Here is a 47580-nt window from a genome sequence, read left to right as displayed (position 1 = left end):
CCGGTTTGGGGGCGGGCACTGGTTCTGGCTCTGGAACCGGTACGGGTTCCGGTTTCGGTTCCACTACAGGCTCCGGCTCCACTACCGGCTCGGGAACAGGCTCAACCGGTTTCTCGATCGGTGTCACCACCGGGGCGACCGGTTCGACCGGGACAACTTTTTCCCGGTGCATAAACCACCAGTAAGCCCAGAGCGCCAGGAGCAACAACAGCAGTGCCAGCAATGCCGCGGCGATCCACCATCCACGGCGCGAAGGCGCCACGGCGGCCACCGGAGCCAGCGGAACCACCGGCGGCACCACTGGTTTTGGCGGGCGCTGGTTCCAGCGCACCACCAAAGGCTCACCGTTGAGGCTGTAGAGTTTGTCCAGCTCGGGCGCGCCGAGCAGGCTGCGCAGGTCATCCGCTTCCGTGGGCTGACCGCGTTTTTGCAGTTCGTCCGCCAACTGTCCAAGGGACGTCTGACGCACTTCATAGGTTTCCAGCAATCGCCGTTGAGCGTCCTCGTTGAGGTCGGCATAGGGCGTGGGTTGGCCACCCAGTTCGGTCCACCATTCCAGCACCTCGCCGCTGCCCATTCGCGGGATGGCGAAGAGGCTGGAGACGGTCGGCGGAAAGTGTTTCTGGATGAGGGCGACTTTGGCTTGCAGCGCACTCATCCCCTCTGGTGTGGCTTGCGCATCCCTGATGACCCGCTGCATGACGTCGATTCCTGAAAAGGCTGCAGGCCTCCGGCGGGAGGCCTGCGGGTGAAAAGTTACTCTTCGTAACCGAGGCTGAATTGCAGTTGATTGACCTTTTTCTGCAGCGCCTTCAGTTGTTCCTGCTTGGCGGCCAGGGCCGCCTTTGAAGGCTTGGCAACCGGTGCAGTCTGCGAGTCCTTGAGCTGCTGTTCGAGCCCGGCGATCTGCTTTTGCACCTGGCTTTCATTGCCATGGCGCGCCTTCAGTGAGGTCAGCAACTTGCCCAGCGACTGGTTCAGTTCAGCCTGGGATTTCTGCTGGCTGGCCAAATCGGTTTTGGTGCTGAGCTGCTGGGCCTGAATGTTCTCGTACACCTGACGGAACATCGCGTTTTGCTGGCGGGACTCGGCCAGGGCCTGTTCCTTTTGTTTGACCTGATCGCTGTAACCACCAGAGTAGTCGCAGTTCATCTTGGTCAGCATGCTGCTGTCGCGATTGGTCGCATCGCATTCGCCCGGCTGGGTCGCGCAACCGCTCAAGGCGAGGACGGCGGTCAGGACCGCCAGTTGTCGTAGCTTCATGTGCTTAACCCAGAGTGATTGCGGAACGCTGGCTGTAGAGACCGTCGACTTCCTTCTGCAAGGCAGCGACTTTCTCGTTCATTTTCAGAATGCTTACATCCACCTGCTTCATCTCGGCGCTGGAGCCTTGGGCGCGTTCGGCATCGGCCACTTTGCTGTACTCGGTGACTTTTTTGCGCATGTTGCTGAGGTCTTTGCGCAAGATTGCGATGTTGTTGTCGATCTCGGCGATTTGCGTCTGGGCTTTGGTCTTGTCGACCTTTTTGCTGGCGATGTCCTGTTTGATCCTGGCGATACGCGCCTGGTCATCCTTGATCACTTGCTGAGCGGTCTCGGTGCGGGCAATCACATTGCGCGTGTCTTGCTCGACTTCGCTGTTCATCTTCGCCAGACGGGTGGAGGTGTCGGCGTATTCGCTGCGACGTTGATCCAGATAATAGTTCGCGCCCATGGCCACGCCACACGCGGTAATACCGGCGGCGATGGCGCAGACCGCCTTGTTGCTGCTGTTGGACAGCGCGCAACCGAGGATGCCGACACCGGCGCCGACGGCGCAGGCCTGGTAACCGGACTTGCTGAAGAACTCCGCGTCATTGCCCTGGGTCAGGCGCGGGTCTGCACCGTCGCTGCCGCCGAGCATCGAACTGCCGGTGTTGGCGCAACCAGTCAGCAACAGGCTGCCGGCAACGACGAATGCGATCTGTAGTTTGAAGCGAGTCCAAAGGCTGCGCGACATGGTGAAACTCCTCGATGACGGTGTTGACGTGTTGTTATTGAGTGACGGTCTTGCAGCTGGTCAGCCAGGCCTCAGTGTCGATCTTCTGTTTTTGCAGGAAGGTCTTCTGATTCGCCCAGTGCGTGCGCAAGTAGGGTTTGAGGTCCTGAAGCTGTTTGTTGCGAGTAATGATTTCTTCCATCACCGGAACCTGTGCCTCGAGCAGCGGCTGACCGTACAACGTCGCCGACTCCACCAGGCTGCTGGCGTAGTAACGGCTGAGTTTGTGCAGGCGATCCTTCTGCTCGTCGAGCTTGCCCTTGCGCATGTCGCAACTGGCGTCTTTTTCGGCGGCTTCGCAATTGAGCTTGTAGTTTTTCTGCAGGAAATCCACGTACTGGCCGTCGTCGAGCATCTTGGTGCACAGGAACGCACCCAGATTGAGGCTGGCGCGAATCGCCTGGTCGCGGGTTTCTTCCTGCTGCTGGTTGCTGGCGCGCAGCTGGTTTTCCAGAGCCTGGAGCTTTTCCTTCAGCGCTTTGTCTTCAACACCCGAGGCCAGCGTGTTCAGCGACTGAACCGTGCCTTTGTCGGCGGATTCGGTTTCCTTGCTGCCGGTGCCGAGTTTCTTCCAGCTGTTTTCGATGCTGGCCACGCGTTCGCGAGAGGTCAGGGTCGGCGAGACCAATACCAGGCGCAGGCCGGTGGTCTTGTTTTTTACCTGGCCTTCGGCGTTGTAGTACGGCTCTTCCTTGCGCAACGCGGTGCGCAGGTCGGCCTGGGCGGTCAGGTAATTGCCGCCGCGCACGACGTAGCCACCGGCCTGGCCATGCTGGCGGTCGAGTTTGTTCAGGCGAAACGGCTCGAACATCATTTCGTCAACGTTGCCGAGCATGTCGTGAAGGCCCAGCGGATTGGGCTTTTGCAGGCCGGACAACTGCAATTTGCCGTTGGACGATTGCGCCCCGGCAAACCACTCGTAAGCGTTGATGCCGTCGGGCATCGGGTAGCGTGTATCGCGGAATTCCGCCGCACCGACTTCCAGGCCACCGCGCGCGGCGAACTCCCACTCGACTTCCGTCGGCAAACGCAGGAAGCCCAGGGCGCCGTCTTCTTTCGGCAGCTTGCCGGCGGCGTTCTTGCGCAGCCACAGGTTGTACTTGTCAGCCGCTTCGACGGCTTGCACCCAGCTCACGGCCACTTGCGGCAGGCGCATCTTGGTCGCGGCGGTGGGGCAGGTTTCGTCGGTCAGGGCAGCGTACTGCAACTGACTCATCTCGTACTTGGCCATCAGGTAGTAGCGGGATTTGTCGTTCTTGGCGCCGGTGAAACTGCCGGCGATAAACGTCGGTCGAGTCTGCTCGACATAGCCGTATTCCGCGCCGTCCTGACCGATGTTGATCGGGTAGTCGTCGAGCGGTCCGGTGACCGGAATGAACACCTTGCGAAACACCATCGAGCCTTCACACGGCATCGGCAAAACGACGTCGCTGGCTTCGGGCATCGGGTTGTAATACTTCTCTTCCCAGCCCGCCGCCGAAGCGTCGAGCAAGTAGCCCAGGCTCAGGGGCAACAGCAAGCCAAAACGTTTATAGCTCACGCAGACTCTCCGCAGGTTGGATGCTGATGGCGCGCACGGCGCCGATCACGGCCACCAGTGTAGCGACCAGAAAGGTCAGAAGCAGGGCGGCGAGGCCATGCCAGAGTGTGATGTGGCAGACAAAGGTGCCTGTGGCCTGGCTGCTGCCGAGCAAGTAGTCGAACAGATGACTGCCGACAGCGTAAAACCCCAATCCGCCGAGGTAGCCGGCCAGGCTCAGCAACAGCGCTTGCACGACCACGAAACCGGCGACCGCCGTGCGCTTGAACCCCAACAGGCGCAGGACCGCGAGGCTTTTACGCTTGCGGTCGATGTTGGCCAGGAACGCGCCGACCATCGACGCCACACAGCCAATCAATGCCGCCAGGGCAATAACACCGAAGATCAGCCCCAGCACATGGTTGATGGCTTTGACGTTGTCGATGTCGGCCAGTCGGCTCGAGGTTTCGATGTGTTGTTCGTTGAGCCAGCGCTCCAGCGGCGCCACTTGGTCGATGTCGTGTGCATACACGCGAGCGCGGGCATACAGCGGTTGCAGATCACCCAGAGGCTTGCCGGTGGTGATGCCGAACGCACTGACCTGATAGCCATCGCGAAAGCGCTCCAGGTCCAGCAGCAACGGCGGGGCGACAAACCCGGCGGCGCGGCCGAAACGGGCGCCATCGAGAATCGCCAGCACGCTCAGCGTCATTTCGCCGCGCTCATTCACGCCTTCCAGACGACGCAGCACGCGCAGTTGCACGCGATCGCCGACCTTGGCCTGCAAGCGTTGCGCGGCGCGGGCACTGAGGATCACTTGATCGCCGGTGGGGTTGAGTTCCGGCAGGTTCAGTTGCGGGTCGCCGGGTTCGGTGGCGATGATTTCTGCGCCTTCGACGAAGCGTTGCATGCCCATCAGCAAATCCGCCTGGGTGTTGAGCGAGCGTGTCTGGCCGAGGGCAAAACCGGTCTCGGGACGCTGGCGCAGACGCTCGATCCAGGCACTGTCGTAGTTGCCGTTGCTGAGCATCTTCACTTCGAGGTTACGCGGGTCGCGCAGCAGTTCGTCCTGCAACTGGCTGACCACCCCGTGCTTGAGGCCGAACAGCAACAGCAACGGCGCGATCACCGCCACCAATGACGCGGCGATGCACAGCGACACCTTGCGGTCGTGCCACAGGTCTTGCAGGGCCAGGGTGCCCAGCAGGCGCAGTCGGTCAGTCCATCGGTTCAAACAGAGTCTCTCCCTGGCGGCTGATAGCGCCGAGTCGCGGCAAGCCGAAATCCTTCAACAAGGCCCAGTCATGGGATACCACGAGCGCACTCAGGCCCATGCTCGACACCAGGCTCAGCAGCAATTCAAACAGGCGCCGGGCGCTGTGCGGGTCGAGCGCGGCGGTCGGTTCGTCCGCCAACAGCAGCAGCGGTTCATGGGCAATGGCGCGAACGCAGGCCACGCGCTGGCGTTCGCCGATCGACAGTGCCTGCGGCTTTTTATCCAGCAGTCCTTGCAGACGCAATACTTCAACCGCGTGGTCGATGTGCGCGCTGTGTGCCGACATGCCGAGCAAACGGCGCGGCAGGCTGATGTTGTCGCGTACGCTCAGAAACGGCAGCAGGCCGCCACTTTGCAAAATGAACCCCAGATGCCGTGAACGCACCGCCGCCAAAGCCGGTTGATCATCCGTGGCAAGCAATCGGGCGATGTCCTGATCCTGTTTTGCGCCCAAGCGAAAGCGCTCAAGCTCGACCGGTGCCAGCAGCAGGCCGATGGCCTCAAGCAATGTGCTTTTGCCGCTGCCGCTTTCGCCGGTGATGGCGAGGATTTCCCCGCCGCCGATCTGCAAGTGCGGCAGGCGCACATGATGGGCCAGCGCGCCTTCACCACGGCGCACCAGCAAGTTCCTGATATCGAGCATGGGCGTCTCGTTAAGGCATCATTTCCAGAGGCACCGGGTACACGTTGTCCCGCGCATCGCTGTCCTTGGCCAGCGCCACCCAACGGTCGACGTCAGCGTTGTAACGCTGGTAGTGCCGCAGTTTGGTGTTGAGCGTACGGATGAATTTCTCCTGCGCCAGACCGTCCCAGCTCTTCCAGGTCTCTTCATCCAGGTTCAGCACTTCGCTCTGGTACGGCAGGTCTTCGATGTATTCGCCGAGCACGCCCATGTCCGCCAGTTTGGCGTTGTTGTTCTGCTTGAGCTGGTTCGGATCGGCGCCCATGGTCGCGGCCACCGAGCGCAGGCGGTCGAACATTTCTGTCGGCGAAATCAAGCCTTCGTTGGCAGCGTCGAGAATCTTCTTCATCACGTCGCTCAAATCGCTGAGCTGGGACTTGGTCAGCAACACCCGCACGTCGGTGGTGGGGATGTTCTGCTTGATCAGGTCACGGTCGGTGATCCACGCCTTGAACACCGGCGGGGACTTGCTGTTGTTCTTCTCGCCCAGATAGGCCAGTTGCATGGCGTGGCCGATCAGTGCGGCGTCCTCGAGCATTTTCTTCTCGGCCGGGTCCTGCTTGGCGTTCGCCGCACTGCCGATGGCGTCTTCGCCCATGTAGGCGGCTTTCACCTGTGTAGTGATCGCGGTGGCCAGTGCATCGACCTTGCGCCCGAACTCCTGCACATCACCCGCATTCACCGGGTAGTACAGCGAGGTGTTGGTGCCCGGGTAAGTCGACAGGTTCTGGTACTGCGCCTCGGCCTTGGCGTGATCCTTGACCCCGGCCGGGGTTTTCAAGTGCAGGGTGTAAATCGCCACGCCCGGGTTGGCCGCTTCAATGCGCACCTGTGCAGCGCTCAAACCGGTCTTCGACAGTTTGTCGTCACCTTCGATGGCGCCCGCGTCGGTGATCAACACCACGTAGCGCGCACCGAATTGGCTCCAGTCGACCTTGTCGATGCTCTCCATGACGCCGGCAAAGGCATCCTCATCGAAGCTGCTGCTCGACACTTTGGCCTGTTTGAGGTCGGCGATCTTGGCGAAAAAGTCGGCGCTGTCTTTCACCTTGGTAGGGTCGGCGTACATCTTGGTGGTGTATTCCAGGCCCGGCACCGCCTGGGTATTGGAACGGAAAGCCACCATGCCGAACTTGACCTGCTTGCCGAGGTTCTGCGATTCGATCTGCTGATAAACCTTGCGGATCGCTTCGCGGGTACGGTCGATGTATGGGTCCATCGAAATCGTCGAGTCGATGACAAACACCACTGCCGCGCTGAATTCCTTCAGTTGGCTGGCCGCTTTGTCCTCAGCTTCCTTGCCCCCGGCCGCGCTGTTGGCAGCACCGCCCTTGGGGTCTTTTTCGTCGGGCTTGCTGACCGATGCGACATTGAGCAGGCGCGTGCGGAAACCGGCTTCGGTCATGACTTCTTCGCCGCTGAGCACGGGCAACAGGTAGAACTGCTTTTGCAGGTCGACGAAGTATTCAGGTTCTTCGGCCAGCACGCCGGGTGCTTGCTTGCCCTTTTTCAACGTGGCGCGCAGCGGGGCGACTTTGCTCACCGGGTCCGGTGCATTGAGAATGCCTTCGACCGTGGTGCGTTCCTTGAAGAACAGCAGCCGGTCGCGGTTGGCCGGGTTGGTGAAGGCCAGGGTCAGTTGCATTTTCCAGTCGGTGGTGCAGCTTGCAGGCAGCCAGCCAATGGTTTTGCCATAACTGTCGGGGCCGACTTTCAGCCACTCGGCGTTTGCCGCCTGGGCGCGTTCGTACACGTAGAAACGGCTGAACACCGGTTGCGCCTCGCCTGCCGCACCGCCCGCCGTCGGGCTGATCTTGCAGCCCGGGGTGGTCAGCACGCGTTGGAACAAGGTCTTTTTACCGGCCTGGATCAGCGGTTTGTCATCAGCCTGGGACAACGGGCTGATGCACAGCGCCAACAATGCAGCGCTGCTCAGCAGGAAACGACTCACGGGTGAACGCATCACTTCTGCAACTCCTCGAAACGCTGCTTGGCTTCGGCGTTGTTCGGGTCCTGGGTGAGGATCGTTTCGTACCAGTAGGCCGCGGTGGCGTTATCCGCTACCGGGAAGCATTCGCTGGCCTTCAGGTATTTCGGGTCGTATTCGCGGGCATAGGCGTTGGCGATCAGCGCGTCACCGGCCTGGGCACGGTTGGCGTACAGGCGCTGGGCGACACCGCAGTGTTTGCCGGCCTTGGCTTCGTTGATGATTTCCAGCAGCTTGGCGCTGTCGGGTGCCGCCTTGATGCAGGTCTGGACGAAGGTCAGCTCGGGCAGGCTGTTCATGCTTTCCAGCGTGCAGGCTTGTGCGTCGGCACCGGCCGGTGCGGCGGCCGCGACCGTCGGGGCAGGCGCCGGCGTGCGTTTGTAGAACCAGAACCCGGCCGCTGCTGCCAGCAGCAATACCAGTACAAGCGCGAGGCCGAGCAGACCTTTGTTGCTCTTCTTCACCGGTGGTGGAGCAGGGGTGTATTCGCGTTCGTTGGGCACCGATTCCAGTTCGATTTCTGGCTCGGCGGTGGGCAAGATCAATTCCGGCAGTTCCGGGATTTCCGGGATTTCCGGGATCTCAGGTGCTGGTGCCACCGGTGCGGTCAAATCTGCGCCGCCGTACGTCGAGCGCGTCTGGCCACCCGCCGTGGACGGCAACAGCCCGACGCCTGGCCGGACCACGCCTTTGTCGGCATGCCCCAGGCTCTGCTCGCGCAGTTCGATCTGGAATTGCGAGTTGGCGCTGCCTTCCAGCAGCGGGTCGACCACTTCCGGGCCGACCTGGGCTTCAAGAGCTTCGCCACTGGCGGCGACAGTGAAGCGCGAAACCTTGAACCAGAAAGGGTTGTTGCTCCAGGCCTGTTGGTCCTGGAGGTAGAAACCGTCCTGGTTACGCTGAATGGAAAATTCCAGCTGTTCTTCGCCACCCTGCCATTTCTTCACAGTAAGGCAGGCCCGGCCAGGCACATTGGGTTCTAAGGCGAGCAGGTCGACACGAATTGGCATTGCTTATCTCGCTGCGAAGGCTGTGAGCACTTGGCCCAGCCGTTCGTTCTGTTCAGGGGTGATTTCGCGACCGGCACCATGGCCGGCATTGTCCTGCGTGATACAGGCCAGGCCCGAAAGCCAATCGCCGAGATACCGTTGCGCCTGGTTCGCCGGTTGCGGCGGCAACTCCGGCACCTGTCCCGGACCGATGTCGGTATAGAACGAGAACAAGGGCGCTTTGGCACCGGTCCGGCTAGGTGGGCGCTCGCTCACGGGTTTCTGGAGGTAGCCGAACCAGGACACGAAATCGCGCAGCACGCGTTGTACTTCCAGTACCTGGCGCTCAACCAGTTGATCGCGACGCGCACCGCTCTGGGCACGCTTGAGGACGGCGCGGCTCAGTTGCCCCGGCAAATCCTGGCGATAACCGGCAGTGATCAGCTCGTCGACCACCGCTTCGAGCAAGGCCTTTTCCAGTCCCAGCAGGTTGAGCAGGCTTTGCCGGGTGGTCAGTTCGCGCAAGTGCGCGACCCAGGCCTTGAAGGCCGCTTTGGCAAAACGGTGTTCGTTGCTTTGCAGTTCCGGGACCGGCGTGTGGGGCTTGCTGCTGGCCGGTGTGCTGTCGGGGCTGGCGTCATCGCCGAAATCGAAATCGAAACCGGCGTCGTTGCCGTACAGGCTCTGGCTCGGTGTCAGGGCGACCGGTTCATCGCTGACCGCTGGCTCGTCATCGGTTTCGTACACGCCGCTGAGGTACAGGTCGCGCACCTCTTCGCTCGGCATGTCGAGTTGATCGATGAGTTCGCCCAGCACCGCCGGACGACGGCCCAGGGTCGACAGAATCATCTGCGCCTGGGCTTTCTTGGCAGCGGCGGCGCCGTCACCGTCGGCGTGATACCAGGTGCTCAGACCATGCGTGGTCAGGCCTTCAAGGCATTCGTCCAGCTGCTCGCGGATGCGCTGCAGTTTGAATTCGATATTGGCCACGCCCTTGAAACTGCCGCTGAAGTGACTGATGCCACCGTCATCGTTGCGCAGCATTTCTTTCCAGGTGTTGGCAGGATTGTTGACGTGTTTGCACACCAGCGCGTTGCTCGCAAAGCTTTCGCCCAGCGCATCGACGCGTTCCTGGTAACTGGCGTTGATCCCGGTTTCGGCGCCGCTGGCGTCCTGGACGATGAACGCCGCGTCCATACGCGGTTTACGCACCAGGAAGGTGTTCTGGAACGGCGTGCCGGCCCAGTCGTTCATCCAGCTCAGGCTGCCGAAGCGCTCCAGCATGGTCAGCTTGACCATGCCGTTCCAGCTCTCGTCGTACTGATCGGGCGTCAGGCTCAGGGAGTTGGTGATGCGCAGGTCGAGCATGGTCAATGCCCAGATCAGACCGGTGTCGCGTTTGCTGCGAGCGGCCGCGTCGGCGCCCTGGGTCTTTTCGATCCAGCGCGTCAGCACCGGGCCAACGTCGTTGACGTCGCTTTGTTTGGTCGAGCCGGTGCACACCACCAGCGCGTTCATTTCCTGGTTGTCGGTGTAGCGCTCAAACAGGTACGCGACCTTGCCGCGCAGAATCAGCTGCGAGACGGAGTTGTCCTTGGTGGCGGATTCCGGGTCACTGGAGTTGGCGATTTCGTGCAGCTTTTTGCGTCCGCGATAGCCGGGGAAGTCGAGCAGATCGACCTGGTTGACGATGTCGTCGGCCGGGGCTTCGATCAGGCAGAACGTCATTTCCGCCGTGAGTGCCGCCAGTTGCGCAACGGGAATGCCCTGGCTGTTTTGCAGGCGACCGTCGATGCGTGGCCGCACGTCGATCGGCAAGTCCCGCGGGCTGCCGAAGCGCTCGAGGATGTCGACGTTCATGATGCTGTCGCGCTGGCTGTAAGTGTCGTTTTCGAAACTCACCAAGGCCTTCAACGGCGCGAATACCGTCTCGGGCAGGCCCAGCTTGTGCAGCGCGCCGGCCAGTTGCTGATACACGCGCGTCAGTTCGCTTTGCTCACCCCAAAGAATGGCGAACAGCTCGGCACGTTCCTGGAAATTCAGGCGCGGCGCGAGCTGCAAGGCTTTCGGCCAATACAGGTGCTCGAGTTTTTTCACCGAGTTACGGAAGTTGTCTCGCAGGTAATCCCACAGCGACACCAGATCGTCGGCGCTGACACCCGGCTGCATCGGCCCGGTCTCGCGGCCTTCGAACGGCTTGAGGACTCGCTGGATGCGTTCTTCGTCAATCTCGTAGGAAATCCGTTCAAGGTCGAAATCCTTGAACCAGGAGTTGGCGAGAATCTTCGCCAGCTCGATTTCCTTGAACAGCGTCAGCTCCACCGGGAAATCCGGGTCCTGGCTCAGTGTGGCCCGCCGGCTGAAGCGCGTCACCAGGCCGGTGGCTTCCTTGCCGCCACCCACCGGGTTGATGTGCTTGATGAAGTCCAGGCGCTGGCCGCCGAAATCGGTTTCCAGTTTGCCGTTCTGCCCGGCCGCGAGGGCCGAGATCAGGTAGGACTTGCCCGCCTGGGACAAACCGAAAAAGCCGATGGTCATCGGCGTGCAGGCCACGCGACCGAGGCTGTGGGCCAGGTTGCGGGCGCGATGCAGGCGGATGTTCAGGTTGTCGGCTTCGCTGTCCAGACGTGGCGCGTTGACACGGGTCTGGCCAATCCATTCCAGCGCCTGACCGGCACCTTCATAAACAGCGGCCCAGCGGGTAGAGAGCTGATGTTGATCGGGGGTCAGGTCATTCATTTGCGTTTCACACTTCCACTGTCGAGCCAGTACTTGGTCTCGCTCAGGCCGGCGTCGAGCATGGTGTTGAGTTCCAGCTCGAGGTCGCTGCGCGGGTTGAAGTTGACGTTGCTGCAGTTGGATTCGATGTTGCGTACCGAGAGGCGGTCGCTGACCAGATCCTGCTTGCGTGTGTACTTGTCCGCCGGTTTGACCTCGAAGCGCACCTTGAGCAGCGGCGCGCTGCCGTTTTCACCGATCGCACGGGAGAACTTCTCCCGACCGGCCTTGGTGAAGCGCAAGGTGTACAGCGGCGAAGCGGCCCAGCGGTCGGCGGCCAGCTGACGGAAACCGAGGCGCAGATCGCCGCGCATTTCCAGCTGAGGCGTGTCGGCGGCGTCGCCCGTGCCGATTTCCGGCAGCTTGATTTTGTAGTCTTCGGACTGAATGTCGCGGTACAGCACGTCGGCATCCTTGATCACGTTGTTCAGGTCGATAACGCCGATGTTTTTGACCGTCGAATACGGTTTGAGTGCCGAAGCGCGGAAGTAGAAGTTCGGCACACTGTGGTTGGCGCACAACAGGCACAGCATCGCGCCGACCGAAGCGGTGCTTTTCGGGTCGTCGATCAGGCCGTTCTTGTGGAACGGGTACCAGCCGCCGGTGCGGTAGTTCTGCAACGCCAGGATGCGCCCCGGTGGCAGCGGCAACACCTTGCGGATGAACGCCTGAATGCCGGGCAGGCGCGAAGGGCGGCCGGTCAGCAGCAGGACGTCGCACGGGTAATGCGCGACCACTTCACACAGCGCACCGAGGATCTTGGTGATGTTGATCTGATCGTTGAGGAATGCGGCATGGAGCTTTTGCAGGTCGAAGCTGATCAACGATTCGTACAGGTCAAAGGCGCTTTGGCTGCCGACATCACGACGCACGGCGGCATTGACGTAATCGAGCACGGTCTGGCTGATTGCGTTGTCACCCAGCAATTGGCGGTACGTCTGGGTGCTCACTTCCTGCTGGTCTTGCGGGTCGTAATGCTCGTAGGCCTTGAGCAGCGCCAGGCCCAGCGGGGCAAAAACCTGCAGGTTCAGTTGCTGGCGCAGGATCATGTCCTGGGCGCTGACCGATTCATCGCCACACAGCCGCGACATCAGCGAGACGGGCGATTTGACGCCTGAGATCTGCAAGGCTTTTTCGAAGCTCGGCAGGACGAAGTCCTGAATCACGTCCAGCAGAATGTCGTCGCCGGCCACTTTGAAGCCATCGCGAAAACGCTGCTCGGGCACGATGTGCACGTTGCTGCCGCTGCCGGTGTTGCCGGCGCGGTCGAGGCGATAGTCGGTGATCACCAGGTCGGTGGTGCCACCGCCGATGTCGATGGTCGCCAGGGTGATGCGTTCACGGTCGGTTTTGTCCGGCCGGGCGAGGGTGTCGAAAAACTCTTCCGGGTGCCCGGCGAAGTTCTCGTTGACCTCGGTGTACAGGTACACCAACTGGCCGCAGGAGGCTTCGTCCCATTCGACGCGGATGCTCGGGATCGGCGTGCGCGGGCTGACGGCCTGGTCCTGATGCGGGTCTTCCTCGCCGGCATGCCAGCCGAGGCTTTTCCACACCAGGCCGATGGCCTGCTGCATGCGTTCGTTGAGGATGCTGCGCTCGGCCTGCGGCATGCCCGGCGGCACGGTCAGGGTGATGCTGTTGAGCTGGCGCGGCACACGGGTGTGACCCTGGCGCGAGCGCTGGGCCGGGCTGTTGATTTGCGACAGCGCCTGGGCCAGGACCTCGGCGAGCATGAACGTCATCAGCGAGCTGCGCGAATAACGCGGCATGAACACCGGCAGACGATCGTCTTCTTCAAGGCTGTAAAGCGCTTCGCCGGTTTCGTTGATCAGGTGCGAGAACGGCGCGGCGGTGGCGTACGGCTCGCTGTCGGTCTTGATGTACGAGCAGTTGAAGCGCCAGCCGTGGCCGTAGGCGTTTTCGTCCCACAGGTAACGTTTCGGGCTGGACAGCCCGGTCGAGCCTTCGGTGCCGCGACGACGGCTGGCCAGACGGCTGGCCTCGTTGCCGACACGGGCAATCGTTGCCCATTGGAACGCATCATGCCGACCGCTTTTGACCGAACAGTGGTCCTTGCCGAAATACGCCTGGGCGAATTCCACACGGCTTTCGAACGGCAGGTTGTAAGTGTGTTCGGGGGTGATCAGGTCGCGCAGTTCCAGCACGTAGTTCTGTTTCAACCCGGAACCGGCCTGACCGTGGTTCTCGATCAGAATGCCGCAGGTGCGAGAGTTGCCGACGTCCAGCACCAGGTCCACCGGAATCGGTTTGACCAGGCCATTGCTGTCGTTGGCAACCACCTTCAATTCAGGGATTTCAACTTTCGGCCGGGCAGTCGACTGCTCTGCCGCCGATGGCTTGCTCAGAAGGCTCAGCAAGTTGAGGTAGTGCGCCAAGTGATAGTTGGCGCGGATGTCGGTGTCCAGTTCTGCGCGCGAGCGGTGGGCATTGCCCTCGTTGAATACTTCCAGCAGCCATTCGTTGACCCACGGCTGGGCCAGGAACCAGCGGGTTTCGCTGGCCTTGGTCGCCAGTTTGAAGGACACGCCGGAACTGATGTCTTCTTCGTTTGGCGCCAGGTAAGCGGTGCCGTCACGCTTGGGCATCACGCGGCTGTCGAAGGCCATCGTCAGGCGGTGGGTGTTGCCGTCGATGTCGGGCGTCGCCAGTTTGACCAGGCGCATGCGCGACCAGTTGGTCGGGCCTTCGTCGAAGCGGTGCGGCGGCATGAAGCGGAAAAACGGCGTCGGCAGCCAGACACCGTCGAGCAGTTCGAGGCTGCTTTTCATGTCGACGCTGAACGCCGGTTTGGCCTTTTCGACCTTTTCCGGCTCCGGCTCGTAGAAAAAGAAGTCTTTCTCTTCGTTGTATGACAGGCGGCAGATCAACCCGCTGATCATCGGCGCGAACTCGCCCGCCGGTTCTTTGCGAGGGTCCAGGCGCAGGGCGAAATCCATGAACTGGATGCCGGTGTCGCTGACCAGCGTGACGGTGTCTTCGAATTGGGTGACTTCAGGCAACATGTCGGGTTATTCCGTTTTTATTCGGCCACGTGCCGCATGGACATGGGGAATTGTTCTTTGCCGTAACCGCCGGTGCAGTCTGCGACTGTGGTCGCCCCTTTGCGGCAGTTGACCTTGGGCATGTCGTAAGTGCTGCCATCGCCACACACGGCCTGGCCCTGACTGTCGATGGCCAAGCTGCCACCCTTCATAGTAGCGCTCACCGGCCCGGTGCATTTCGTGCCGTCGGCCTGGTGTACGGTGACTTCGCCCTTACCGTCCTTGAGCTGGTATTCCAGACGCAGCGGTTTGCCGGTCCTGCGGTCCTGAATGCCGGCGCCGGCGCGGAACTGACCGTCGAGGAACTTGGCGGCACCGTCGGCGGCGTCCGGTGGAATGCTCAGGGGAGGGCCGGGTTTTGCGGCGGCGGATTTTTCGGCCTCGGGCGATGTGATATCCGGCGGCGCGGTTTTGTTTTCGGGCGGGGTGGCGGGCGATTCGGCTGCCGGGTCTTTGGCTGGGTCTTTGGCCAGGTCGGCCGGCGCTGCATCTGCCTCGTTGCCCTCGACCGCCGGCGCTTCCACTCCTTGGGTTCCGGTCACGGCGGTACCGGTGCCGGTTCCAGTGGTAGAGCCTACAACGGTGCCCGTCACCGGAACGCCGTTCAGCGTCGTGGCATTGCCGGTCAGTTGCGGTTCTTCCAGCTGTTTTTCCACCGGCACGATGCCCTCAGGCAGCAGGTCTACCGCCACCAACGGAATCGGCACGCAACCACGCAGACCAAGCAACAGCCACAAAAGCAGTAGCAGGAACGGCAGCAGCAACAGCCACCACCAGCGACGCCACCACGGACGAGCAACCACCGGCACGACGGGCGCAACGACGGGCGCAACGACAGGCGCGGCTTCGACCACCGGGGGCAGCGTAAACGCGGGCGGAGCCTGATAGAGGCAGTGCAGGGGATCGCGATTGCCGGTACCGGCATGCTCGAAACCCCAAAAGGTCAGCACCGGCTTGCCTTGCACCAGGTAGACGAAATTCTCATCGGGGAAATGAATCACGCGCTTGAGCAGCTTGCCGAACACGGCTTTGTCGCCTTGCTGCTGTTCGCCGGATTCAGTGCCCAGGAAACGCTGGCTCAATTCCTCGAGCGCGGTTTTCAGCGCTTCAAGTTGGCGACGGGCAGGGACGCGTTCTTCTTCGGTCGCACTGCTCCACGGGATCACATCGCCGTCGAGGCCGCTGTACCAATCGATCTGGTTACCGAGCTCATCGCTTTGAGGGATGGCCAGATGATCGACCATTTCGGGGTTCTTGCGGCGAATGGCTTCGCGCAATTGCAGGGCCGCCCGGTATACCGGTTGACCTGTTTCGCCCAAGGCTGTGAATGACCCGCTCTTACCGCTGCGTAATAGTGCCCCGCGCATTCAAACTCCATATGTTCTGTTGCGCAAAAATGACAGACAAAGGTGTCTGTTCTTGCTCCTGCAATTAGCTGGCGACCTTAATGTCATAATGATGTCGCCGTCAATCATCCGGAGGTCCAAAACCGTATGAGACTAGCGTAAGCGTGCGGAGGTTGCATGGGGTCAATTTAAATTGGCTTGGGAAGGCTTGGGTGTAAGCTTTTTAAGCTTGCTGAATCGTTTCATCAGCGCTATAAAAAATGCACAACTCCAAGAAAGGCCTCCCCATGACTCCGCTCAAATTCGTCGTTGCCTTTGGCGCTCTGTCCGCCTCCCACGCCATGGCTTGGGATTACGTCCTGCTCGACAGCGACAAGGCTGCTCAAAACTGGCAGATCACCAGCCAGCAACTCGGTGTGAAAACCGACAAACCCTTCTCCGTGACCCTTCGTAACTTGCACGGCGGTCGGCAGGAGGGCGTCAGCATCGTCGACATCGATAACGGCACGATGAAACTCTCGGTGGTGCCGACCCGTGGCATGAACGTCCTGCAGGCATCGGTCGGCAATGTGCGCATGGGCTGGGATTCGCCGGTCAAGGACGTGGTCAATCCGTCCTTCATTGAGCTCAACGGTCGCGGCGGACTCGGCTGGCTCGAAGGTTTCAATGAACTGGTCACCCGTTGCGGCTACGAATGGGTCGGCCACCCCGGCGTCGACAACGGCGAACTCCTGACCCTGCATGGCCGTGCTGCCAACATTCCGGCCAGCACAGTCACGCTGCACATCGACGAAAAACCGCCGTATGCCATCAGCCTGCGCGGCGAGCTCAAAGAACAGGCCTTCAAGAAAGTCGACTTCTCGGTGAGCACCGAGCTGGTCACTGAGCCCGGCAGCGCAGCGTTCGTTCTCAACGATACCCTGACCAACAACGGCGACTATCCGAAGGAATATCAGGCGCTGTACCACAGTAACTTCAGCACGCCATTCCTGGAGCAGGGCGCGCGTTTCGTTGCACCGGTCAAACAGGTGTCGCCGTTCAACGACAAGGCCAAAGGTGATCTGCCGGACTGGCAGACTTACCGTGCGCCGACCAAGGACTACGACGAAACGGTTTACAACGTGGTGCCGTATGGCGACGCCAAGGGTGACACGTTGACGGTGTTGCATAACAAGGCAGGTAGCCTCGGCGTTTCGGTCGGCTTTAACACTAAAACGCTGCCCGTGTTTTCGCTGTGGAAAAACACCGATACCCAAGGCCAGGGCTATGTCACCGGTCTCGAGCCGGGGACCAGCTTTTCCTATAACCGGCGCTATCAGCGGCCGCTGGGGCTGGTGCCGACGATTGCGCCGAAGGAGCACAAGCAGTTTCAGATCAGTTACAGCTTGTTGGTGGACAAGGGCGCTGTGGACCAGGCGCTGAAGCGCGTGAGTGATATTCAGGACGGGCGGGAAACCGAGGTTCGGCAGACGCCGTTGGTGGATCTGACGAAGGAGTGATTCCATCAGCTGGAGGTTGGCCGGTATTGCAGCGCTTCAGCCAGATGACCACGGGTGATGCCATCGACCTGCTCAAGGTCTGCGAGGGTTCGTGCGACCTTGAGCAGTCGATGCGCAGACCTCAACGATAGGGTCAGTCGTTCGCACGCTGTTTCCAGCCAGGTTTCGTCGATTGTGGATAACGTGCAGTGTTTGCGCAGGCCCGGCAGATCAAGGAAAGCGTTCGCGCAGCCCTGGCGTTTGTGTTGACGCTCTCTGGCGTCGGCGACCAGCAATGCGGCAGTGGCGGTGTCATCGCCGGGTTTGAGTGCCGGATTCAGCGCCGTGGCTTCCCGGGCGACGGTCAGGTGCAGGTCGATACGGTCCAGCAATGGTCCCGACAATTTATTGCGGTAGCGCTGGACCATGTCCGGTGTACAGCTGCATTTACCACTGGGTTCGCCAAGATATCCACAGGGACACGGGTTCATCGCGGCCACCAATTGAAAGCGGGCCGGAAACCTCACACGATCCTTGGCGCGGGAAATCACGATATGGCCGGACTCCAGCGGCTCTCGCAAAACCTCCAGCACCTTGCGATCGAATTCCGGCAGTTCATCGAGGAATAGAACGCCATGATGGGCGAGGGTGATTTCGCCGGGTTGTGGCTTCGAGCCGCCGCCCACCAGCGCCGGGCCGGAGGCGGAGTGATGGGGCTGACGGAAGGGTCTTTGCGGCCAGTGGCTCAAGGGAACGCAACTGGTGACGGATTGAATGGCGGCGACTTCCAGCGCTTCATGTTCGGCCAGGGGGGGAAGCAGTCCCGGCAAACGACTAGCCAGAAGCGTTTTTCCGGTGCCCGGTGGTCCACTGAACAGCAGGTTATGAGCGCCCGCCGCCGCGATCAGCAATGCGCGTTTGGCCGAAAGTTGGCCCTGTACTTCGTTCAAGTCTGGATAGGGTTTGCTGGCATAGAGCAAACCGTTGGAAACGTAAGGCTCGACCGGTGTGTGCCCATTGAAGTGCGCGACCGCTTCCAGCAAATGATCCACCGCGATCACCTTCAACCCCGACGCCAGGCACGCCTCCTCGGCATTCGCCCGCGGCACCATCAGCGAGCGTCCGGCCTTGCGTGCCGCCAGTGCGGCCGGCAACACGCCCCGCACGGCACGCACCGCGCCTGATAGCGCCAGTTCTCCCAGACATTCCACATCATCCAGTGTCAGCGTTGGCACCTGCACGCTGGCGGACAGAATCCCCAAGGCAATCGCCAGATCGAATCGTCCGCCGTCCTTCGGTAAATCAGCGGGGGCGAGATTCAGCGTGATGCGCCGTGCCGGGAATTGCAGGCCTGAGTTGATGATCGCACTGCGTACCCGATCCTTGCTTTCCTTCACCGCTGCTTCGGGCAGACCGACCATGGTCAGCGATGGCAGGCCGTTGGCCAAGTGGACTTCGACGGTGACGGCGGGCGCATCCACGCCGATTTGGGCGCGGCTGTGGACGATGGAGAGGGACATGGTCGTTCCTTGAGCTTTACGGGAAGCCGCTTCCTGCGGGTTTTTTAAGGTTAGTCGGGAGGGCGTGATTTCGCGTGGCAGGTCGGACGGTGAATTATCGCAGGGTGTTGCAAAGCATCAGCGGACGGGCTGACAGACAAAAAAACCGCCATTCAGGCGGTTTCATTGGTAGACAGATTCAGGCTCTTTTTCCGGCAAGCAGGCCCGGAGGCTCAAGTTCTTTGCCGTGAGTCGCGGCGACGTCAAGGAATCGTTGTTGATTAGCTGAAATATTGCCAGCTAGCCGAAGCGCTTCCGCATGATATTGAACAATGAGCAACAGCCTGGCTTTTCGCTTTTTGTGGATCATGGACACCTCCAGTGCCTGGTGGCTTAGCTCGATACTATTAATCGTCCAAGTAAATGACAAGGCGATTGGCCTGGTCGAATCTGAATCCAAGATTCTGGTAGTAGGGGACGACATTCGGGTCAGGGTCCTGAATCTCTATTTCGTTGTATCCAAGCATTCGTGCATAGGTATCTGTAGCCAGCAGCGCTATTGGTGCGATCAAGCCACGAAGAGGATGAAACCTGTCTGGGTGGCCCTGCAAAAGAACGATCTTTATGCAAATGGTGCTTTTACGCGGAGTGGCGTAACACAGACCACATAGTTTTTGTTCGTACCAGATGGCTAAATCCAGTCCCTTTGCATCTTTGCACTTCCAATCTGGCACGCTTTCCCAGGGGTAGAGCGCCGCTTCCATCCACGGGTGACAGGCAACAATCGCAGTCGGGGTGATTGGGTCGAACCGGACCGCCTCGGTGTTGAGTCTCATCGCCCGTGATTTACAGTCTTTGACGAAGATTTTATAGGCGAGCTTTCGTGCTTCGGATTTGTAAGTTTGGTTCCGAAGGTCGGTGCCTTTCCCTTTTCTTCTCATTGTAAGTGTCTTTTGAAGATCAGAGCAGAAAGCCTAAAAGGAGTTGGGGCACTGATAAATCAGGCGATGGAGCTGCTTTTTGTAGGACCGTGCCTAGATAGGTGAAGGACGTCAGTGAAAGCTCTCGGATGGTCTTGCCAGATGAAGGTTGCTGCTTATGATCACGGATAAATGAAGCCATAGGAGGCGTAAATGAACCGGATTGGAATGCGGCCGATTCATCCAGGTGAAGTTCTCAGCGAGGAGTTTCTGAAGCCGCTGGGCATTACAAGCGCGGCTTTAGCTCGCTCGTTGGGCGAGCCGGAGGCTGAATTGATCGACGTAGTAAAGCAGCAGAGCGATGTCAGCGCGGGTCTGGCAAAGAAGCTTTCCATGCTGTTGAACACCACGCCCGAATTCTGGCTGAATCTGCAATCGAGCTACGATCATCGCAGCGCCGAAATCGAGCGTGGATGAGCGCTTAAAGCGAGTGCAACGCTCGCGAAGCTTTTTTCCACCATGGCACGTTGACCGGGCGCTGCGTCTGCTCTGCGCTCGGCAACATTTGCGGAACATCCTGCAACCGAATCCACGGCTGGTTATTCCAGTGCAGCAAACTCAGCGACATTTCCGGCCAGTTCAGCAGGCTCAGGATGGGGCGTTCGGTTGAGGTGGGTTGTTCAGCATCTCTCAGGGCTGGCACTACGTCGTGGGTTAGCCATTCGCGCAGGGCTCGGTGTTCGGGGCAGTAGTGGTCGATCAGTAAGGCGTAGACGCCGGATTCGCTGATCAGCAGGGCATCTTCGATGCTGCCGTGGATGAGCATTCGCGCGGATTGACGTTGGTCGGGGTCGAGTTTTCGGACGGCGCGGTCGTCGAGGTAGAGGCGCAGGAAGCGGCCGAGGTCGCGGGCGCTGAACCAGGGTTGGTTTTGGAGGAGGAGGGCGTGGAGGAGGAGTTTGTGGCGGGTGAAGACGTGGGGGATCAGATAAGCGTCATCGCTATTCATTGATACAGCTCCTCTTGCTAAAAGGGCTGCCCGCAATCGTCGCCAAACAATTGGGTGGCAGTTGTACGCGGGTTGGCGAACCGGAGCAAAAGGAACCCGGCAGACCCGAAGGCCTCCCACGCACAACCGCCATGACTTGTGTCGATGGTCGTCATGCTCCTTAAGCTTCCAGGTCGCCAAACCCGGTGCTGAACATTCAGCATTGGGCGAGCTTAGGAACCGGGGCATTGCGGCGCAATCGGACGGCGGTGGTTTTGTTGTAGGAAGGTGCCGGGATTTTTGAGGGCTTGGGATCGCCATTGGCACCATTTCCTACAGATGAATCTGAAGGTCGTTCCGACCTTCAATCGCGAGCAGGCTCGCTCCCACAGTGGATTGGGTTTTTACAGTGGGTTTTGCGTGTTACTCGGTTGGCGGATTGAGCTTTGCTTCCAGCTCGGCAACCTTCGCTTCCAGGCTTTCCAATCGTGCCCGCGTGCGTGCCAGCACGACCATCTGGCTATCGAATTCTTCCCGGCTCACCAGGTCCAGTTTGCTGAAGCCGCTCTGCAGCAACGCCTTGAACTGGCTTTCGATTTCGCTTTTCGGCAGTGGGGTGTCGCCGCTGAAGAGACGGGAGGCGGTGCCGGTCAAGGCGTCGAGGAAATCTTTGGGCGCGAGCATGGGAAAGGTCCTGGAAACAATGGCGGGCAGTGTATCACGCAGTGTCTATAGTCAATCCCGACCGCAGGGATGCACGCTTTTCGCGCATGCGGACGGACGGTGTCGCACCGTTGTTGTGCGTAACGCGTCCGGTGTTGCAGCGATGTGGTGGGCATCTACGGCCAAGAGCTTGAAAACTGAGGGTTTTGTGGAGATGGCAAGCTTTCTGCTTAGACGGTAGTGACCCATGCACTGATGCAGTCGATGTGACGAATGCAGTGCGCCAAGCGAAACGGGGGAAGAGTTTCGTGAGGAGCGGTTAGCTGGCGTCGGACGGGCAGGTAAGGCCGACGATGCGTTACAAAGCCAGGCACTGCGCTTAGACTTGAGCCGGGTTTGTTTTCCTGGGGCAAGTCCACCAATTCGGGAGAGAGTTTTCATGAAGCTAGTCACTGCCATCATCAAGCCGTTCAAGTTGGACGACGTGCGCGAATCGCTGTCCGAGATCGGCGTGCAGGGCATTACCGTTACCGAAGTCAAAGGCTTCGGACGGCAGAAGGGTCACACCGAGCTGTATCGCGGCGCGGAATACGTGGTCGATTTCCTGCCCAAGGTGAAGATCGATGTCGCCATTGACGACAAGGATCTTGATCGGGTTATCGAGGCGATAACCAAGGCAGCCAACACCGGCAAGATCGGTGACGGCAAGATCTTCGTGGTCAATCTGGAACAGGCGATTCGCATCCGTACCGGCGAAACCGATACCGACGCGATTTAAGCCGCCACAAACCCCAACGCCCCAGGAGAAAACAATATGACTCTGCGTAAATTCGCAGGGCTAGGAGCCCTGTTGTCCCTCGTAATGCCCAGCCTGGCCATGGCGGCAGACGAAGTGGCGGCCCCAGTCCTCAATTCCGGCGATACCGCCTGGATGCTGACCTCGACAGCCCTCGTGCTGTTCATGACCATTCCCGGCCTCGCGCTGTTCTACGGCGGCATGGTTCGCTCCAAAAACATTCTTTCCGTGATGATGCAGTGCTTCGCCATTACCGGTCTGATCAGCGTCCTGTGGGTCATTTATGGCTACAGCATCGCGTTCGACACCACCGGCATGGAACAGGGCGTCGTCAACTTCAACTCCTTCTTCGGCGGCATGGGCAAGGCTTTCCTCGCCGGTGTCACCCCCGCCAGCCTGACGGGTCCTGCGGCGTTGTTCCCTGAGGCGGTGTTCATCACCTTCCAGATGACGTTCGCCATCATCACCCCTGCGCTGATCGTCGGTGCCTTCGCTGAGCGGATGAAGTTCTCCGCGATGCTGATCTTCATGGGCATCTGGTTCACTCTGGTTTATGCACCGATCGCGCACATGGTCTGGTCCGGCAACGGCGGCCTGATGTGGGACTGGGGCGTGCTCGATTTCGCTGGCGGCACCGTGGTGCACATCAACGCCGGTGTGGCCGGTCTGGTGGCGTGCATCGTGCTCGGCAAGCGTAAAGGCTTCCCGACCACCCCGATGGCACCGCACAACCTCGGTTACACCCTGATGGGCGCAGCGATGCTGTGGGTTGGCTGGTTCGGCTTCAACGCCGGTTCCGCCGCAGCGGCCAACGGCACTGCCGGCATGGCGATGCTGGTTACCCAGATCGCAACCGCCGCCGCCGCACTGGGCTGGATGTTTGCCGAGTGGGTCACCCACGGCAAGCCAAGTGCACTGGGTATCGCCTCTGGTGTGGTCGCCGGTCTGGTTGCAATCACCCCGGCCGCTGGCACCGTGGGCCCGATGGGCGCGCTGGTGATCGGTCTGGCAGCGGGCGTGGTGTGCTTCTTCTGCGCCACCACCCTGAAACGCAAACTCGGTTATGACGATTCCCTGGACGCCTTCGGCGTGCACGGTATCGGCGGTATCCTCGGCGCGATCCTGACCGGTGTGTTCGCCGCTCCGTCGCTGGGTGGCTTCGGCACCGTCACCGACATCGCCGCACAAGTCTGGATTCAGTGCAAAGGCGTGGGCTTCACGGTGATCTACACCGCAATCGTCACCTACATCATTCTCAAGGTGCTGGACGCTGTCATGGGTCTGCGTATCACCGAAGAAGAAGAGGCTGTCGGCATCGATCTGGCGCTTCACAACGAACGCGGCTACAACTTGTAAGACGCGCATAAAAAACTTGCCCGGCTTGCCGGGCATTTTTTTGTCTGGAGTTTGTCAGTGTGAGGACTGCTGAAAGGTTTTTTCGTACACGTTTAGTGGTGTTTACGGCGGGCGTTTTTCTGCGGCCAATGGCTTACATGATTGAAGGAATATTAGGGCCTTTGTTTTTTCCCAGAGCGCGCTAGAATGCGCCCCGAACGTGCGGAGAACTGTATGTGGCAACAGACTCTGATTACCCTGCGGGCGAGGCCCCGGGGCTTTCATCTGGTAACGGACGAGTTACTCGCCGGCCTGCCTGAACTCAAGGCGTGTCGGGTCGGTCTGTTGCATTTGTGGCTGCAGCATACCTCGGCGTCGTTGACCATCAACGAGAACGCCGATCCGGCGGTACGTCGCGACTTCGAACGATTTTTCAATCGTCTGATCCCACAAGGAACAGACGGCTATGAGCATAACGACGAAGGCCTGGACGACCTCCCGGCGCACTTCAAGGCCAGCGTGCTTGGCTGTCAGCTCAGTTTGCCGATTTCGGCGGGCCGACTGGCGTTAGGGACCTGGCAAGGCGTTTATCTGGGCGAGCACCGTGATTTTGGCGGTGCCCGTAAAGTCCTCGCCACCGTGCACGGTGAAGAGGCATGAACCGCTGGTCACCAGCGGTTATTGAATTTTTCCGGCAGCCTTCGACAGAGGGCAAAGCTGGGCTATAACTAATCTGCTTTTCGCAAGTCATGAGGTAGAACATGAGCGACGATGATCTGGAAAACGACGACCTCGAAGTAGGCGACGACGACGAAACCGAAGAAGGTCTGGAAGCAGCGGCGGAAGACGTCGCTGAAGACGACGGCGGTGATGCGCCCGTTCCGACCGCCAAAGGCAAAGCCAAGGCAGCGGTATCGGTCGATGAGCTGCCGAGCGTCGAAGCAAAAAACAAGGAACGCGATGCCTTGGCCAAGGCCATGGAAGAGTTCCTGGCCAAGGGCGGCAAGGTGCAGGAAGTGGAGGCCAATGTGGTCGCCGATCCTCCCAAGAAGCCTGACAACAAGTACGGCAGCCGGCCTATCTAAGCGTCTGCCCTTGCTTGCTGAAAAAGCCCGCCGTCGCTGCGGGCTTTTTCATGCCTGTAAAAAAGTCTGGAGACTTGTGCAGATCCCCTGTGGGAGCGAGCCTGCTCGCGATGGCGGTGTGTCAGTCAACATCAATTGTGAATGTTAAGGCCTCATCGCGAGCAGGCTCGCTCCCACAGGGTCGGTGGTGAATTCAAGGTCAGTGATGGACATTCCACCGAGCCAGCAACGCCGGCAGCTCGGTCAGGCTGCGAATCTCGGCGTCCGGCGCTTTCTGCGCCTCCCACAATTTGCCTTGCGGGTTAAACCAGATCGCCCGCAACCCCGCCTGCTGTGCCCCGGCAATGTCATCACCCGGATGGTCGCCGATATGCACCGCCGTCGCGGCCGTTGCGCCGCCACGCTTCAGCGCCTCATGAAACAGGCGTGCGTCCGGTTTGGCGATGCCGATGTCTTCGGCGCACAGCGCAAATTTGAAGTAGTCGGCCAGCCCTAAACGGCGCACATCGGCATTGCCATTGGTGACGACGCCGAGTGCATAGTGTTTGGCCAGCGTCTCCAGTGTCGGCTCGACTTCCGGGAAGATTTCCAGCTGATGCCGGGCATGCAGAAACACTTCAAAACTTTGATCGGCCAGGTCTGACGCCTGTTCATGGCCGTAACCGGCCTCTTCCAGTGCATGGAAAAGCACCCGGCGACGCAAGGCGCTGATTCGATGCTTGAGGCCCGGTTCGCTGCCCAGAATGCGCTCGCGAATCCCCCACAAATGCTCCACCGGCACCGCGCCCAGATTCGGTGCATGTTCGGTCAGCCATTCACGCAATACGGCTTCGGCGCTGACGATGACCGGGGCGGTATCCCACAAGGTGTCGTCGAGGTCGAAGGTGATCAATTGGATCGTCATGAATCATCGCCCTTAATGCGTTTGGCCCGTGGATGGGCGCTGTCGTAAACCGTCGCCAGATGCTGGAAGTCCAGGTGGGTGTAGATCTGGGTGGTCTTGATGTCCGAGTGGCCGAGTAATTCCTGCACCGCGCGCAGGTCCTGCGAGGACTCCAGCAGGTGGCTGGCGAAGGAGTGTCGCAACATGTGCGGATGCAGGTTTTGCCCCAGCTCGCGCTCACCGGCGGCCTTGACCCGCACCTGAATCGCCCGAGGGCCGAGGCGCCGGCCTTGCTGGCTGACAAACACGGCGTCATCCGCCGGGTTGGTCATGGCGCGCAATGGCAGCCACAACTCCAGGGCTTCGCGGGCCTTTTTGCCGACCGGCAACAGGCGCGTCTTGCTGCCTTTACCGAGCACCTGGACCATGCCGTCGGCCAGGTCCAGTTGATCGAGATTGAGCCCGGTCAGTTCCGAAAGCCGCAAGCCCGAGGAATAGAACAGCTCTAGGATCGCTTGATCCCGACGCGCCAGAAAATCATCCTCTACCGCACCTTCAAGCAGTTGCAGGGCTCGGTCGGTGTCGAGGGTTTTCGGCAGTCGCCGCTCGCCTTTCGGCGGCGCCAGGCCATTGGCCGGATCGTGATCGCAGAGACCTTCGCGGTTCAGATAGTGATAGAGCCCACGCACGGCCGAGAGCAGGCGCGCCAGGCTGCGCGACGATTGCCCCTGGGAATGCAGGCGGGCGATCAGGCTGCGCAGGCGCTGAATGTCCAGCGCGGCCCAGCTGCCGATGTTCTGTTTGACACAGAAGCCCAACACTTTGTCGAGGTCGCGGCGGTAGGCGTACAGCGTGTGGGGCGACACCTGTCGCTCACTGCGCAGGTGTTCGCAGTAAGCGTCCAGTTGCCGTTCCACGATCAGCGTACCGAGCGCAGAGAGCTGTTGACCCGTGGCAGCACGCGGCCCATGACTTCGGCGATGTAGCTGAGGAACAGCGTGCCGACCGAGCTTTTGTAGTGCTGCGGATCACGGCTGGCGATGGCCAGGACGCCGAGAATGCCTTGATGGCTGATGGCGACGACGGCGGTCGAGCCGATCTGCTTGCGCTGCTCTTCGCCGAACAGGAAGTCCAGTTCATGCTCGCGCAGGCTGCCGCTGACGCTTTTGTCTTCCGAAAGCAAACCGCCAATGGCCGTCTGCGCGTCGGCGTGGGTCACCCAGCGGCCAACCGGCATCGGGTTGTCGCCCAGCAGGATCAGGCTGACAAAAGGCACCTGAAAGTCCTGGCGCAGACTATCTTCGACGCTGATCACCACATCTTCCAGGCTGGTGGCGTCCATCAGCGCGAGAATCAGGCGGCGGGTCTTTTCGAAGAGACGATCGTTGTCGCGGGCCACGTCCATCAAGTGCGACAGGCGATGGCGCAACTCGATATTGCGGTCGCGCAGGATGGTCATCTGGCGCTCGACCAGCGAAATGGTGTCGCCTCGCTGGTGCGGAATGCGCAGGGCCGGGAGCAGTTCTTCGTGCTCGACAAAGAAATCCGGATGAGCCTCCAGGTACGCGGCAATCGCCGCCGCCTCAAGGCTTTCGGAAGGGGATTCGTCGGGCTGTAGGGCGGGAACCTGGGGCTTGTCGGTCATGGGTTTGACTCACTCAAAGACGTACTTGTCCTTCATAAACACGGACTGCCGGGCCGGTCATCAACACCGGTTGGCCAGGGCCTGCCCATTCAATGGACAGACGCCCGCCGGGCAGGTCGATCAATAGCGGCGAATCCATCCACCCCTGGCTGATCGCGGCCACTGCAGCAGCACAGGCGCCGGTGCCGCAGGCCTGGGTTTCCCCGGCGCCACGTTCCCAGACGCGCAGCTGCGCGCGGTTCCGGTCGATGACCTGGAGAAAACCGACATTGACCCGCGCCGGGAAGCGCGGGTGATGTTCGATTTTCGGCCCCAGTTCATGCACCGGTGCGTTGTTGATATCGCTGACCCGCAGCACGGCGTGCGGATTGCCCATCGACACAGCGGCGAGTTCCACCGTGGTGCCGTCGACGTCGAGCGAGTAGCTCGGCGCCTGAGTATCGGCAACGAACGGGATGTCGGCCGGCACCAGGCGCGGTGCGCCCATGTCGACGCTGATCTGGCCGTCACTGCGGATATCCAGCTCGATAATGCCACTTTTGGTTTCGACGCGAATCTGCCGTTTTGCGGTCAGGCGCTTGTCGAGTACGAAGCGGGCGAAACAGCGCGCACCGTTGCCGCACTGTTCCACTTCGGAACCGTCGGAGTTGAAAATCCGATAGCGGAAATCCACGTCCGGGTTGCTCGGCGCTTCGACGATCAGCAACTGGTCGAAACCGATGCCGGTGTGCCGATCGCCCCATTGCTTGGCATGCTTGGGCAGGATGTGCGCGTGCTGGCTGACCAGGTCGAGGACCATGAAGTCATTGCCCAGGCCGTGCATCTTGGTAAAACGCAGCAGCATGGTTTTACTCCGGCAGCAGGCTTTCGCCAGCAAACAACTCGGCTACCGTCTCACGGCGACGCACTTCAAATGCCTGATCACCGTCCACCAACACTTCGGCGGCGCGGCCGCGGGTGTTGTAGTTGGAACTCATGACAAACCCGTAGGCGCCGGCCGAATGCACAGCCAGCAGGTCGCCTTCTTCCAGGGCCAGCTGACGATCCTTGGCCAGGAAGTCGCCGGTCTCGCAGATCGGCCCGACGATGTCGTAGGCACGAGCGGCGGTGGCGCGAGGGCGCACGGCGGTGACGTCCATCCAGGCCTGGTACAGCGCCGGGCGGATCAGGTCGTTCATGGCCGCGTCGACGATGGCGAAGTCTTTGTGTTCGGTGTGCTTGAGGTATTCGACCTGAGTCAGCAGCACGCCGGCGTTGGCGACAATGAAGCGGCCCGGCTCGAACACCAGCGCCAGGTCACGACCGTCGAGACGCTCGCGCACGGCTTTGATGTAGTCGGCAGCCAATGGTGGCTCTTCATCGCGATAACGCACGCCCAAGCCACCACCGAGATCGATGTGGCGCAGGTAGATGCCGCAATCGCCGAGGCGGTCGACCAGGCCCAGCAGGCGGTCGAGGGCATCGATGAACGGCGGCAGGGTGGTCAGTTGCGAACCGATGTGGCAATCGACGCCGACCACTTCCAGGTTCGGCAGCTGCGCGGCACGCACGTACACGTCTTCGGCGTCGGCAATGGCGATGCCGAACTTGTTCTCTTTGAGACCGGTGGAAATGTACGGGTGCGTGCCGGCATCGACGTCCGGGTTCACACGCAGCGAGATCGGTGCGCGAACGCCCAGCTCGGCGGCGACGATTTGCAGGCGTTCCAGCTCATCGGTGGACTCGACGTTGAAGCAGTGCACGCCGACTTCCAGGGCGCGACGCATGTCGTCACGGGTCTTGCCGACACCGGAGAACACGATCTTGTCGGCGCTGCCGCCGGCGGCCAGTACGCGTTCCAGCTCACCACGGGAGACGATGTCAAAACCGGCGCCCAATCGCGCCAGGACATTCAGCACACCCAGGTTGGAGTTGGCCTTGACCGCGAAGCAGACCAGGTGCGGCATGCCGGCCAGTGCATCGGCATACGCCAGGTACTGGGCTTCGATGTGGGCACGGGAGTAGACGTAAGTCGGGGTGCCAAAGCGTTCGGCGATGGCGGACAGGGCAACCCCTTCCGCGAACAGCTCGCCGTCACGGTAGTTAAAAGCGTCCATGGCGTTCCCTTATTGGTAGACGTCGTGCTTGTGTGCTTTCGACGGCTGCTTTTGCGAGGACTGGGCCTGCTCGGCAGGGTCCTGGGAATCGTCAGGCAGGTACAGCGGACCTTTTTGACCACAGGCCGACAATAAACAAGCAACCGCGACGAGCGCAGCAAAGGAAGAGATCAGGCGCTTCATGGCGAAATCCTTGAAAATGCGTTAATTGCGCCGGAGTATACCGGCCACCCGGCAGCTTGCCTATGCGACCAGGGTCCCGTCCGGCGGGGCTTCGCATGAAGCCGGCTAGCAAGGTGCAATCCCTGTGGGAGCGAGCCTGCTCGCGATGGCGGTGTGTCAGGTGACGATGATGTTGAATGTGCCGGCCTCTTCGCGAGCAGGCTCGCTCCCACAGGTGTACCTAAATCGGCCCTTGGTCGTTATCCTTTGCAATCACCGGGGCTCGCCCGTATCTTGCGGCGCTTGAGCCTGATCAGACACTTTTTGAGGTTGCCGTAATGAGTTTGTCCGAAGCGCGTTTCCACGATCTGGTCGATGCCACCCAGCAAACCCTGGAGGACATCTTTGACGACAGCGACCTGGATATCGATCTGGAGAGCTCGGCCGGTGTGCTCACCGTCAAGTTCGAAAACGGCACTCAGTTGATCTTCAGCCGCCAGGAACCCCTGCGTCAGCTGTGGCTGGCGGCGGTGTCGGGTGGCTTCCACTTCGACTACGACGAAGAGAGCGAGCGCTGGATGTGCGACAAGAGCGAAGAGCAGCTCGGCGAGATGCTTGAGCGCATCGTCCAGCAACAGGCCGGCGCTGAATTCGATTTCGAAGGTCTGTGAGATCGTGACCCAGCCTGCACCTGTTCGACCGCCCAAGCCGCTTTACAGCAATGTCAGCCCGGCGGTGCCTTCGCCGTGCAGCGGCGTGTGTCGGCTGGATGAGCAGAAGGTCTGCCTGGGGTGTTTTCGCCATGTCGAAGACATCCGCGAATGGCGCTCGGCCGATGATGAGCGCCGGCGGGTCATCTGCGCGCAGGCTATACAACGCAAATCCTTGGCTTGATGCACAGACCTGTAGGAGCAGAGCTTGCTCGCGAAGGCGGCGCATCAGTCGATACCCATGTTGGCTGACACGCCGCCTTCGCGAGCAAGCTCTGCTCCTACAGGTTTCATCGGCGTTACCGAAAAATAGGGTCCATCGCGCCCTGCTTGTATATTTTTTGAGCTGTGATAGTGTCCAGAAACGCCTCAACCCATCGAGGCTCGTGAAAACCCCGCCTTTTTCTGGCGGGGTTTTGCTTTTTCTGTGCAGAAGAAAGGAGTCTGCCTCTATCATGACCGCACCTTCCATCACCCTTACTCGTCTGGACGTTCAACGTCTGGAACGCCTGATCGACAGCCTGGACGACACGCTGCCGGGCGTTATCGCGCTGCAAACCGAACTGGATCGCGCCGATACCGTGGTCGGTCACGATGAAGTGCCCGCCGATGTCGTGACTATGAATTCCAGAGTGCATTGCCGCGAAGAAAGCAGCGGCAAGGACTATCACCTGACGTTGGTGTACCCCAAGGATGCCAACGCGGACGAAGGCAAGATCTCCATTCTAGCGCCTGTCGGTAGCGCACTGCTGGGCCTGAAGGTTGGCCAGCACATCGATTGGCCCGCTCCGGGCGGCAAAACCCTCAAGCTGACCCTGCTTGAAGTCGAATCGCAGCCAGCCAATGGCGGCCCCTTCCCGGAATAACTTGCCTCAGACCAGCTCGAGCGCGTCATTCAATGCGCGCTCCAGATCGGCCTTGTAGCGCAGGTACAAATTGCTTGAGCTCTGACCATCACCGAGCAGGCCCGACAGGTCCAGGTCGGTGATGTAGCAGCGATAGCGATCGGTTTCACGGCGCTGCTCGACGATTTCCCGGGCGACCACACTGAACAGTTGGTCGCCATGCTCCAGCTCTGAAAATTCCCGCTGATTGCAATACAACGTGACTTGCACCTTGCCCGGTGCGGCCTTGCCGACGATCGCCTGCACATCGTAGAACGGCTTGTTGACCGGAGTTTGCGGCGCGAGTCGGGCTTCGACCCGGCGCGCTCGTCCGGGACCCGACGGCAGCAGTTGGTAATACAGCGTGTCGAGGCTCAGTGGCTGGGCGGCGTCCATCGGCAGCAATGCATCGCGCCGGTACTGGATCGATTGCAGGAAGCGTTGCAACGGCACCAGCAGGCTTTGTTCGTCGTGATAGGGCAAGCGCTGCTGCCACAAGGCATTGAATTCATCCAGCACGTACAGATCGGCCTGGTCATCGTGAGTCCGGTAGAACACCTGAATGCACTCGGGCTGACCCATGGGCAGAATCAGTGCCAGGTCCTGATCCTCAAGCGCCATTGGGTCCAGGTGCAGCGGGCTGTAGCTCGCCAGCTCTTCGCCGAGGTAGTCGAACAGCGCCGGCAGGGTGGCGAGGGCGACGTGATTGACCTGCCCCGGCACCAATTCCAGCACGTGATAATGCTGCTGGACCTGAATCAGGTAACGGTGATTGAGCTTGCTCAGCAGCAGGTTCTGCGCGGTGTCGATCACTTCCTCGACCCGTTGCGCAATGAACTGCGCGCGGTTGTGGCAGAAGCAACGCACCCGCAACTTGGGTTGCTGTGGGCCGTTCGGCAGGTTGTTGAGGTAATCGCGCAGGCAGTCGAGCAGGGCGTGAGGGCCATCGAAGCGATTGACCGAGACCTCGTTCCAGCTGTTGAGCGTGACCTGATCCAGGGTCAGCACCAGGTTCTCGCGGACCCCGGCGTAACTCAGCGAGTCAGTGCGCTCGGTGGTCATCAGAATGTTCAGGTCGCGGTGATGCTTGAGCGGATCGACGCCGACGTTCACCAGAATCAGCACTTCGCTCGGCACGCTGGCGCGCAGCAGCGGTTCTTCGGCGACCGTGGGCAGGGGCAGGGCGATGCTCTGTTGCAGGCTGCCGAGCAGGTTGAACAGTTCGAATTCGCTCAGGTCACTGTCGCCGGGATGCAGCGCCAGGCGTGTGCTGCTATCGATCACGCCGTTGCGATGGCACCAGGTCAGCAGTTCCAGCAATTGGCGGCTGCGCTTGATCGGTGCGAAATGCTCCCACTCGAGGGCGGTCAGGCTGCCGTTGTACAAGCCCCACTGGGTTTGCCCCGATTCTTTCTTGTCTGGCGCATGTACCAGGGTCAGGGTGTCTTCGGCCAGGTCCGGGGCGATGCCCGGGTTGATGAACTCGACTTTGTCGGCCTTGCGCTCGAACGCTGCGTACAGGCGTCGGCCCAGTACGTTGAGGTCGCGCTTGTTGATCAGGCTGACGGTCTGTTCGCTGCGGGCGAACTCGGTCAGGAAGCGGTAGCTGTAATTCAGTTCGTTGACCAACGCCCGGCGCTCGGAACTGACCTGACGGACTTTCCATTGGCTACGACTATCAAGCAGCGCCAGTTGACGCTGATCCCAATGCCATTCGTGGGCCAGGCGTTCCAGCAACGAGCGCTGCCAGCTCTGGGTGCGGCTGCTGCCAGTGAGTTTACGATTGACCTTCAGGTACAGCGCGCGCCGCACCAGCTCCAGGCGCTCCGATTCGCCACGGGCGGTGAGGTATTCCTCGATTCGCCGGTAAACCACGACGTACGGGTCCAGCTCATCGAGGTCGAGCTGGTTGGCGAACACCGCTTGTTTGAAACGCAGGCTCAGGCATTGAACCTTGGGGTGTTCGCTGGCGTAGACCTCGGTCAGCAACAGCTTGAGCACCGACTTGTAGGGTGACTCGATCCCTTTGAATAACTGCCAGAGCCCGGCACCGATGAATTCGCCGGGCGGGATGTACGCCAGGTGCCCAAGGTCCAGGGTTTCGTCGGCACGGATGAAGCGTTTGGACAGCAGCGTGTGGGTGTAGCGGTCGTACGCGGCCTCTTCGTACACCGGCACCAGCCACCAGATGGGCGTGCGGCCGGCCAGCCAGATTGCAGTGCGGTAGAACTCGTCCAGCAGCAGGTAATGCTGGGTGGTGCCGCAGTCTTCCGAACTCAGTTGATTGTCCCGCTCGCCGAGCACGAAGCGGGCCGGGTCGATCAGGAAAAAATGCGCCTCGGCGCCCTGGCTCGCGGCCCAGGTTTCGAGCAACTGGCACTTTTTACGCAGCTCGTTGAGTTCGCTTTCGCTCAAGTCCGGTGCGTGACAGACCCATACGTCCATGTCGCTTTGATCGGCCTGCGCCAGGGTGCCGAGGCTGCCCATCAGGAACAGGCCGTGAATCGGTCGCGGTGGATTGCTGCCGTGGCGCGGCTTGTATGAAAACGAGCGGGTCAGGCGCTGGGCTTCGGCCAGGGCGTTGGCGTCAGGCTCGAAGTTCGACAGCCCGGCGGGGGTGCTTCCGGAAACGTAACCCGGCAACAGCGGATGATTGACGTGGAAAAACAGCGGCAGCAGGGTCAGCACCCCTTGCTGACGGGTCGACAGCCCTTCCATGGCCCGCGCCATGCGGCCCTCGTTGAGCTTTAGAAAACGTGCGCGCAACTGACCGAGAACCTTGCGGTCGATTCCCTCGTCCAGATCGGGGCGGATTTCATGGGTGCGGGTCATGTCAGCTCAAACCGGCTCGCAGGGCTCGGACGTGGAGGATCTCAGGATGAGGGGCAGTTTAGCGCCTCGGCCCCGGGATATTCAGGCTGATTTTGTTTTTTTGGCGTCAGATTTCTATCGTTGGGCGACAGTTCGTATCGAAGAGTGCCCGCGGAAATCCCGTAGCGGGGGTTTCCGTGGGCGATACGGTGGGTCAGGCTGTTTCCTGGACGCTCAGAATGGTGAGAACGGTTTGCACACTTTGCGCGGCATCACGACCCAGGCTGGTCAGATAACCGCCATCGGGTTGGTCAATCAGTTCTTTTTCGAACAGGCGTTGAGCGGCAGCTATGGCTTTCGGGGCAGCGGTCTGATGAATTTTCAAACCTTCCTGGGAACTGTCCAGGTTGAAGAGTGCGAGGATTTCCAGTTCGGCAACCAACTCAGGGGTAAGCGACATAAGGACTCCAGACTTTCTAGGAATTGGACGACAGCGCCCCTAAGGTGATCCCACTCGCGCGGCATGTCCAGTGCTCACGACAGGGTTTTTTCTCTTCGGGAAGCATTCCCCGGCAGCGGGGTGCGTACCAGTGTAGTCAGGGTTCAAAAGAACGATGTATTGATTACCTGTAGGAGCGAGGCTTGCCCGCGAAGAACGGTAACGCGGTGTTTCAGAGGGACCGCGGTGGAGCTTTCGCGGGCAAGCCTCGCTCCTACATTGGAGCAATGTTTACTTCTTTTCCGGCGGCAATTCCGGCAAGGCACGCAGTGCCGCTTCGTACCATTCGGTGTTGAACGCGCGGTCTTCTTCGAGGATCGCGTCGATTTCTACCGCTAAAACGTGAGCCATCAGGTTGAGGATTTCCTCACGCTCGTAACCCACCAGGGTCAACTTGTTGAAGGTCGCCTTGGCGGCTGGCGGGTTGTCGCTCTCGATCTGGTTTTCGATCGCTTCGATCAGGGTGTTTTCGGTGAATTCTTCTTCGTCGCTATCGATGTCGGTTGGCTCGCTCATGGCAGGCTCCTCAAGGTAAGGCGGGCAGTTTACCTGCATTCAGCGCTGTGATGCTGCTGGCGAGAAACCCCCGGGCGTTCTATAAACAGGCACTGCCAACCCCGCACGGCCTGGAGGCTTCGTGATGCTCAAGCTTTATGGATTTTCCGTCAGTAACTACTACAACATGGTGAAACTGGCGCTGCTGGAGAAAGGACTGCCGTTCGAGGAAGTGCCGTTTTATGCAGGCCAGAGCCCTGAGGCGCTGGCCATCAGCCCGCGTGGCAAGGTGCCGGTGCTGCGCGACGAGCAAGGGTTTGTCAACGAAACCTCGGTGATTCTCGAGTACATCGAGCAGAGCCAGAAAGGCACGCCGCTGCTGCCGAGCGATCCCTTCGAGCGCGCACAGGTCCTGGCGCTGGCCAAGGAAATCGAGCTGTACATCGAGCTGCCCGCTCGCGCCTGCTTCGGCGAAGCGTTTTTCGGCAGCCCAGTACCGGATGCGATCAAGGACAAGACCAAAAACGAGTTGCTGCTGGGGTTTGCCTCGCTTGAACGGCACGGCAAGTTTGCCCCTTATGTCGCAGGCGACAGCCTGAGCATTGCGGATTTGTACTTCCTGTACAGCGTGCCGTTGGCCTGTGCGGTGGGCCACAAGCTGTTTGGTATTGACCTGTTGGCAGACATGCCAGCGGCCAAGGCATTGCTCGAGCGCCTGGAGCAGAACCCGAACGTGCAGCGGGTTGCGGCGGACAAGGATGCGGCGATGCCAGCGTTCCTGGCGATGGTGGCGTCCAAGAAGTAAAGAAGTGGCGGCCATTGTGTGTGTCAGAAGATTCGCAATCTTTTGTCCCATATGGCCGTCGCCCTTGTCCGACGGGCCGTTCAGGCATTTGCGTCTTACGCGGTAATAACCGGGTTCTTTCACGGCCCCGGGTATTGGTTACTTTGGGCATCGATCGTTTCCGATCAGGAAACTTCCACGGTCAAGGAGACCCGACGATGCTCAAACTGTATGGCTTTGCGGCCAGCAATTATTTCAACATGGTCAAACTGGCACTGCTGGAGAAAGGCGTGCCGTTTGAAACGGTTCCGTTTCATGGATGCCAGAACCCGGACATCCTGGCAGTCAGCCCACGCGGGAAAGTGCCGGTACTGGAAACCGAACAAGGGTTCTTGAGCGAAACGGACGCGATCCTCGATTTCATCGAAGAGACTCAACCGGGCATTTCACTGCTGCCGCAAACGCCGTTTGCAAGGGCAGGCGTTCGAGCCTTGGCCAAGGAGATCGAGTTGTATATCGAACTGCCGGCGCGAGTCTGTTATGTCGAGGTGTTCTTTGGTGGCAGGCCGACCCCCGAGGCGCTGAAGGCCAAATCCGAGCGAGACCTGATCAAGGGATTTGCCGCCCTGAAACACCGGGCGCGGTTTGCACCGTACGTGGCGGGCGAACAGTTCACCCTGGCCGATTTGTACTTTCTTTACAGCGTCGATCTGGCTGTTGACGTCGGAAAGCGTTTGTTCAACGTCGATTTCCTCGACGACATGCCCGGCGCCAAAGCGTTGCTGGAGCGCCTGGCGGATAACCCGAATGTACAAAAAGTCGCCGCTGACCGGCTGGCCGAGGCGCCTGCCTTTTTGCAGCGGGTGGGAGCCGTTGGGCGCGTGACAGCCTGAGCATAAAAAAGCTCGATGGCCTTTCAGCCATCGAGCTCAGGTGTTACAGAGACCGTTTAACGGCTGGCGAGCAACGCCTGGCCGCGAGCCACCGCCTGCTTGACCTGCGCCGGAGCGGTCCCGCCGATGTGGTCACGGGCGTTCACCGAACCTTCGAGGGTCAGCACGGCGAACACGTCCTGATCGATCTGGTCGCTGAACTTGCGCAGCTCTTCCAGGCTCATTTCCGCCAGGTCTTTACCGCTTTCCACACCGTACTTCACGGCATGGCCAACGATTTCGTGGCAGTCACGGAATGGCAGGCCACGACGCACCAGATAGTCGGCCAGGTCGGTGGCGGTGGAGAAACCGCGCAGGGCCGCTTCGCGCATCATTGCGTGCTTGGGTTTGATCGCCGGGATCATGTCGGCAAAGGCTCGCAGCGAGTCGCGCAGGGTGTCGGCGGCGTCGAACAGCGGTTCCTTGTCTTCCTGGTTGTCCTTGTTGTAGGCCAATGGCTGGCCTTTCATCAGGGTCAGCAGGCCCATCAGTGCGCCGAATACGCGACCGGTCTTGCCACGAACCAGCTCTGGCACGTCCGGGTTTTTCTTTTGCGGCATGATCGAGCTGCCGGTGCAGAAGCGGTCCGGCAGATCGATGAACTGGAACTGGGCGCTGGTCCACAGCACCAGCTCTTCGGAGAAACGCGACAAGTGCATCATCGCGATGCTCGCGGCCGAGCAGAACTCGATGGCGAAGTCACGATCGGACACGTTGTCCAGCGAGTTGCCGCCCACGGCGTCGAAGCCCAGCAGTTGCGCGGTGTATTCGCGGTCGATCGGGTACGTGGTGCCCGCCAGCGCGGCACTGCCCAACGGCATGCGGTTGGTGCGTTTGCGGCAGTCGACCAGACGCTCATAGTCGCGGCTGAGCATTTCGAACCAGGCCAGCATGTGGTGCCCGAAGGTCACCGGCTGCGCGGTTTGCAGGTGAGTGAAGCCCGGCATGATGCTGCCGGCTTCGCGCTCGGCCTGCTCCAGCAGGCCTTTTTGCAGGCGGGTGATTTCGCCCAGGATCAGGTCGATCTCGTCACGCAGCCACAGGCGAATGTCGGTGGCGACCTGGTCGTTACGGCTGCGGCCGGTGTGCAGCTTTTTACCGGTCACGCCGATGCGGTCGGTCAGACGCGCCTCGATGTTCATGTGCACGTCTTCGAGGTCGATGCGCCAGTCGAACTGGCCGGCCTCGATTTCACCCTGGATGGTCTTCAGGCCATCGGTGATGCTGTCGCGCTCGGCATCAGTCAGCACGCCGACCTTGGCCAGCATGGTGGCGTGGGCGATCGAGCCCATGATGTCGTGGCGATACAGGCGCTGGTCGAAAGTGACGGAGGCGGTGAAGCGGGCGACGAAGGCGTCGACGGGTTCACTGAAGCGGCCGCCCCAGGACTGATTGGTCTTGTCAGTGCTCATGAATTCGCTCGTATCGGCTGAAGAAAGATGGCGTTGAAAGCTGCGGCGGATAATAACAGGGTTGCCAATCCTGTCGCTGACACTGGTCGACACGTTTTTTTCTCATGCGTCGACCCATACTCAAGGCAGGCATTGTGGAAATTGGGCAACGATATTTTTCAATTGAGCAATAACGTGCCGGCAACCGTCTACAGTTGGACAGTAGGATCAGCGCACTTCCTGGCGCTGCAGCGGACGATAAGAAGAGGGGGTGTTCATATTGTGTATCAGCAAACCCTACGGCGATGCCTCGCCAACCGCCAATTGCCCGGCAAATAAAAATTTAGCAGTCGGACGGGCGGCACTTTTTGGCCCTCGCGCTAGTCTTAGCGTGGATCGCGGTGACAGACGTCACTTCACCTGTCTACGCTATCCTTGTGCGAGACTCACGCAGGAATCCAGCGCAATATGAATGTCCTGATCGTTGATGACGAACCCCTTGCCCGCGAGCGCCTGAGCCGAATGGTCGGCGAACTCGAGGGATACAGTGTCCTGGAGCCGAGCGCCACGAACGGCGAAGAAGCGTTGGCACTGATCGACAGCCACAAACCGGATATCGTGCTGCTCGATATCCGCATGCCGGGCCTCGATGGCCTGCAAGTGGCTGCACGATTGTGCGAACGCGAAACCCCGCCCGCCGTGGTGTTTTGCACAGGTCCCGATGAATTTGCCGTGGAAGCCTTACAGGCCAGCGCCGTAGGCTATCTGGTGAAACCTGTGCGTACAGAACAATTGCATGACGCGTTGAAAAAAGCCGAACGCCCCAATCGCGTCCAGCTCGCGGCTTTGACCCGTCCCGCCGCCGAAACCGGCAGCGGCCCGCGCAGCCATATCAGCGCCCGTACCCGTAAAGGTATTGAACTGATCCCGTTGGGGCAGGTGGTCTACTTCATTGCGGATCACAAATACGTGACCTTGCGCCATGAAGGCGGCGAAGTGCTGCTGGATGAGCCGCTCAAGGCCCTTGAGGATGAATTCGGTGACCGTTTCGTGCGGATCCACCGCAACGCCCTGGTCGCCCGCGAACGCATCGAACGCCTGCAACGCACGCCACTGGGGCATTTTCAGCTGTTCCTCAAAGGCCTGAACGGTGACGCCCTGATCGTCAGCCGACGCCATGTGGCCGGTGTGCGCAAAATGATGCAACAGCTTTAATTCGCCACCCGCAGGCGAACTTCTCACCCGATTGCCGGACGTCCGGGGCCAGGGAGGCCAGGCAATTCCTGATTCAAGTCAAAGCGGATTTGGTTGAGCTGTTATTATCTGCCGTATCTATTCAGTACGGATTGATCCATGTCCTCTCGCGAAATCCGCATCGCCACCCGCAAAAGTGCTCTCGCCCTGTGGCAGGCCGAATACGTCAAAGCCCGTCTGGAAGAGGCTCATCCAGGTCTGCTCGTGACGTTGGTGCCCATGGTCAGTCGTGGCGACAAGCTGCTCGACTCGCCGCTGTCGAAAATCGGCGGCAAGGGCCTGTTCGTCAAAGAGCTGGAAACCGCGCTGCTGGAAAATGAAGCCGACATCGCCGTGCATTCCATGAAAGACGTCCCGATGGACTTCCCGGAAGGCCTCGGTCTGTTCTGCATCTGCGAACGAGAAGACCCGCGCGATGCCTTCGTCTCCAATACCTATGCCAGCCTGGACGAATTGCCGTCAGGCAGTATCGTCGGCACCTCCAGCCTGCGCCGTCAGGCTCAGTTGCTGACCCGTCGCCCGGACCTGGAAATCCGCTTCCTGCGCGGTAACGTCAACACGCGCCTGGCCAAGCTCGATGCCGGCGAATACGACGCCATCATCCTCGCGGCGGCCGGTCTGATTCGACTGGGCTTCGAGGATCGCATCACCTCGGCGATCAGCGTCGATGACAGCCTGCCCGCCGGTGGCCAGGGTGCCGTAGGCATCGAATGCCGCTCCGCCGACCGCGAAATTCACGCCTTGCTCGCGCCGCTGCACCATCAGGACACCGCCACCCGTGTCACCGCCGAACGTGCCCTCAACAAACATCTGAATGGCGGTTGCCAGGTGCCGATCGCCTGCTACGCCGTGCTGGAAGGCGAGCAGATCTGGTTGCGTGGCCTGGTGGGCGATCCGAGCGGCGGTCTGCTGCTCAGCGCCGAAGCCCGTGCACCGCGCGCCGATGCCGAAGCACTGGGTGTGCGAGTGGCCGAAGACCTCCTGAGCCAGGGTGCCAACGACATTCTGAAAGCGGTCTACGGTGAGGCAGGTCACGAGTGACGGGCTGGCGCCTGCTGCTGACGCGTCCGGCGGATGAGTCGGCGGCGCTGAGTGCTGTGTTGGCCGACGCGGGGATTTTCAGCAGCAGTTTGCCGCTTTTGGAAATTGAACCGATTCCGGCCTCTGCCACAATGCGCCTGGTGATTCAGGATCTGGATCGTTATTGCGCCGTGATTGTGGTCAGCAAGCCCGCCGCCAGAATCGCGGTGGATCTGGTCGACCAGTACTGGCCGCAAGCACCGCGCCTGAAGTGGTTCAGCGTAGGCGCGGCGACGGCGCAGATCCTTGATGAACACGGGTTGGACGTGAGTTTTCCGGCCGAGGGTGATGACAGCGAAGCCTTGCTGGAGCTTGCGTCGTTGCGCGAGGCTGTCGAGCAGCCTGATCCACGGGTGCTGATCCTGCGTGGGGAGGGTGGCCGCGAGTTGCTCGCTGAGCGTTTGCGCGAGCTTGGTGCTAGTGTCGACTATCTGGAGTTGTATCGCCGCAAGCTTCCACAGTATCCGCCGGCAACACTGCCTGAGCGGATCAAGGCGGAACGCTTGAACGGGCTGGTGGTCAGCAGTGGACAGGGTTTTGAGCATCTGTATCAATTGGCCGGCGATGCCTGGCCACAGTTGGCGCAGTTGCCGTTGTTTGTACCAAGCCCCAGGGTCGCCGAGCTGGCACGTGCCGCCGGGGCCCAAACAGTTGTGGATTGTCGTGGCGCGAGTGCCACGGCTTTGCTGACGGTGTTACGGGAGCATCCCGAACCCGTTCTCTAATGCAAAGGATGGATACGTGAGCGAAACAGCCTTGCCTAAAGATGACTCCCGGCCATTGATCGATGCGCCGGTAGATGCACCGGTAGAAAGTGCGCCACCTGCTGCAGAGCAGCGCCGAGGCAATGGGCTGGCAATCGTCGCGCTGTTGCTGGGCGCCGCCGGTGTGGCGGTGGGCGGTTGGGGTGTCTGGCAGGTGCGTCACCTGCAAGCCAATACGCAGGAGCAGTTGAGTCAGGTGCAGGCGTTGAACGATCAGGCGCAAAGCCTGAAGCTCAACGAGCAGCGCCTTAGCGCACGCCTTGAGCAAATGCCTGCCGCCGAAGAACTCGATGCCCGCAGCCGTCTGGTGATCCAGCTGCAAGGCGATCAGCAGCGCTTGAATCAACGTCTGGAAACCGTCCTCGGCGCCAGCCGCAAGGACTGGCGCCTGGCTGAGGCCGAACACTTGCTGCGCCTGGCCAGCCTGCGTCTTTCGGCGTTGCAGGACATCAACAGCGCTCAGGCGCTGGTGCAGGGCGCCGACGAAATTCTTCGCGAACAGAACGATCCGGGTTCCTTTGCCGCTCGCGAGCAAGTGGCGAAAACCCTGGTCGCCTTGCGCAGTACCGAACAGCCGGATCGCACCGGCCTGTTCCTGCGACTGGGTGCGCTGCGCGATCAGGTGGTCAGCCTCACCGAGCTGGCTCCCGAGTACAAGGACCGGGGCGATTCGCTGCTGGGCCTGACCGCCGATGGCGACGGCGCGAGTCGTTGGGCGCAGTGGTGGGATCAGATCTCGCGTTACATCCGTATCGATTTCAATGCCGATAAAAATGTCCGTCCGCTGCTGGCAGGGCAGAGCCTGAGCCAGGTGCGCCTGGCCTTGAGCCTGGCGCTGGAGCAGGCGCAGTGGGCGGCGCTCAATGGTCAGGCTGCGGTCTACACCCAGGCGCTGGCCGAGGCGCGGGACGTGCTCAAGGGTAATTTCAACCCGGACAACCCGCAGAGCAAAGTGATGCTCGAACAGGTTGGCGAACTGAGCAAGCAGCCGGTCACCGTGGTCACGCCGGACCTGACCGGTACGCTGAGCGCGGTTCAGGGCTATCTCGAGCGACGTAATGTCAACGCCGAGGACTCGATCAAACCCATGGCCAAACCTGCCGCAAGCACCGCGCAGGAGGCCACGCCATGAAACGCCTCTATGTGATCGTGTTTCTGGCCATTGCCGTTGCCGCCGCGTTGGGGCTGGCGATTGCCGAGCATTCCGGCTACGTGCTGATCGCCTACAAGAGCTTCCGTTTCGAATCGAGCCTGTGGGCCACCCTGGCGCTGGTGGCGGTGCTGTGGCTGGTGTTCTGGGGCATCAAGGCGTTGATCGAATTGGTGACGACCTCCAGTGGCGTGGTCAACCCATGGTCGCGGCGCAATCGCAGTCGTCGGGTGCAAGTGGCGATCGAGCACGGTCAGCTGGATTTGGCTGAGGGTCGCTGGGCCAGCGCGCAGCGTCATCTGCATCGTGCCGCCGAAGCCGAGCGCCAGCCGCTGCTTTACTACCTCGGCGCTGCCCGCGCGGCGAACGAACAAGGTCATTACGAAGAAAGCGACAACCTGCTGGAGCGCGCACTGGAGCGACAGCCTCAGGCCGAGTTGGCGATTGCCCTGAGTCATGCCCAATTGCAGACCGACCGTGGCGACACTGACGGCGCCCTGTCGACGTTGCAGGCGATGCATGAGCGTCACCCTCACAACGTACAGACCTTGCGCCAGTTGCAACGCTTGCATCAGCAGCGCGGCGACTGGTCAGCGGTGATTCGCCTGCTGCCGGAGCTGCGCAAGGACAAGGTCCTGCCGGCGGCCGAGCTGGCCGAACTTGAGCGCCGGGCCTGGGGCGAAAACCTGTCCCTGGCTGCGCGTCAGGAAGAAGACGGGACGGTGGGTTTGCAATCGCTCAACCGCGCTTGGCAACAACTCACCTCGGCTCAGCGCCAGGAGCCGCAACTGGTATTGGCGTATGCCGAGCAACTTCGGCAACTGGGCGCGCAGGTTGAGGCCGAAGAGGTCCTGCGAACGGCGCTCAAGCGCAACTACGACAGCCATCTGGCACGCCTTTACGGGCTGGTTCGCGGCAGTGACTCTGCGCGTCAATTGCAGACCGCCGAGGGCTGGCTCAAGGATCATCCGGCTGACCCGAGCCTGTTACTGACCCTTGGTCGTCTGTGTCTGCAAAACAGTTTGTGGGGCAAGGCCCGGGACTATCTGGAAAGCAGCCTGCGCGTGCAGCGCAACCCGGAAGCCTGTGCCGAGCTGGCTCGGCTGCTGGCGCAACTGGGCGACACCGAGCGCAGCAATCAGCTGTTTCAGGAAGGCCTTGGTTTGCTGGACGAACGCTTGCTGGCCGCGCCGCTACCGGCGCCGGTTCATGCCTGATTGTGTGGCGAGGGGGGCAAGCTCTCTCGCCACGCAGTAGGTGTTGCAGCGACGTTTTCTTACATTCGTAGAGCCTCGACGGCAAAGTCCTACAGAGGACTACACCTGATCCTCTCGCTTCTGTCGGGAATTCCCTACACCTCTGTTGAAGTGTCCTTGCTGGCTTGCCTTGAAAGGCTGCCGCGCTTTCCTCTACCGTAACCACTTGTCTCTACTGGTACGGAAAAGCCATGACGTTGGCCTGCTCACGCTCCTTGTTTTTCATGGTTTTCATTGCCGGCGCGCTGGCGTTGGGCGTTTCCTACTACCTGGAATATGCAGTCGGCCTCAAGCCCTGCGGGCTGTGCCTTTTACAGCGGATTTGCCTGGCGGTGCTCACGGGTGTCTGCCTGATGGCTTCGGTTCATGGCCCCGGTCGCTTCGGTTCGTTCCTGTACTGGCTGCTCGGTCTATTGTGCAGTCTGGCGGGTACGGTGACGGCGTGGCGTCAGGTGTTGTTGCAAGGCGATCCGGTGCAACAGCTGTCAGCGTGCTCGCTCAGCCTGACGGACCCGTTCGCAAGCACCCCCTTGGTTTATGTGGTGCAGCAGATGTTCAAGGGCACGGCCGAATGCGCACAGATTTCCTGGACGCTGTTTGACCTGAGCCTTCCCGAGTGGAGTCTGCTCTTCTTCATCGCCATGACGATCCTGAGTGTTTACCAGTTGCTGCGCGTGGTCTGGATCGCTTGTCAGCGACCGCTCAGCGGCACGTCGTCGCACCGGGCGCTGGTCGGCGATTAAACACTTGTATGAACTTTATCTGCTGCGTACCTTGAAGCCACAGTCGCGCGGGCATAATCTGGCCCGCACGTGTCATTGGAATTATGTTGCTCGAATGACGCTCTGCCTGGCCGACTCTTGATCTTCAAGTGTGCGACAGGTGTAGAGCAGCATGACCCACAAGGGAAGAGAGACCGCCATGCTCGAAAGTTGTCAGAATGCTCAGGAACGCTGGGGTGGAGTGCATCTGCTGATCGATCGTTGGTTGCAGGAACGTCACGAACTGGTTCGGGCCTATGATGATCTCGGCGCCAAGCCTGAGGCGCTGGGTGAGAACCGCAAGCCATTGCAGGAATTCTGCGGCGTGCTGGTCGATTATGTGTCTGCCGGGCACTTCGAGATCTACGAACAGCTGACGGGGGAGGCCAAGGCTTTCAACGACAAGCGTGGTCTGGAACTCGCCGAGACCATCTACCCGCGCATCGACGTCATCACCGAGAAGCTGCTCGCGTTCAACGACCTGTGTGACGCAGGCAAATGCGTAGCAGAGAAATTCAAAGAGTTGGGTGGCTTGTTGCACGAACGCTTCGAACTGGAAGACTGCCTGATCGAAGTGCTGCACACCGCTCACAAGGAAGTGGATTCGGTTCAGGCCTGAACCCTTTCCTGCCACACCTCAAAACGGTGCGCTTTGCGCGCCGTTTTTCGTTTCCGCTGTTTAGCTGGTGGCGCCGCGCAATTCGACTTCGAATACCAGCGGCGTGAACGGCTCGATCAAGTCGCCGGCACCGTCGGCGCCATAGGCTTGGGCCGATGGAATCACCAGTCGCCACTTCGCACCGACCGGCATGTTTTGCAGCGCGCTGCGCCATCCGCTGATCACGCTGTCGAGACTGAACCATTGCGGTTGAGTGTTCTGATCGAACACGGTGCCGTCGGGAAGACGACCGACGTACAGCACCTGGACCTTGCCATTCGGACCGGCTTTCGCGCCGGTGCCGGGTGTCAGCTCCGTCAGCAATATTCCATCGGCCAGTTCGCGAACGCCGGGTCTGGTTTTTTCTTCGGCGAGAAATCGGTGCTCTTTTTCGAGGGCGGCTTCGCTCTGTGGCGGAGGCGACTGCAAAGCTGTCTGCGCTTCGTGCTCGGTCAGAATCTGTTCGATCTGCTCATCTTTCAGGGCCAGGGGTTTGCCTTGATAGGCTTGCTGCAAACCTTCGACCAGCGCCTGCAGTTGCAGGTCGGGAACCTCCAGGCGCAAGCGTTCGCCGAGGCTCGCGCCCAGGCTGTAAGCGAGATCGTGAGCTTCATTTTCCTGGGTTTTTTCGGCGGCTTGAGCGATGGAAAAAAACACGCACAGCGATAAAAAAAGGTAGCGCGACATGGGCACTCTCCGACCTGAGATGCGGCAGATTATGCCAGTGTGAATGCGTTCGACAGTGAACTTGTTTTGCGTAAGCGCAGAAGATTTTCGATCCGTTGCAACGCGACGCTTTCGATACTGTCAACATGCCCTAGCGGCGGTAGCAGCAGAGGTCTAGTATGAGCCGCACCCACGTCAGCCAGGAGGTAAACCATGTCGGCCACCAAGAAGCCTGTAAATACCCCGTTGCACTTACTCCAACAACTCTCGGGCAGCTTGCTCGAGCATCTGGAAACCGCTTGTTCCCAAGCCTTGGCTGATGCTGAAAAACTGCTCGCCAAACTGGAAAAACAGCGCGGAAAAGCACAAGAGAAATTGCACAAATCCCGCACCAAATTGCAGGACGCTGCGGCGGCCGGCAAAGCCAAGGCACAAGCCAAGGCGAAGGACGGCGTGCAGCAACTCGAAGACGTGCTCGATGCCCTCAAGGATCGTCAGTCCGACACCCGCGCCTACATTCTGCAACTCAAGCGCGATGCCCAGGAAAGCCTGAAACTGGCCCAGGGCGTCGGTCGTGTTCAAGAGGCTGTCGCCAAGGCGTTGTCCTTGCGTGCGGCCAAGCCTGCTGCGGCCCCTGCGAAGAAAGCCGCTGCCAAACCGGCTGCTGCAAAAGCACCGGCCAAACCTGCCGCCAAGGCACCTGTGAAAGCGGCGGCTAAACCTGCAGCTAAACCTGCGGCGAAAAAACCAGTCGCTGCCAGCGCTGCGAAACCGGCTGCAAAACCAGCCGCTAAAACTGCTGCTGCCAAACCTGCTGCCAAGCCAGCCGCTGCCAAAACAGCTGCCGCAAAACCGGCTGCAAAAACCACTGCTGCCAAACCGGCCGTAGCGAAAACTGCAGCGGCCAAACCCGCCGCAAAACCGGCAGTTAAAACGGCTGCAAAACCAGCCGCCAAACCTGCCGCTGCGAAGCCTGCTGCCAAGCCAGTCGCCGCTAAAACCGCTGCCAAGCCAGCGGCAAAACCAGCGGCTAAAACTGCTGCTGCGAAACCTGCTGCCAAACCGGCCGCTACCAGGACTGCTGCTGCCAAGCCAGCCACCGCGGCAAAACCTGCCGCAGCGAAACCAGCAGCCAAACCTGCCGCTGCCAAGCCGGCTGCAAAACCAGCTGCCAAGCCAGCAGCCAAACCAGCCGTGAAAAAACCGGCCGCTGTTGCCAAGCCGACCCCGGTAATTGCTGCCAAGCCAGCGACTCCGGCGCCATCCGCTTCGGCCGCGCCTGCATCAGCAGCCTCCACCTCGACAGTCACCACGGCGCCAACGCCTGTCGCACCGTCGAGCACCAGCTCCACCCCAACCAGCGCTTCCTAAGTGCCGGTTGCCGCGACGCGCAGCTGATGCAGCGCGTCGCGGTCCAGGTGGGCGGCACCCGCCGCCACACCCTCCAGCCAGGCCGATAAATCGGTCGCCTCACACTGCGGCCAATTCAACGTCGCTCGCTCCAGCCGCATCAGCAAATGCCGCTCGGCTTCCAGCTCCAGCGTTTTTACTTGTTCGCGTAACGCATTCAGTTCGGCGTCCTCAGTCGCGACGACTTTCCATCGCATGCGCAAGGCGCGCAGCGGTTGAACGACATCCGCGTCCCAAGGCTGCGCCACGTTGCGAAGCTGCTGCAGTCGATGCTCGTTGCAGGCGACTCCCCGCTGGCCCAGCCACAACCCGCACAGCAACAAACACACATTCACCCCCGTCGATTGCAGGGTCAGGCACGCGGCTTCAACGCCGGGACGGGCGTAAGTGCCAAGGGAAAAGCTCCACAGGTCAGAGGACATAGTGCTACTCGCGCCAGTTGCGAGCGAAGCTGGTAGACTCCGCCGCCATTATGATTCGACTTCAGAACCTGACTTTACAGCGTGGCCCGCAACGTCTGCTAGAAGACGCCGAGCTGACCCTGCACGCCGGCCACAAAGCCGGCCTCATCGGTGCCAACGGCGCCGGCAAATCGAGCCTGTTCGCCTTGATCCGGGGCGAACTGCACCCGGACTCGGGTGACTGCTTCCTGCCGGCCGACTGGCGCATCGCCCACATGCGCCAGGAGATCGAGACGCTCGAACGCCTGGCGGTCGACTACGTGCTCGATGGCGACCTGCGCCTGCGCGAGGTGCAACGTGACCTCGCCGCGGCCGAAGCCGCCCATGACGGCACCGCTCTGGCCCGCCTGCACTCGGAACTCGACAGCGCCGACGGCTACACCGCCG

General features: G+C 60.6%; 47 protein-coding genes and 2 pseudogenes (1 of these 49 only partly in view). 21 read left to right on the top strand and 28 right to left on the bottom strand.

The genetic code is table 11. From position 1 onward, the window contains the following. The 11 genes and pseudogenes from J4E42_RS07690 to J4E42_RS07640 form a co-directional block, all read right to left on the bottom strand. Window positions 1-700, bottom strand: a pseudogene (locus tag J4E42_RS07690) (hypothetical protein); the annotation flags it as partial. A 56-nt stretch (window positions 701-756) separates the two neighbouring features. Continuing rightward, on the bottom strand, window positions 757-1263 hold the full coding sequence (locus J4E42_RS07685; RefSeq protein ID WP_207284939.1) for a hypothetical protein: 507 nt from the start codon (window positions 1261-1263) through the stop codon (window positions 757-759). A 4-nt stretch (window positions 1264-1267) separates the two neighbouring features. Further along, window positions 1268-1999: a hypothetical protein gene (locus tag J4E42_RS07680; RefSeq protein WP_207284938.1), complete on the bottom strand. Its 732-nt coding sequence runs from the start codon at window positions 1997-1999 to the stop codon at window positions 1268-1270. Between the two features lie 34 nt (window positions 2000-2033). After that, complete coding sequence (locus J4E42_RS07675; RefSeq protein WP_008030530.1) at window positions 2034-3578, bottom strand: SUMF1/EgtB/PvdO family nonheme iron enzyme; 1545 nt, start codon at window positions 3576-3578, stop codon at window positions 2034-2036. Further along, window positions 3568-4791 (bottom strand): ABC transporter permease, encoded by a 1224-nt coding sequence (locus J4E42_RS07670; protein ID WP_207284937.1) that lies wholly within the window; start codon window positions 4789-4791, stop codon window positions 3568-3570. Before J4E42_RS07670 ends, J4E42_RS07675 begins: the two co-directional genes overlap by 11 nt. Beyond that, window positions 4775-5476 carry an ABC transporter ATP-binding protein gene (locus tag J4E42_RS07665; protein WP_207284936.1) on the bottom strand — a complete coding sequence of 234 codons (702 nt, stop codon included), beginning with the start codon at window positions 5474-5476 and terminating at the stop codon, window positions 4775-4777. The genes J4E42_RS07670 and J4E42_RS07665 overlap by 17 nt, the downstream gene beginning before the upstream one ends. 10 nt (window positions 5477-5486) lie before the next feature. Continuing rightward, window positions 5487-7478, bottom strand: a complete 1992-nt coding sequence (locus J4E42_RS07660) for a vWA domain-containing protein (protein WP_008037963.1) — start codon at window positions 7476-7478, stop codon at window positions 5487-5489. Then, the gene (locus J4E42_RS07655; RefSeq protein WP_207284935.1) at window positions 7478-8512 is read right to left on the bottom strand and encodes a hypothetical protein; all 1035 of its coding nucleotides are present in this window, start codon (window positions 8510-8512) and stop codon (window positions 7478-7480) included. Before J4E42_RS07655 ends, J4E42_RS07660 begins: the two co-directional genes overlap by 1 nt. 3 nt (window positions 8513-8515) lie before the next feature. After that, entirely contained in the window at window positions 8516-11230 is a 2715-nt protein-coding gene (locus tag J4E42_RS07650; protein WP_207284934.1) for a putative virulence factor, read from the bottom strand. Then, on the bottom strand, window positions 11227-14292 hold the full coding sequence (locus J4E42_RS07645; protein ID WP_008030519.1) for a virulence factor SrfB: 3066 nt from the start codon (window positions 14290-14292) through the stop codon (window positions 11227-11229). The genes J4E42_RS07650 and J4E42_RS07645 overlap by 4 nt, the downstream gene beginning before the upstream one ends. Window positions 14293-14309: 17 nt before the next feature. Further along, a complete protein-coding gene (locus J4E42_RS07640) occupies window positions 14310-15698 on the bottom strand; it encodes an SrfA family protein (RefSeq protein WP_207284933.1) in 1389 nt (462 codons plus the stop codon). Between the two features lie 266 nt (window positions 15699-15964). On the opposite strand from J4E42_RS07640, the gene J4E42_RS07635 reads away from it, so the two are divergent. Continuing rightward, window positions 15965-17176, top strand: coding sequence for an aldose 1-epimerase family protein (locus tag J4E42_RS07635; RefSeq protein ID WP_207284932.1), 1212 nt, complete (start codon window positions 15965-15967; stop codon window positions 17174-17176). A 5-nt stretch (window positions 17177-17181) separates the two neighbouring features. Here the strand turns inward: J4E42_RS07635 and J4E42_RS07630 are convergent, their stop codons facing one another. The 3 genes from J4E42_RS07630 to J4E42_RS07620 form a co-directional block, all read right to left on the bottom strand. Continuing rightward, window positions 17182-18675: a YifB family Mg chelatase-like AAA ATPase gene (locus J4E42_RS07630; RefSeq protein ID WP_008037951.1), complete on the bottom strand. Its 1494-nt coding sequence runs from the start codon at window positions 18673-18675 to the stop codon at window positions 17182-17184. 178 nt (window positions 18676-18853) lie between these two features. Beyond that, window positions 18854-19024 (bottom strand): hypothetical protein, encoded by a 171-nt coding sequence (locus tag J4E42_RS07625; RefSeq protein ID WP_177318887.1) that lies wholly within the window; start codon window positions 19022-19024, stop codon window positions 18854-18856. A gap of 37 nt (window positions 19025-19061) precedes the next feature. Then, window positions 19062-19595, bottom strand: a complete 534-nt coding sequence (locus J4E42_RS07620; RefSeq protein ID WP_008030511.1) for a hypothetical protein — start codon at window positions 19593-19595, stop codon at window positions 19062-19064. A 192-nt stretch (window positions 19596-19787) separates the two neighbouring features. Between J4E42_RS07620 and J4E42_RS07615 the strand changes: the two genes are divergently transcribed. Further along, window positions 19788-20051: a HigA family addiction module antitoxin gene (locus J4E42_RS07615; protein ID WP_207284931.1), complete on the top strand. Its 264-nt coding sequence runs from the start codon at window positions 19788-19790 to the stop codon at window positions 20049-20051. Window positions 20052-20055: 4 nt separating this feature from the next. On the opposite strand, the gene J4E42_RS07610 is transcribed toward J4E42_RS07615, so the two are convergent. Together J4E42_RS07610 and J4E42_RS07605 are read right to left on the bottom strand one after the other, a co-directional pair. Beyond that, window positions 20056-20583: a Bro-N domain-containing protein gene (locus J4E42_RS07610; RefSeq protein WP_207284930.1), complete on the bottom strand. Its 528-nt coding sequence runs from the start codon at window positions 20581-20583 to the stop codon at window positions 20056-20058. A gap of 402 nt (window positions 20584-20985) precedes the next feature. Further along, window positions 20986-21246 carry an accessory factor UbiK family protein gene (locus tag J4E42_RS07605; RefSeq protein ID WP_008030504.1) on the bottom strand — a complete coding sequence of 87 codons (261 nt, stop codon included), beginning with the start codon at window positions 21244-21246 and terminating at the stop codon, window positions 20986-20988. A gap of 418 nt (window positions 21247-21664) precedes the next feature. Between J4E42_RS07605 and glnK the strand changes: the two genes are divergently transcribed. The 4 genes from glnK to sutA all read left to right on the top strand — a co-directional run bounded on the left by glnK (window position 21665) and on the right by sutA (window position 24441). Further along, window positions 21665-22003, top strand: coding sequence for a P-II family nitrogen regulator (glnK, locus tag J4E42_RS07600; RefSeq protein ID WP_002555808.1), 339 nt, complete (start codon window positions 21665-21667; stop codon window positions 22001-22003). A 36-nt stretch (window positions 22004-22039) separates the two neighbouring features. Further along, the gene (locus J4E42_RS07595) at window positions 22040-23377 is read left to right on the top strand and encodes an ammonium transporter (RefSeq protein ID WP_008030500.1); all 1338 of its coding nucleotides are present in this window, start codon (window positions 22040-22042) and stop codon (window positions 23375-23377) included. A 213-nt stretch (window positions 23378-23590) separates the two neighbouring features. After that, entirely contained in the window at window positions 23591-24016 is a 426-nt protein-coding gene (locus J4E42_RS07590; protein WP_008030499.1) for a secondary thiamine-phosphate synthase enzyme YjbQ, read from the top strand. A 101-nt stretch (window positions 24017-24117) separates the two neighbouring features. After that, window positions 24118-24441, top strand: coding sequence for a transcriptional regulator SutA (gene sutA / locus J4E42_RS07585; protein ID WP_008030496.1), 324 nt, complete (start codon window positions 24118-24120; stop codon window positions 24439-24441). A gap of 199 nt (window positions 24442-24640) precedes the next feature. On the opposite strand, the gene J4E42_RS07580 is transcribed toward sutA, so the two are convergent. Genes J4E42_RS07580 through J4E42_RS07555 form a run of 6 tightly spaced genes read right to left on the bottom strand, consistent with a single transcriptional unit; the run spans window position 24641 to window position 29248 of the window. Then, window positions 24641-25345: an HAD family hydrolase gene (locus J4E42_RS07580; RefSeq protein WP_207284929.1), complete on the bottom strand. Its 705-nt coding sequence runs from the start codon at window positions 25343-25345 to the stop codon at window positions 24641-24643. Next, on the bottom strand, window positions 25342-26241 hold the full coding sequence (gene xerC / locus J4E42_RS07575; RefSeq protein WP_008040629.1) for a tyrosine recombinase XerC: 900 nt from the start codon (window positions 26239-26241) through the stop codon (window positions 25342-25344). The genes J4E42_RS07580 and xerC overlap by 4 nt, the downstream gene beginning before the upstream one ends. Before the next feature lie 2 nt (window positions 26242-26243). Further along, window positions 26244-26969, bottom strand: a complete 726-nt coding sequence (locus J4E42_RS07570) for a DUF484 family protein (protein ID WP_207284928.1) — start codon at window positions 26967-26969, stop codon at window positions 26244-26246. 13 nt (window positions 26970-26982) lie between these two features. After that, window positions 26983-27813, bottom strand: a complete 831-nt coding sequence (dapF, locus tag J4E42_RS07565; protein WP_008040630.1) for a diaminopimelate epimerase — start codon at window positions 27811-27813, stop codon at window positions 26983-26985. A gap of 4 nt (window positions 27814-27817) precedes the next feature. Further along, window positions 27818-29065: a diaminopimelate decarboxylase gene (lysA, locus tag J4E42_RS07560; protein ID WP_008040631.1), complete on the bottom strand. Its 1248-nt coding sequence runs from the start codon at window positions 29063-29065 to the stop codon at window positions 27818-27820. Between the two features lie 9 nt (window positions 29066-29074). Beyond that, window positions 29075-29248: an LPS translocon maturation chaperone LptM gene (locus J4E42_RS07555; protein WP_008040632.1), complete on the bottom strand. Its 174-nt coding sequence runs from the start codon at window positions 29246-29248 to the stop codon at window positions 29075-29077. 317 nt (window positions 29249-29565) lie between these two features. On the opposite strand from J4E42_RS07555, the gene cyaY reads away from it, so the two are divergent. The 3 genes from cyaY (at window position 29566) to rnk (ending at window position 30803) form a co-directional block, all read left to right on the top strand. Next, entirely contained in the window at window positions 29566-29898 is a 333-nt protein-coding gene (gene cyaY, locus J4E42_RS07550) for an iron donor protein CyaY (protein WP_008024366.1), read from the top strand. Between the two features lie 4 nt (window positions 29899-29902). Further along, window positions 29903-30121, top strand: a complete 219-nt coding sequence (locus J4E42_RS07545; RefSeq protein WP_081500210.1) for a DUF1289 domain-containing protein — start codon at window positions 29903-29905, stop codon at window positions 30119-30121. A gap of 271 nt (window positions 30122-30392) precedes the next feature. Further along, complete coding sequence (gene rnk / locus J4E42_RS07540) at window positions 30393-30803, top strand: nucleoside diphosphate kinase regulator (protein ID WP_008024364.1); 411 nt, start codon at window positions 30393-30395, stop codon at window positions 30801-30803. Between the two features lie 6 nt (window positions 30804-30809). Here rnk and J4E42_RS07535 read toward each other — a convergent pair whose 3' ends face one another. The 3 genes from J4E42_RS07535 to J4E42_RS07525 all read right to left on the bottom strand — a co-directional run bounded on the left by J4E42_RS07535 (window position 30810) and on the right by J4E42_RS07525 (window position 34647). Further along, window positions 30810-33653: a class I adenylate cyclase gene (locus tag J4E42_RS07535; RefSeq protein WP_207284927.1), complete on the bottom strand. Its 2844-nt coding sequence runs from the start codon at window positions 33651-33653 to the stop codon at window positions 30810-30812. Window positions 33654-33846: 193 nt separating this feature from the next. After that, on the bottom strand, window positions 33847-34092 hold the full coding sequence (locus tag J4E42_RS07530; protein WP_008024358.1) for a TIGR02647 family protein: 246 nt from the start codon (window positions 34090-34092) through the stop codon (window positions 33847-33849). Window positions 34093-34362: 270 nt separating this feature from the next. Further along, window positions 34363-34647 (bottom strand): hypothetical protein, encoded by a 285-nt coding sequence (locus J4E42_RS07525; RefSeq protein WP_008024357.1) that lies wholly within the window; start codon window positions 34645-34647, stop codon window positions 34363-34365. A 124-nt stretch (window positions 34648-34771) separates the two neighbouring features. Here J4E42_RS07525 and J4E42_RS07520 point away from each other — a divergent pair, with 124 nt between their 5' ends. Continuing rightward, window positions 34772-35431 carry a glutathione S-transferase family protein gene (locus J4E42_RS07520; protein WP_207284926.1) on the top strand — a complete coding sequence of 220 codons (660 nt, stop codon included), beginning with the start codon at window positions 34772-34774 and terminating at the stop codon, window positions 35429-35431. 197 nt (window positions 35432-35628) lie between these two features. Further along, window positions 35629-36303, top strand: a complete 675-nt coding sequence (locus tag J4E42_RS07515; protein ID WP_207284925.1) for a glutathione S-transferase family protein — start codon at window positions 35629-35631, stop codon at window positions 36301-36303. A 56-nt stretch (window positions 36304-36359) separates the two neighbouring features. Here J4E42_RS07515 and argH read toward each other — a convergent pair whose 3' ends face one another. Continuing rightward, a complete protein-coding gene (gene argH, locus J4E42_RS07510) occupies window positions 36360-37754 on the bottom strand; it encodes an argininosuccinate lyase (RefSeq protein ID WP_008040637.1) in 1395 nt (464 codons plus the stop codon). A 241-nt stretch (window positions 37755-37995) separates the two neighbouring features. Here argH and J4E42_RS29695 point away from each other — a divergent pair. The 8 genes and pseudogenes from J4E42_RS29695 to J4E42_RS07475 form a co-directional block, all read left to right on the top strand. Beyond that, window positions 37996-38205, top strand: a pseudogene (locus tag J4E42_RS29695) (sensor histidine kinase); the annotation flags it as partial. After that, window positions 38202-38948: a LytTR family DNA-binding domain-containing protein gene (locus J4E42_RS07505; protein ID WP_008024350.1), complete on the top strand. Its 747-nt coding sequence runs from the start codon at window positions 38202-38204 to the stop codon at window positions 38946-38948. The pseudogene J4E42_RS29695 and the gene J4E42_RS07505, both read left to right, overlap by 4 nt. A 138-nt stretch (window positions 38949-39086) precedes the next feature. Then, the gene (gene hemC, locus J4E42_RS07500) at window positions 39087-40028 is read left to right on the top strand and encodes a hydroxymethylbilane synthase (protein ID WP_008040638.1); all 942 of its coding nucleotides are present in this window, start codon (window positions 39087-39089) and stop codon (window positions 40026-40028) included. Next, the gene (locus tag J4E42_RS07495) at window positions 40025-40792 is read left to right on the top strand and encodes a uroporphyrinogen-III synthase (protein WP_207284924.1); all 768 of its coding nucleotides are present in this window, start codon (window positions 40025-40027) and stop codon (window positions 40790-40792) included. Before hemC ends, J4E42_RS07495 begins: the two co-directional genes overlap by 4 nt. A gap of 16 nt (window positions 40793-40808) precedes the next feature. Beyond that, complete coding sequence (locus J4E42_RS07490; RefSeq protein ID WP_192227479.1) at window positions 40809-41963, top strand: uroporphyrinogen-III C-methyltransferase; 1155 nt, start codon at window positions 40809-40811, stop codon at window positions 41961-41963. Then, window positions 41960-43198, top strand: coding sequence for a heme biosynthesis protein HemY (locus tag J4E42_RS07485; protein ID WP_192416641.1), 1239 nt, complete (start codon window positions 41960-41962; stop codon window positions 43196-43198). The genes J4E42_RS07490 and J4E42_RS07485 overlap by 4 nt, the downstream gene beginning before the upstream one ends. A gap of 230 nt (window positions 43199-43428) precedes the next feature. Then, window positions 43429-43980, top strand: a complete 552-nt coding sequence (locus J4E42_RS07480) for a disulfide bond formation protein B (RefSeq protein ID WP_008040642.1) — start codon at window positions 43429-43431, stop codon at window positions 43978-43980. 178 nt (window positions 43981-44158) lie between these two features. Further along, window positions 44159-44617 (top strand): Rsd/AlgQ family anti-sigma factor, encoded by a 459-nt coding sequence (locus tag J4E42_RS07475; RefSeq protein WP_032828552.1) that lies wholly within the window; start codon window positions 44159-44161, stop codon window positions 44615-44617. Window positions 44618-44677: 60 nt separating this feature from the next. Here the strand turns inward: J4E42_RS07475 and J4E42_RS07470 are convergent, their stop codons facing one another. Next, a complete protein-coding gene (locus J4E42_RS07470; protein ID WP_207284923.1) occupies window positions 44678-45343 on the bottom strand; it encodes an FKBP-type peptidyl-prolyl cis-trans isomerase in 666 nt (221 codons plus the stop codon). Window positions 45344-45535: 192 nt separating this feature from the next. On the opposite strand from J4E42_RS07470, the gene J4E42_RS07465 reads away from it, so the two are divergent. Beyond that, entirely contained in the window at window positions 45536-46693 is a 1158-nt protein-coding gene (locus tag J4E42_RS07465) for an AlgP family protein (protein WP_207284922.1), read from the top strand. On the opposite strand, the gene J4E42_RS07460 is transcribed toward J4E42_RS07465, so the two are convergent. Continuing rightward, window positions 46690-47154 carry a TIGR02444 family protein gene (locus J4E42_RS07460; RefSeq protein ID WP_207284921.1) on the bottom strand — a complete coding sequence of 155 codons (465 nt, stop codon included), beginning with the start codon at window positions 47152-47154 and terminating at the stop codon, window positions 46690-46692. The genes J4E42_RS07465 and J4E42_RS07460 overlap by 4 nt on opposite strands. Window positions 47155-47204: 50 nt before the next feature. On the opposite strand from J4E42_RS07460, the gene J4E42_RS07455 reads away from it, so the two are divergent. Next, window positions 47205-47580, top strand: the beginning of a protein-coding gene (locus J4E42_RS07455; protein ID WP_207284920.1) for an ATP-binding cassette domain-containing protein. 1535 nt of this gene lie beyond the right edge of the window; only the first 376 of its 1911 coding nucleotides appear in the window; it begins with the start codon at window positions 47205-47207; its stop codon lies off the right edge, out of view.

Source organism: Pseudomonas sp. FW300-N2A2 (assembly GCF_017351735.1).
In the GTDB taxonomy this organism is placed as follows: Bacteria; Pseudomonadota; Gammaproteobacteria; order Pseudomonadales; family Pseudomonadaceae; genus Aquipseudomonas; species Aquipseudomonas migulae.
The sequence above is the reverse complement of the archived record's forward strand: the minus strand, read 5'-3'. Positions and strand labels throughout refer to the sequence as shown.

Excerpts from the sequence above, each read along its gene's own strand:
- J4E42_RS07685 (WP_207284939.1), bottom strand. The coding sequence starts at position 1,263 with ATGAAGCTACGACAACTGGCGGTCCTGACCGCCGTCCTCGCCTTGAGC.
- J4E42_RS07680 (WP_207284938.1), bottom strand. The coding sequence starts at position 1,999 with ATGTCGCGCAGCCTTTGGACTCGCTTCAAACTACAGATCGCATTCGTC.
- J4E42_RS07665 (WP_207284936.1), bottom strand. The coding sequence starts at position 5,476 with ATGCTCGATATCAGGAACTTGCTGGTGCGCCGTGGTGAAGGCGCGCTG.
- J4E42_RS07660 (WP_008037963.1), bottom strand. The coding sequence starts at position 7,478 with ATGCGTTCACCCGTGAGTCGTTTCCTGCTGAGCAGCGCTGCATTGTTG.
- J4E42_RS07655 (WP_207284935.1), bottom strand. The coding sequence starts at position 8,512 with ATGCCAATTCGTGTCGACCTGCTCGCCTTAGAACCCAATGTGCCTGGC.
- J4E42_RS07650 (WP_207284934.1), bottom strand. The coding sequence starts at position 11,230 with ATGAATGACCTGACCCCCGATCAACATCAGCTCTCTACCCGCTGGGCC.
- J4E42_RS07645 (WP_008030519.1), bottom strand. The coding sequence starts at position 14,292 with ATGTTGCCTGAAGTCACCCAATTCGAAGACACCGTCACGCTGGTCAGC.
- J4E42_RS07640 (WP_207284933.1), bottom strand. The coding sequence starts at position 15,698 with ATGCGCGGGGCACTATTACGCAGCGGTAAGAGCGGGTCATTCACAGCC.
- J4E42_RS07635 (WP_207284932.1), top strand. The coding sequence starts at position 15,965 with ATGACTCCGCTCAAATTCGTCGTTGCCTTTGGCGCTCTGTCCGCCTCC.
- J4E42_RS07630 (WP_008037951.1), bottom strand. The coding sequence starts at position 18,675 with ATGTCCCTCTCCATCGTCCACAGCCGCGCCCAAATCGGCGTGGATGCG.
- J4E42_RS07625 (WP_177318887.1), bottom strand. The coding sequence starts at position 19,024 with ATGATCCACAAAAAGCGAAAAGCCAGGCTGTTGCTCATTGTTCAATAT.
- J4E42_RS07620 (WP_008030511.1), bottom strand. The coding sequence starts at position 19,595 with ATGAGAAGAAAAGGGAAAGGCACCGACCTTCGGAACCAAACTTACAAA.
- J4E42_RS07615 (WP_207284931.1), top strand. The coding sequence starts at position 19,788 with ATGAACCGGATTGGAATGCGGCCGATTCATCCAGGTGAAGTTCTCAGC.
- J4E42_RS07610 (WP_207284930.1), bottom strand. The coding sequence starts at position 20,583 with ATGAATAGCGATGACGCTTATCTGATCCCCCACGTCTTCACCCGCCAC.
- J4E42_RS07605 (WP_008030504.1), bottom strand. The coding sequence starts at position 21,246 with ATGCTCGCGCCCAAAGATTTCCTCGACGCCTTGACCGGCACCGCCTCC.
- glnK (WP_002555808.1), top strand. The coding sequence starts at position 21,665 with ATGAAGCTAGTCACTGCCATCATCAAGCCGTTCAAGTTGGACGACGTG.
- J4E42_RS07595 (WP_008030500.1), top strand. The coding sequence starts at position 22,040 with ATGACTCTGCGTAAATTCGCAGGGCTAGGAGCCCTGTTGTCCCTCGTA.
- J4E42_RS07590 (WP_008030499.1), top strand. The coding sequence starts at position 23,591 with ATGTGGCAACAGACTCTGATTACCCTGCGGGCGAGGCCCCGGGGCTTT.
- sutA (WP_008030496.1), top strand. The coding sequence starts at position 24,118 with ATGAGCGACGATGATCTGGAAAACGACGACCTCGAAGTAGGCGACGAC.
- J4E42_RS07580 (WP_207284929.1), bottom strand. The coding sequence starts at position 25,345 with ATGACGATCCAATTGATCACCTTCGACCTCGACGACACCTTGTGGGAT.
- J4E42_RS07570 (WP_207284928.1), bottom strand. The coding sequence starts at position 26,969 with ATGACCGACAAGCCCCAGGTTCCCGCCCTACAGCCCGACGAATCCCCT.
- dapF (WP_008040630.1), bottom strand. The coding sequence starts at position 27,813 with ATGCTGCTGCGTTTTACCAAGATGCACGGCCTGGGCAATGACTTCATG.
- lysA (WP_008040631.1), bottom strand. The coding sequence starts at position 29,065 with ATGGACGCTTTTAACTACCGTGACGGCGAGCTGTTCGCGGAAGGGGTT.
- J4E42_RS07555 (WP_008040632.1), bottom strand. The coding sequence starts at position 29,248 with ATGAAGCGCCTGATCTCTTCCTTTGCTGCGCTCGTCGCGGTTGCTTGT.
- cyaY (WP_008024366.1), top strand. The coding sequence starts at position 29,566 with ATGAGTTTGTCCGAAGCGCGTTTCCACGATCTGGTCGATGCCACCCAG.
- rnk (WP_008024364.1), top strand. The coding sequence starts at position 30,393 with ATGACCGCACCTTCCATCACCCTTACTCGTCTGGACGTTCAACGTCTG.
- J4E42_RS07535 (WP_207284927.1), bottom strand. The coding sequence starts at position 33,653 with ATGACCCGCACCCATGAAATCCGCCCCGATCTGGACGAGGGAATCGAC.
- J4E42_RS07530 (WP_008024358.1), bottom strand. The coding sequence starts at position 34,092 with ATGTCGCTTACCCCTGAGTTGGTTGCCGAACTGGAAATCCTCGCACTC.
- J4E42_RS07525 (WP_008024357.1), bottom strand. The coding sequence starts at position 34,647 with ATGAGCGAGCCAACCGACATCGATAGCGACGAAGAAGAATTCACCGAA.
- J4E42_RS07520 (WP_207284926.1), top strand. The coding sequence starts at position 34,772 with ATGCTCAAGCTTTATGGATTTTCCGTCAGTAACTACTACAACATGGTG.
- J4E42_RS07515 (WP_207284925.1), top strand. The coding sequence starts at position 35,629 with ATGCTCAAACTGTATGGCTTTGCGGCCAGCAATTATTTCAACATGGTC.
- argH (WP_008040637.1), bottom strand. The coding sequence starts at position 37,754 with ATGAGCACTGACAAGACCAATCAGTCCTGGGGCGGCCGCTTCAGTGAA.
- J4E42_RS07505 (WP_008024350.1), top strand. The coding sequence starts at position 38,202 with ATGAATGTCCTGATCGTTGATGACGAACCCCTTGCCCGCGAGCGCCTG.
- hemC (WP_008040638.1), top strand. The coding sequence starts at position 39,087 with ATGTCCTCTCGCGAAATCCGCATCGCCACCCGCAAAAGTGCTCTCGCC.
- J4E42_RS07485 (WP_192416641.1), top strand. The coding sequence starts at position 41,960 with ATGAAACGCCTCTATGTGATCGTGTTTCTGGCCATTGCCGTTGCCGCC.
- J4E42_RS07480 (WP_008040642.1), top strand. The coding sequence starts at position 43,429 with ATGACGTTGGCCTGCTCACGCTCCTTGTTTTTCATGGTTTTCATTGCC.
- J4E42_RS07475 (WP_032828552.1), top strand. The coding sequence starts at position 44,159 with ATGCTCGAAAGTTGTCAGAATGCTCAGGAACGCTGGGGTGGAGTGCAT.
- J4E42_RS07470 (WP_207284923.1), bottom strand. The coding sequence starts at position 45,343 with ATGTCGCGCTACCTTTTTTTATCGCTGTGCGTGTTTTTTTCCATCGCT.
- J4E42_RS07465 (WP_207284922.1), top strand. The coding sequence starts at position 45,536 with ATGTCGGCCACCAAGAAGCCTGTAAATACCCCGTTGCACTTACTCCAA.
- J4E42_RS07460 (WP_207284921.1), bottom strand. The coding sequence starts at position 47,154 with ATGTCCTCTGACCTGTGGAGCTTTTCCCTTGGCACTTACGCCCGTCCC.